The sequence below is a fragment of the Deltaproteobacteria bacterium genome, from assembly GCA_028818775.1.
Lineage (GTDB): Bacteria > Desulfobacterota > Binatia > UBA9968 > JAJDTQ01 > JAJDTQ01.
This window is the reverse complement of the sequence record JAPPNE010000147.1, coordinates 1-57,062: the sequence shown is the minus strand read 5'-3', so window position 1 is coordinate 57,062 and position 57,062 is coordinate 1. Positions and strand designations below refer to the sequence as shown.

The window sequence follows — 57,062 nt, the reverse complement described above, 5'->3', positions numbered from 1 at the left end:
GTGATAGCCCGGGTCCGAAATGGTGGGCGTACCCGCGTCCGACACCAGCGCGATGTCCTCGCCCGCCTCCAGCCGCCGCGCCAGCACCCCCGCCTTGGTCCGCTCATTCCCCTCGTGGTAGCTCGTCACCGGCGTCGCGATATCGTAACGGCTCAGCAGCTTGCGCGTATGCCGCGTATCCTCCGCCGCGATCAAGTCCACCTCCCGCAACACCCGCAACGCCCGCAGCGTAATGTCCTCAAGATTCCCGATCGGCGTTGCAACCACGTAAAGCATGTTCCGACCCGCCCGTTTCGCCCCCTCCCCACCCCTGGATTCCCGCTTCCGCGGGAATGACGTTTCAGGGGGTTGTTGCCTCTCTCAGATGGGGTTTTGACATAGCCTGTACTGCGCGCATCCTGCCCAGCCGATGCCCCAATCGGCCTCGCGGATTCAAGAGCCCGATTCAGGAGCACTTTCGTGACGCGCCACGCCAGGGATGGGAGGTCAGGCCCCGGGATGATGTTGGGTCCGCCCTCCATCATCCCGGGGCCTGACCTCCCATCCCGTCCGGACACGCGGGGGGGGGGGGGGGGGGGGGGGGGGGGGGGGGGGTGGGCCGGGGGGGGGGGGGCGCGCGCCCCAACCCCCCCCCGGGGGGGGGGCAAAAAGGGAGCGGGGAGCTCCGGCGAAGGAGCCCCCCCCCGGGTTTGGTTGTACAGCCCCCTTTATTATTGTGGCACCCCCCTAAAAAACCCGTGTGCCTCACCTCCCATCCCGTCCGGACACGCACCCCCCTCAACCACCCCCCTCAACCACCCCCCTCCAGCATCTCCCTCAACCCATCCTCATCAAGCACCCGAACCCCCAACTCCTCCGCCTTCGCAGCCTTGGACCCCGGATCCACCCCCACCACCACGTAGTCCGTCTTCCCACTAACGCTCCCCGACACACGCCCGCCCAACGCAACGATGGACTTCTGCGCCTCGCTCCGCGACATGGTCGCCAGGCTCCCCGTAAGCACGAAGCTCAGCCCCGTAAGCGCCCCCTCCGCCGGAGCCTCCGCCTTGAGCCGGAACCCCGCCTCCAGCAGCTTGTCGATGACCCTCCGGTTCGCCGGTTCCGCGAAAAAGCCGGCGATGCTCTTGGCCACCTCCGGCCCCACGTCCCGCACCTCCGTCAACGCCTCCTCCTCCGCCCCCATGATCCCGTCCAGGCTGCCGAAGTGCTCCGCCAGCACCTTGGCCGTGGCCTCCCCCACGTGGCGGATCCCCAAGGCCGTGACGAAACGGGCAAGAGAGGTGTCCTTGCTGCGCCCCAACTCGCGGATCAAGTTCTGCGCCGACTTGGCCCCCATGCGCTCCAGCGACGCCAGCGTCTCCTCGTCCAGGCCGTAAAGGTCCGCGCTGTCCGCCACCAGTTCCTTCTCCACCAACTGATCGATGAGCTTCTCCCCGAGCCCCTCGATGTCCAGGGCGTTGCGCGAACCGAAGAACTTGAGGCTCTCCTTCAGCTTGGCGGGACACGACAACCCCACGCAACGGTACGCCGCCTCGCCTTCCTCGCGATAGACCTGGGAGCCGCAGCGCGGGCATCGCGCCGGCATCTCGAACACCCGCTCGCCGCCGTCCCTCGCCTCCTCCACCACGCGCACGACGTACGGGATCACGTCGCCCGCCCGCTCGATGACGATGGTGTCGCCGATCCTGATGTCCTTGCGCTCGATCTCGTCCATGTTGTGCAGCGACGCGTTCCGCACGGTGACCCCAGCCAACTGCACCGGTTCGAGATGCGCCACCGGCGTGAGAGTCCCCGTGCGCCCTACTTGGGGATGGATGTCGAGGATGCGCGTGGTGGACTGGCGCGGCTTGAACTTGTAGGCCATGGCCCAGCGCGGCGAGCGGGCGATCTGCCCCAGGCGCCGCTGCAATTCCAGGCTGTTGACCTTCAACACCACGCCGTCGATCTCGTAGGGCAGCTCGTCGCGCCGCCCTTCCATTTCCTCCTGGTAGGCGACGATCTCGTCCACGCCGCGGCACACGCGCGTGAGCGGCACGGGCTTGAGCCCCCAGTCCCGCAGCATTCCGAGAAAGTCCGCCTGGCTGGCGAACGACGCCGGCTCCACCGCGCCCATGCCGTGGCAGAACAGGTCCAGCGGCCGGCTCGCGGTAATCTTGGAGTCCAGTTGCTTGAGGGCGCCCGCGGCGGCGTTGCGCGGATTGGCGAACACGTACTCGCCGGCCTCCTCGCGTTGCTGGTTGAGGCGCCGGAAGCCTTCGGTGGGGTAGAACACCTCGCCGCGCACCGCCAGGAGCCGCGGCGCGGGCGCACCGTCCCGTCTCAGCGAAAGCGCCACCGAGCGGATCGTGCGCACGTTCTGCGTGATGTCCTCGCCGTCGGTGCCGTCGCCCCGGGTGGACGCCACCGTGAGGACGCCGTCCTCGTACACCAACTCGACCCCGATGCCGTCGATCTTGGGCTCCACGACGTATTCCAGGGGATCGGTGGTCTTGAGGAAACGCTGAATGCGCTGCTCGAAATCCGCCAGCTCGTCCGGGTTGGTGACGTTGTCCAGCGACAGCATGGGCAGCGTGTGCCGCACCGTGGCGAACCGTTCCACCGGCGGCCCGCCCACCTTGGCGGTGGGGGAGTTGGGCAACGCCAGCTCCGGGTGCTCCTGCTCCAGCCGGCTCAGCCGCCGGAACATTTCATCGTATTCGGAATCGGTGACGACCGGCGCATCGAGGACGTGGTACCGGTAGCTGTGCTCCTCCACCCGCGCGGTCAGTTCCCGGATCTCCGCCCTCAATGCCTCCAATGATTCGGCCACCATGCAGCTCCTTCAATGCCCGCCACGGACTCCTGTTTTGTTGTATGTCAACAAGAAGGCGGAGGCGCAAGGTTCGAATTCCCCTCCGTCAGGCCGGGATGCACGCGGCACTGCGCGAGCTTGCGAATGGCTCCCTCTGCCGTCAGCCGTCCCTCCTCGGTGATGATCGCGGTGACGCAATCCAGGGGCGTGAGGTCGAAGTAGCGGTTGACTACCCGCAGTCCCTCTGGGATCTCGGCCAGGATCTCCTCGGGCGGCCGTTCCCGCAGGTGACGGTCGGGAGACGCGGACGGCAGGAACTTCTCGCTCCCCGCCAGCACGTAGAACGGGACGCCCCAACTCCCGGCCGCCGCGGCCAGCCCGAGGGTGCCGGCCTTGTTGACGACGCCGTGGGGAGTGACGGCGTCCGCCCCGACCACCAGCATGGCGCGTTCGCTCCGCCGCAGCAGTGCGAACGCGAGGCTGTCGGTGGAAAGGGTCGCCGCGATGCCGCGCCCGGCCAGCTCCCGGGCCAGGGCGCTGCCTTCGCCCACGGGGCGCGACTCGGTGCAGTGGACCGTGAAGCGGCGTCCGGCATCCCGGCAACTCAGCAAGGCGGCGCGAACGGTGGAGCTCGCTGAATGGGTGAAGATCGCCGTACCCGGCTCGACGATCGCGCCGAAGCGGCGCCCGATGGCCCGGTTGTGCGCGTCCATGCGTTCGACGAAAGCGGCCGCGGCTCGCCGCACTCTACCGGGGATATCGTCGCGGCCCGCGGTGCCGGCACCGCCTGTGTCGCCGTCCTGCACGCATTCCAGCAAGGCGCCGAAGAGATTGTACAGGGGCGCCATCGCCGGATGGGCATCGATCAGCGCGTTTCCCAACTCCAGCAGCAGCGCCGCGATTTCGCCGGAGCCCGCGGTGCCGCGGGGCGCCGCGGCTTGCTGCCGGCAAGCTTCGTCGACGCGCTCCACCGCCAGCGCCGCCGCGTGCCGGGTGATGGTCTGGGAGCCGGAGGTGTTGTCGTTGCGAATGGAGTCAACCGCCGCGTCACGTTCCATGGGAACCTCCCGCCGCCGTGATGCCCGTCCCGAATACGAGCCCGCGAGCGCGGCGCGTTGACCGGTCACGCCGCCTGTGATAGCTAGTCCCCAACCTTGGGGCCCGCCTGCGCCGGTGGCTGGTTGCAAGTAACATTGTGAAACTGCTGGCGTTTCTCGTCACGGGCTCGCTCCGATGCGTACCGGCGGATACGGGTCCATTCTCAAGAAATACCATGTGGCAACTCCGCTGGGGAATCCTGTTGAGCCTGCTTGTCACGGCCTGTCTTCCCGTGGATGAAGTCGCGCAAGGACCGGCCGGTCCCTTTGCGGACGACGTCAAGGTCGCCGTACCGGCGGAAGCTCAGGCAATGTACCGCTACATGCGCGCCCGCATGGACGCGCTCGAGGGCGACTTCCGGGGGGCGCACGAGCATTACAGGGCGGTACGGGAGCATGACCCCGACAGCGCCTTGGTGCGCGCGCGCCTGGCCGGGTCGCATCTCGTCCTCGGTGAGATCGACGACGCCCTGCGCGAGGCGGAAGCCGCGGTGCGGCTGAATGACCGGGAGCCGGAGAACCGCCGCCTGTTGGCCGGACTCTACGGCGCCACCGGCCGGGTGGACGAAGCGATCCGGGAATACCGGAAGCTGCTGGAGCTGGACCCCGAGGATTCGCAGTCGCTCCTCTACCTGGGTGCGATCCATCTGGCCCGGGGCGACCACGAGCAGGCGCGCGAGCACCTGGAGCGCTACAAGAAGCGCAATCCTTCATCGCCGTTGGGCCCCTACTACCTCGGCCGCACCTTGGCGAACTCCGGCGAGCTGTCGCTCGCGGAGGAGAGTTATGCCGCCGCCCTCAAGCTGCACCCTTCCTCCGCGCCCGTGCTGGCGGAACTGGCGCTCGTGCAAGAGCTCCGCGGTCGCCGTGAGGAAGCTCTCAAGACCTACGAGAAGCTCCTGAAAGCCGATTCACGGGACGAGTGGGCGGGCAAACGCATCGAAACCCTGCGCGCCGGCGGCGAGGACCTCGCCGGGGCACGGGCCGAGTTCGACCGCCGCGGAGATCGAGAGGCCTCGCCCGGGTCGGCCCGGATGAAGGTGGGACTCGTCTACTACGAGCTGGGCAGCCTGCAGGCCGCGGTCACGGAGTTTCGGCTCGCCTTGGCGGAACGGCCGGATGACCAGCGCATTCGGTTTTTCCTGGGCCTGACGTTGGCCCGGCTGGAAGACCGGGAAGGCGCCGCGGCGCACTTTCGGCGCATCCCCCGGGACAGCGAGTACTTCGTCGATGCGCAGGTCCAGCTCGCGTCGGTCTACCAGGGACAGGAGCGGTACTCCGAGGCGGCGGCCGTCATCCGGGAGGCGATGGAGGAGGACGACCGGCGACGCAGGGAGTTGCTGCGTTTTCTGGCCGAGATATACCGCAAGGCCAAGGACTACCCGAACGCCATCGAGGTCATGCACCAGGTGGTGGAACTGGACCCCGAGAACGATCGCGTCTACTTCTCGCTGGGGGCTCTGTACGACGAGAGCAAGGACAAGGACAAGACCATCGAGTACATGCGGAAGGCCGTCGAGCTCAACCCGGACAACGCGTCCGCGCTGAACTATCTGGGTTACACCTACGCCGAGTTGGGTGTGGAGCTCGACCGTGCGGAGGAGCTGATCGTCCGGGCGCTGGAGATCGCTCCCAACGACGGCTACTACATCGACAGCCTGGGGTGGGTGTACTACCAGAAGGGGCACTACCGGAGAGCCATCGAGCAGCTCGAGAGGGCGGTGAGCTTGGTGCCGGACGACCCCATCATCATCGAGCACCTCGGCGACGCGTATCTCAAGGTCGGCGAGACGGACAAGGCGCTGCGAACCTACCGCGACGCGCTGAAGGCGGCCACCAAGGACGAGGAAGTGGAGCGAATCCGAGGGAAGATCGGCCGGCTGGAGCAGGGAGTTTGACGGCGTTGCGGAGCATACGAACGCACACATTGGCGGCCGTGTTATGCGCCATGGCGCTGTCGGCGGGATGTGCTCTCAGGCAGACCGGCCCCAAGCCCGAAGCGGCGTCCGAGCCCAGGGCCGTTCGACCCCTCGGCGCCATTCTCGAGGAACGGGACCGGGCGCTTCAATCGTTGCGCGGCTTGGCCAGGATCAGCTACCGCGCGGCAGGGAAGAGACGCGCGTTCAACGCCGCGGTGCTGGTGCGCAGACCCCACCGTCTAAGGCTCGAGGCGTTCTCCCTGGTGGGCGCGGCGCTCATCCTCACCGTCGACGACGATGAGGTCACCGGGTTCCTTCCCTCCGAAGCGCGCTTCTACCGCGCCAGGACTTCGCGGCAGAACCTCTTCAGGGCCACCGAGTTGCTGCTCGAGCTGGAGGAGATGGTGGCGTTGATGATGGGTCTTCCGCCGGTGCGGCCGGGCGCCGCCTGGAGCGCGGACGGCTCTGTGCTGCGGCGCACACGGGCGGGCGGCGGCGCCGATGTCCTCACCTTCGATGCGCAAATCCAGGCGCCGGTGCGCTGGCAACGCTTCGGCCCTTCGGGCAAGCCCTGGTACGTCGCCACCTTCGAAGACTTCACCGATACCTCCGCCGGTCCCTTCCCGCTGAAGATCACGCTGGAAACCCCTCCGCTCCGGCGCTCCTACGAGATCCGCTACGACGAGCCCGAGCTGAACGTCACCCTGCCCGAATCCCACTTCGTCCAGGAACTGCCCGAGGGCGTCGTGAGAATCCCGCTGCCGGCCCCCACCGGCTGATCAAATGTCGAACGCGGCGGCCACGAGTTCCTTCGTGTACTCGTGCCGCGGCGCCTCGAAGATGGCCGCGGCCGGACCCTGCTCCACGACCACGCCCCGGTGCACCACCAGGACGTGGTGGCTCATGGCGCGCACCACCTTGAGGTCGTGGCTGATGAACAGGTAGGCGCAGCGGTGTTGTGCCTGGAGACGCCGCAGCAGCCCGACGATCTGTGCCTGCACGGACACGTCCAGGGCGGAGGTGGGCTCGTCCAGCACCACGAACCGCGGTTTCAGCACCATGGCCCGGGCAATGGCGACGCGCTGGCGCTGTCCCCCCGAGAACTCGTGGGGATAGCGGTGGCGCGCCTCGGGCTCCAGTTCCACCTCGCGCAGGGCCTCGACGATGAGCGCGTCGCGCTCCTCGGCCGTGCGCCCGAGCCCGTGGACCACCAGACCCTCCTCGATGATCTGCGCCACGGAGAGGCGCGGGTTGAGCGAGCCGTAGGGGTCCTGGAACACCACCTGCATGTCGCGCCGCAGCGGCCGCAGCGCGCGCGAGCGCAGTCCCTGGATCTCGCGCCCGTCGAAGCGCACCGAGCCGTTGCTTGCGGTGAGGCGCAGCAGCGCCATCCCCAGCGTGGTTTTGCCCGAGCCGCTCTCGCCCACCACGCCCACGGTCTGTCCCGGGTGAAGCTCCATGGAGATGCCGTCCACGGCGCGCACATGGTCCACGGTGCGCCGGAGAATCCCCGCCTTGATGGGATACCAGACCTTGAGGTCGTCGCAGGCCGCCAACGGCGCGCCGCCGGTGTCGGGAGGGGCCGGGGCGCCCTTGGGGGTCGACGCCAGCAGGTGGCGCGTGTAGGGGTGTTGGGGCCGTTCCATCACGTCGGCGGTGGCGCCCGCTTCCACGATCTTGCCGCGCTGCATGATGCACAGGCGGTCGGCCAGCCGGCGCACGATGGCCATGTCGTGGGTGATGAACAGGATCGCCATGCCCAGGCGCCGCTGCAGGCTCACGAGGAGCTCCAGCAACTGCGCCTGGATGGTCACGTCCAGGGCGGTGGTGGGCTCGTCCGCGATAAGCAGGTCGGGCTCGTTGGCCAGGGCCATGGCGATCATCATCCGCTGGCGCTGTCCTCCAGAAAGCTCGTGTGGATAGGCGCCCAGCCGGCGCTCGGGCTCGACGATGCCCACCAGTCGCAGCAGCTCCAATGTGCGCTCCGTGGCCGCGGCGCCGTCGAGCCCCTTGTGCAGCTTCAGGGTCTCGCCGATCTGGCGCGCGATGGTGTGCAGCGGGTTGAGGGAGGTCATGGGTTCCTGGAAGATCATGGCGATGCGGTCGCCGCGTATCTCCTGGAGGTCCCGGGGAGAGGAGCCGAGCAGCTCGGTCCCTTGGAAGCGGATGCTGCCGCGCGGGTGGCTGGCCGCGGGGTAGGGCAGGAGTTGCAGGACCGACAACGCCGTGGCCGACTTGCCCGAGCCGCTTTCGCCTACCAGCGCCACGGTCTCGCCCTTGCGGATGGTGAGGGAGACCCCGTCCACCGCTTCCACGGCGCCGGCCCCCGCGCCGAAACGAACCCCCAGGTCGTTGATGGAGAGCAGCGCCGTGCCGGCCCCGGACGCGGTGCCCGCCGCGGCCGGCGCCACCGTCGCGGCCACGGTCCGGGGGCTTTCCCCGGGTGTGCGCGCAAGGGCCGTGGACGCGTCCTCGGCGTCGTCCGCGGACTCCGGCGCGAAGGTCTTGCGCGGGTCGAAGGCGTCGCGCACCGCCTCGCCGATGAACACCAGCAGGCTCAGCATGACGGCGATGACGAAGAAGGCGGCGAACCCGAGCCACGGCGCCTGCAGGTTGTCCTTGCCCTGCTTCAGCAGCTCGCCCAGGGACGGAGAGCCCGGCGGCAGGCCGAAGCCCAGGAAGTCCAGGGCCGTGAGCGTCACCACCGCGCCGCTGGTGATGAACGGCAGGAAGGTCAGCGCCGCCACCATGGCGTTGGGCAGCACGTGGCGCGCGATGATGCGCGGGTTGCCCACGCCCAAGGCGCGGGCGGCGCGCACGTAGTCGAGGTTGCGCGCGCGCAGGAACTCCGCGCGCACCACGCCCACCAGCGCCATCCAACTGAACAGCAGCATGAAGCCCAGCAGCCACCAGAAGCTCGGGGTCACGACGCTGGCCAGGATGATGAGCAGGTAAAGGGTGGGCAGCCCGGACCACATCTCGATGAAGCGCTGGAAGAGCAGGTCGAGCCAGCCGCCGAAGTAACCCTGGACCGCGCCCGCGCCGACGCCGACGACGGAGCTGACCAGGGTCAGCACGAGGCCGAACAGCACCGAGATGCGAAAGCCGTAGATGAGCCGGGCGGTGACGTCGCGCGCCTGGTCGTCGGTGCCGAGCCAGTTGCGCGCGGTCGGCGGCGAGGGCGCCGGCGTGGGCAGGCCGAATACGATGGTGTCGTAGCTGAAGGGAACGGGCGGCCAGAAGATCCAGCCGCGCTCCTGGATGAGCGCCTGGACCTCGGGGTCGTTGTAGTCCGTGTCGGTCTCCAGGAAGCCGCCGAACTCCGTCTCGGGGTAATCCACCAGCACCGGCGTGTAGAACTTCCCTTCGTAGCGCACGAGCAGCGGCCGGTCGTTGGCGATGAACTCGGCGAACAGGCTCACGAACAGCAGCGCGGAGAACACCACGAGCGACCAGTACCCGCGCCGGTTGGCGCGGAAGTTCCGCAGGCGTCTTCGGTTGAGCGGCGTCATGCGAGTCGCAGATTGTTGTTGGGTGGCGTCCTTCGACTTCGCTTCGCTACGCTCAGGACGAACGGTTGGAAAAGGACTCTTTCCGTTCGTCCTGAGCGTAGCGAAGCGAAGTCGAAGGACGCCATAATCCCACCCGCGGTCAGGTCTCCCGGCTCTCGAAGTCGATGCGCGGGTCCACCACAACGTAGGTGAGGTCCTCCACCAGCTTCATCACCAGACCCAGCAGCGTGAAGAAATAGAGCGTGCCGAACATCACCGGGTAGTCGCGGTTGATGGCCGCCTCGAACCCCAGAAGCCCGACCCCGTCCAGGGAGAAGATCACCTCGGTGAGGAGGGCGCCGGTGAACAGAATGCCGACGAAGGCGCCGGGAAAGCCGGCGATGACGATGAGCATGGCGTTGCGGAAAACGTGCCGGTAGAGCACCCGCCGCTCGCTCAGCCCCTTGGCGCGGGCCGTCATCACGTACTGCTGGTTGATCTGGTCCAGGAATGAGTTCTTGGTGAGCATGGTGAGGCCGGCGAAGCCGCCGATGACCATGGACGCCACCGGCAGGGTGATGTGCCAGAGGTAGTCGACGATGCGCTGCCAGAAACCCAGCTCGCTCCAGTTGTCGGACACCAGGCCGCGCAGCGGGAACCAGTCGAAGTAGCGCCCGCCGGCGAACAGCACGATGAGCAGGATGGCGAACAGGAAGCCCGGCACAGCGTTGCCCACGATCACCGCCCCGGAGCTCCACACGTCGAAGCGCGTGCCGTCGCGCACGGCCTTGGCCACGCCCAGCGGGATGGAGACCAGGTACACCAGCAGCGTGGTCCAGAGCCCCAGGGAGATGGACACCGGCAGCTTGTCCATCACCAGTTGCACCACCGAGCGGTCGCGGAAGAAGCTGTCGCCGAAGTCGAAGCGCAGGAAGTTCCACATCATCAGGAAGAAGCGCACGTGCGGCGGCTTGTCGAAGCCGAACTGGCGCTCGATCTCCTTGATGAACTCGGGGTCGATGCCCTGGGCGCCGCGGTAGCGGCCGGCGGTGCTGCTGCCGCCGTCCCGTGACTGCTGGGCCGACGGCCCCACCTCGCGCTCGTCGCCGCCGCCGCTGAACCGCTCGGTGGCGGACACGTCGGTCTGCTGGAGCTTCGCCAGGATCTGCTCCACCGGCCCGCCGGGCGCCGAGTGGATGATCACGAAGTTCAGCACCATGATCCCGATCAGTGTCGGGACGATCAGAAGCAGCCGGCGGATGATGTAGGCGAACATGCGTGTATTTCCCCGCCTCGCCCCCGCCTGGATTCCCGCTTTCGCGGGAATGACGACTAGGGGCGTGTGCGCCATCTAGGGGGTTCGGTACCAGCCAGCGATGGTCAGCTCCCGGAGCGCTTCGCCTCCAGTTCGGCCTCCTTGCGGGGGTCGATCCACCATGCGTCGAACTGCACTCCCTGCGTGGGGGTGACTTCGGGGCGGCCGAAGCGGTCCCAGTACACCAGGCGGTCGTAGGGGATGTGCCACTGGGGGATCACCCAGTGGCCCCACTGGAGCACCCGGTCCAGGGCGCGCACGTGCGCCACCAGGCTCTTGCGGTCGGGGGCGTTGACAACGCCCTCTACCAGCGCGTCCACCACCGGGTCCTTGATGCCGATCAGGTTCCGGCTGCCGGGGCGGCCGGCGAAATCCGACCCCCAGTAGTTCCGCTGCTCGTTGCCGGGCGAAAGCGACTGCCCCCAGGTGCCGATGACCACGTCGAAGTCGAAGTCGTCGAGCCGGCGGCGGTACTGGGCGCTGTCCACCGTGCGCACGGTGGCGGCGACGCCGAGCCGCTCCAGGTTCTTGGCGAAAGGCAGCACGATGCGCTCGAACAGCGGGCTCACCAGCAGGATCTCGAAGTCCATGGTCCGGCCGCTGGCCTTGTGGGTGAGCTTGCGCACGGCCTTGTCGAAGCTCCAGCCGGCCTCGCGCAAGAGCTTCGCCGCCCGACCGAGATTGGCGCGGATGCGCCCGGAGCCGTCGGTGGCCGGCGGCGCGTAGGCTTGGGTGAACACCTCCGCCGGAACCCGCCCGCGGTAGGGCTCGAGGACCGCCAGCTCTTCCGCACCCGGCAGCCCGGTGGCCGCCAGCTCCGAGTTGTCGAAGTAGCTGCGGGAACGCGCGTACTGCCCGTAGAAGAGAGCTTGGTTGGACCACTCGAAGTCGAAAGCGTAGGCGAGCGCCTGGCGCACCTTTCGGTCCTGGAAGAGCGGCCGGCGCGTATTGAACACGAATGCCTGCATTCCGGTGGAACGATCGTGGGGGATCTCTTCCTTCTTCACCAGCCCCTGCTTCAGCGCGGGAAAGTCATAGGCGGTGGCCCAGTTCTTGGAGCTGTTCTCGCTCCGAAAGTCGTACTCGCCGGCCTTGAACGCCTCCACCGACACCGTGCCGTCGCGGTAGTAGTCGTAGCGGATGCGGTCGAAGTTGTCCCGCCCCACGTTCACCGGCAGGTTCCGGCCCCAGTAGTCCTCCACCCGCTCGTACTCCACGTGCCGGCCGGGCTCGAAGGCGCCCACCTTGTAGGAACCGCTTCCCAGGGGCGGTTCCAGGGTCGTCTTGGTGAAGTCCCGCTCCGCCCAGTAGTGCTTGGGCAGCACGATCAGTTGCCCCAGGATCAGCGGCAGCTCGCGGTTGGTGCCGCTCTTGAACGTGAAGCGCACGGTGCGCGCGTCGCGCTTCTCCACCTGCTTCACGTCGCCGTAGTACCCTCGGAAGAAGGGCACCGCCTTGGTGATCAGTGTCTCGAAGGTCCACACGACGTCGTCCGCGGTCACCGGCTTGCCGTCGTGCCAGCGCGCCTCCGGCCGCAGCCGGAACTCCACCCAGGAGCGGTCCTCGGGGACGGTGATGCTCTCCGCCAGGAGCCCGTATTCGCTGAAGGGCTCGTCCGCGGACCCGCTCATCAGGGTCTCGTAGATGCGTCCGATGCCCGCGGCCGGGCTGCCCTTGACGATGAAGGGGTTGAAGCTGTCGTAGGTGCCGATGGCCTGGAGCCGGACGGCGCCGCCCTTGGGCGCATCGGGATTCACGTAGTCGAAGTGCTTGAAGTCCGGCGGGTACTTCAGGTCGCCGTGCATGGCGATGCCGTGGCTCGGGCGCGCCTCCTCAGCGGCCCCCGCGACACCCGGCGCGGCGGCCAGCGCAAGCGCACAGAAAACCGCCCCTAACAACCGACTCGATTGCATGAAACCTCCTCGATAGGGAACCCCAGATCAGTAGCTGTCGCCATGAGGAAAAGTATGGTAGGCGCAAGAACCCTTTTCAAGGGGGCTGATTCTATCCGGAAGCGGCGCGGCCAAAAGCGTCGCCATAGTCCGGGTCCCCGGTTACAGCAGCTCCACGTTGGCCCGGGGTACGGTGACGGTCCCGCCGTCGGGGAGGCGGGCCTCCAGCACCCGGGTGCGGGCGCCGGTCTCGATGGGTTGCGGTTCGGTGGGCAGGGCGATGATCTCGGCGGCGACGCCGAAGTGAGGCTCCCGGATGATGCGCACGAAGGCGCCGACGCGCAGCCCGGACCCGGGGTCCGGCGGCGTGGGCGTGGGGCGGTCGCCGGTCGCGGCATCCCTCGCTTCGCCGGAGCCGGCGGGGTCTCCCGGCCGGGCCACGATGATCTCCGGGCGCACCGCGCCGGCGCGCACCTGGGTGGCGCCGTTGATGGAGGCGGCGCGGCCTTCGAGACTTTGCAGCAGGGCGTGGGTGCGCTCGGCCACGGGCAGCCAGCCGAAGCCTTCGGTGACGATGACTGTCATGGACACGTCCTCGTGTCCGGTGACGGCCATGCCGAGGTCGTAGCCGAGGTAGCCGGTGAGGGCGTAGTCGTCGATGGAGCCCACCACCAGGCCCGCGGCGCCGTTGGCGGCGGCGCGCTGCAGGGCCTCGAGCGTCGGGCGCGTGCCCCCCACCAGCACCTGGCCGGCCACGTCGTCGGGGATCTTCGCGGGACCCAGGAGGGTCTTGGGGCCGCCGTCGAGCATGCGGATGAGGCCGGAGCGCTCGCCGCCGACCCCGAAGATGCCCTGGATGAACGCGCCGCGGCTCTCGATGGTGACGGACTTGCCCGGGTCCACGGCGGCCACCGTGCCGGGCACGTAGGCGCTCAGCTCGATGGCATGGGGCGCGAGCCGCACCCCCACGTGCCCGGTGCGCGGCGCGATGAATTCGACGGCGCCGCCCAGGGGCGCATGGAAGCGCGAGCGGAACAGGCCGAAGAGGCCCGCGTGCTCGCACAGGAGGTCTCCCTCCGCGATGGCATCGCCCTCGTTCACCGCCAGACTCCTGAGGGCCTCGGCCGGCTCGATTCCGAGAGCCTCGGGGATGCGCAGGATGGAAAGGTCGCCCGGCAGTTCCGCGCGCGCCACCACCGTATCGGCGGCCACGGCGTCGCCGGGGGCGCACAGGATGCGGCCCGGCACCGGAAGCTCCCGGGTCTTCCGCACCACGGTTTCGGCCACCACCTGCAGCGTGGGTGTGAGCGCCTGGGTCATGATTCGATGAGCCCCAGTCCGGCCATGACGGCCCGGCGCTCCGCCGCTTGCTCGTCCACGGACGGAGCGGTTTGAAGAGGCCGGTTGCGGCCGTCGAGGATGACGCCGCAGATGCCCGCGGTGAATTCCCGGTCCAGGGGCATGCCCGGGCCGGCGCCCACGTCGATGGATCCGCGCGCGGGCCGGACCACGAGCCGGGTGGCGGCGCCGGGTTCCAGGCCGATGCGCTCCAGTACGCCCGCCTTGAAGGGTTCGGCGGGTTCGCCGTTGACGAACACTTCCGCGAGCACCGAGCCCGCCGGGCGCTTGCGCGGGAACACGGGCACCACCGCGTGGGCCACGTTCACGAGGCAGTCGCGCAGGAATATCTCGCGCGCGGCTTCGGGATGGATCGAGGCGAACACGCCCAGGTGGGGCATCATGAAGATGGAGTCGACGGCGATCTGCGTGAAGCCCAGCAGCCCGAACCCCTCCAGGATCATGAGCGCGGCGCTCAGGCGGTCCGGGGCGTGGCTCAGGACGCCGCCGGAGCCGATCACCAAGTCCAGGCGCATCATGTCCACCAGGCCCGCGCGGCTCGCGGTCTGCGAGAAGATGTCGGCGATGCCGCGCTGCTGCTGCACGCCGCCGAGCCCCACCGCCAGGGAGCGGTGGTGCACCAGCGCCAGGCGCAGGGCCTCCCGGCACACCGCCTGCTCCAGCCACAGGTCCTCCAGAGTCTGCGGAATCGAGGTGGGCCGGATCATCTTGTTGCGCAACCGGTCGCGGATCTCCGAGGGCTGGATCTCGTAGGGGAGCCAACGGCGGATGCCTTCGACGCCGGCCTCGATCAGCACGTTGGCCACGGAGTAGCTCATGCCCAGGTTGGCGCTCACCGTGCGGTTGAACGCCGGCTCGCCGTCCCGGTTCTCGAACACGCTGAACACGTCGGTGGTGGCGCCGCCGATGTCCGCGCACAACACCGCCTGTCCGGTGCTCACGGCGTGCTCCCGCACCATGTCGCCCACGGCCGCGGGCGTGGGCATCACCGGCACCGGCGTCCAGCGCAGCAGCTTGTCGTAGCCCGGCGAGTGGCTCATGACGTGGGTGAGGAAGAACTCGTGGATGGCCTCCCGCGCCGGACCGAGGTTCTCGGCGTCGAGGTCCGGGCGCACGTTGTCCACCACCGCCATCTGCGCGGTCTTCTCCAGGATGCGGCGGACATCGTCCACGGCTTCGTGGTTGCCCGCGTAGATCACCGGCAGTCGCAGCGTGTCGCCGAACCGGGGCCGCGGCGACGCCGCCACCAGGGTCTCCGCCATCTCCACCACGTGCTCCTGGGAGCCGCCGTCCACGCCGCCGGTGAGCAGCACGATGTCGGGCCGCAGTTGCCGCAGCCGCTGGATGCGCTCGTGGTCCTCGCGCCCGTCGTCCGCGGAGATGGCGTCCATGACGATGGCGCCGGCGCTCAGGGCCGCCCGTTCCGCGGACTCCGCGCTCATCTGCCGCACCACCCCGGCCACGGTCATCTGCAACCCGCCGCCGGCGGAGCTGGTGGAGAGGTAGAGGTCAATGCCGTGGGCGCGGTCTTCGCCCGATTCGAGGAACGGCGCCCCGCCGTCCTGCCCGGCGTCGGACATGAGGATCGTCCGTCCGCTGATCTCTTCCACCTCGGCGAAGGCGTTGCGCGCGCCGACGGTCACGTCCGCCACCGGCTGCTCCACCGTGGTGGGCGCCTCGCCGCGGTGCGTCTGGCGCCAGCCTTCTCCGGTCTTCTCGAACAGCAGCGCCTTGGTGGTGGTGGAGCCGCAGTCCGTGACCAGCACGGTGCGCAGGGAGACGGGATCCGTCTTCATGCGATCAGCCCCGCCAGCGCGCCGTACCAGTCGATGAGCAGGAACTGCACCCGCTCCACCAGCAGCGCCGTGCGCGCCATGACCGTGGAGCCGAAGAACGCGCCGAAGCACACCATGAGCAGCCAGCGGCCCGAGAGGGCGACGCCGTCGGCGGCGCGGTTCCCGTGCCGGAACGAGAAGAAGAAGTAGTACATGACCGCCAGCAGCGTGAAGATGAAGAACGCGTTCTCCAGGCTGGCGCCCACCGCCAGGACGCCCTCCTCGAACACCACCAGGGGCCGGAAGCTGCTCACCACCTGGGGCATGATCTGGTTGAAGAAACCCTTGAAGGCCAGCCCGCCGCTCACTCCCAGGGAGAAGCCGATGACCAGCTTGGCGAGCCAAGCGTACCGCCGCGAGTACAGGAAGTAGTAGAACAGCCCGAACACCATGGGCAGGAGGTAGAGCAGGAGCCGCGGGTCGTACTCGTGGGAGAGGCTGCCGTCCGGGTAGGTCACGATATCCAGGCCCAGCATCGGCACCAGCACCTTGGGCCAGAGGAAGTTCTTGATGCCCAGTACCAGGAGGAAACCCGCGGCAATGCCGATGAACAGGTGCTCGAAGAACCGGAAGAAGGGGTTCTCCTTGATCAGGAAGCTGAAGACGGCGAGCGTCCCGATGCCCCCCACGAGCACCGTGGCCACGTGCCAGGCGTCCAGGCTGGTCATGGGTCAGGACCCTTCCCTTCGGCGCCCGAACAGGCCCGCCAGGTTCCCCAGCACGATGAACGCGATGACCACGAGCTGGGCCACCCCCAGCCCGGTGTTGAGCATCAGCGACTCGTCCACCGGGCGCTCGGGGTAGTGCCGGCTCAGCAGCTCCGAGTACCATGCGGCCCCGGCCAGCCCGCCCAGCAGGCCCTGGATCTGTCCCGAGTCCAGGTAGATGAACGCCTCCGGGATGGTGATGGAGGTGCAGCCGTGGCCGAAGGCGGGGGTGTAGTCTTTGCTGGTGAAAAACTGCACGTAGTTGTCGAACGCGTCCACCAGGCCGGTGAACTCGGCGAGAAAGGCGATCTGGCGCAGCGTGCGCAGTTCGCTGAACGCGGGCAGCTCGGAGATGCGGTTGCCGCGGGCGTCCTTCTGGAACAGCTCGGCCAGGTTCTCCGACTTGGGAATCGCCTGGATCAGGATGCGTGCTCCGGGCCGGTAGCCCAGGTTGATCCAGTCGCGGCCGTACTCCCAGGTCTCGCCGGGGTTTTCGCGCTCGAGCTGGCGCGCCACCTCCTCGGGGATGGACTTGAGGAACGGCTCGGCGAGGTGATAGAGCGAGAACAGGATCACCGGGATGCGCCGGCGCATCAGGTGTTCCACCACCGCGCGCGCCTGCGGCTGGTTCTCGCCCTTGGTGCTGGGGCCGAAGTCCATGGCCACGAAGGCGTAGCGACCGGGCGCCGTCTCGATGCCTTCCACCACCTCGAAGAACCGCTCCGCGTCGCTCATGCGCGCCGGCTGCACCGTGTACTGCGTCACGATGGGCGCGCTCAGGGCCAGGAAGACCAAGAGGTAGATCCAGCGGCGGTCGAGCCGGGCGAGGTTCACGTCAGCGTTCCTCCCGGTCGAAGGACTCCGATTCGATGGAGAACCACATGCGGAACGCCATCACCAGTCCCGCCACCCCGGCACCGAAGGTGATGGCGCGGAACGCGGCCGAGTTGGGTATCTCCAGGAGCCACAGCCGGAGGTCCGGCAGCCCGGACCAGATCCACACGCCGAAGGGGATCTGCCCGAGCATCACCAGCACCGCGGCGATCATCATGAGCGACGATTCGGCGGAGCGCACCCGGAAGGCGCGGTAGGCCGCGGCCGCGATGTAGAAGCCCAGGAGCGAGAACATGGCCGAGCCCAGGGCCACGAACAGCCCTTCGAAGAGCAGCCGGTAGACGTGCTTGGGCGTGGAGTACTCGTACTCGAGGTTGCGCAGGTTGCGCCAGTTCTCGGCGAGGCCGCGCAGGGCGCGCACGACCGCCGCGTTGGCGGCTAGGTCCGGCGCCACGCCGTCGGCCACGGTGAGCCGTTCGGCCGCGGCGCGCGCCGCCCCGGCGCGGTTCCCCACCTCCGCCAGGTAGCCCCGCGCGAGTCCGTGGTCGATGCTCCCTTGCACGAAACGCGCGAGGTCGAAGGCGCCGGCCTCGTCTTCGATGCGCGCCAGCAGGCGGTTCAACGCTTCCCGCAGGCTGCGGTTGCGCGCGGGCGCGGGCAGCACGCCCTCGGCCGCGTTTTCGTGGTCCGACCGGATGCGTCCGGCGAAGTCCGCCAGCCGGGAAATACCCGCTACTTCCTCCGCCACCCGCCCGGTACCGCGCCAGTCCTGGACCGTCACGACGATCATGATGGCGAGGCCGGAAAGCAGCGTCACGCTGTAGAACCACTCCCGGCGCCGGAAGACGATGCGCGAGCCGTGCTGCATGAGCAGGTTGATGAGCCCCAGCCCCGCGGCCATGGCCCCCACGGTGATGAAGCCGTTGGAGATCTGGTCGTGGTAGGTGTCGACCTTGACCCCGAACACGGTGCCCGGGAGCACGAACTCCAGGAAGAAATAGATGCCGCCCAGGAACGTGACGAGCTTGATCAGGCGCGCCCGCACGTTCACGACCCGAACCCCCAGCCGACGTGCATGAGCGTGCCCAGGTTGGTGAGGCCCAGCTCGGGCCACAGGCTGTTCAGGGTGGCGATGCCCACCCCGGCCAGGATCATCAGGAACAGGAAGAGCTTGGCGCGGTCCTGCCCGTAGAGGCTGCCGAGCTGGACCGGCTCACGGGTGAGGTAGGCCGAGGCGGCGAACAGTTCCTCGCCGATGAGGGTGTAGTCGCACGCCGCGATGAAGAACGCCACCTGCTCGGGGCTTACCGAGGCGCCCACCTGCATGGCGCCCACCTGCTGCCCCGCCTCGGCCAGGATCAGCGATTCGGCGGCGAAGTGGCCGAAGAGAAAGGCGCCGGCCACGCGCTCCCGCTGCACCATCCCGATGTAGCCCGCGGCGAAGGCGAACTGTTCCTCGGAGAGGAAACGGATGTTGCGCGGGTCGAACTGGGCCGAGCGGCCCTCGGCGCGGTAGGCTTCGCGCAGCACGTCCTCGGCGATGGCCATGACCTCCGGGGTGTTCTGGGGCACCAGCAGGCGCGAGCGGTACTGCGCCGCCTTGCGCGCCACGTAGTAGAGCACGCCCAAGCAGGCGTACAGGACCGGGCTGACGTTGGTGAGGCCGGTGGAGAAGGACAGCGGACGCCCCAGCTCCGCCGCGCGCCCGGCGGCCTCGTCGATGGCGTCCACCCCCGCCAGCCGGCGCACGTAGAGGTCCTTCCGCCGCCGCGCCACGCGGATGTAGTAGAGCACCGGCCCGATCATCAGGGCCATCACCACCAGCACTCCCGGAGTGGCGTTCTCGAAGCCGCCCATCAGCCGCCTCCGCCTTCTCCGGCCAGTTCCTCGATGCGCCGGATGAGCCGCTCCACGTTGTCCCGCGACTGGAGAAACGCCGGCAGCTCCCGCGCCTTCGCGCCGAACAGCGGCAGCATCATCGGCAGGCTCATCACCGCCGCCGTGTGGAACAGCGACGTCAGCGGTTTGTGGGCTTCGAGAAACAGGATCGCCGGCACCGTCATGCGCCGGGCATGCACCGCCTGGGCGAGGCGCTCGATGAGCGCGTCGGAGGTTTCGGACTGGCTGTCGTAAGGCGCTTCCATGGCTCGTGAGAGCGTGGGACCCAAATTTGGCGTCTAACAGGATTCCCGGGGTCGATCAAGGAAACGGGCATGGACTGCGGGAGTCAGTTCGTGAAGCAAATGCCAGCGACGAGCTGGCTCGCGGGTCGACACGGTCGACAGCGTTTCAGCCGATGAATGGATATCAATCATGGCACGCCGGGGACAGGGAGGGTGTCAGTTTTTGCCACCCTATGGTAGGCTTCCAGTAAACAAAACGGAGGTCAGGACATGCCCGCAACTCATGCCCGAAATGTTGCACTCACTCCCCAGCTTGCGCAATTCGTCGACGACCTGATCGCGGCAGGAGCCTACAATAACGCCAGCGAGGTAGTTCGGGACGGTCTTCGTGAACTGCAGCGTCGGAAATTTCTGGATCAGTTGACCGAGCTTCGAGCCCGGATCGGCGTCGGCCTGGATCAACTCGACCGAGGAGAAGGTCGGACAGGCGATCCCACGAGCGTCATCGGAGGCATTCTCCAGGAGGCGAAAACGCGGCGCCGCAATACATGAAGACGGTTGTCTACGCGCCGGTTGCGCTTGCCCGGCTGGCCGACATATTCGATTACACCATTGAGCGGTTTGGAGCGGCACAAGCCGACGCCTACGCGGCGCGGTTGACTCGACGACTTACCGACCTGGCTCTGGGACGAGGCTTGGCGGCACGGCCCTGCGAGCGCCTCATGCGTGACACGCGGGAGGCGGCTGGCCTCACCTACGTCCGCGAGGGGTCACATTACTTGATTCTGCGGGAAAGGCGAGAGACGCTCGAAGTCGTTGAGGTCTTCCATGAGCGAATGAATATCGAAGCGCATCTGGAGCGGCTGCTGGAGAAGGATCCGCCATAGTTCCAGAAGACTGTCGTTTGATCTTGTGGAGGAACGCCATCCTCGGCTACGTGCCCCACACCGTGACGGAGCGATCTGCGCCGCATCGACCGCGGGGGTAGCGTTTCAGTCGGTGAATGGATATCATTCATGCCATGAATGATTTTCTCCCACGACTGATCGGGCTCCGCCTTGAGCAATCTCTGCGTACCATGCCGGCGGTGGTGATCAGCGGCGCCCGGCAGACAGGAAAGAGCACCTTGGCCGGTCCGTTGGTGTCCCGCGAGCGACGCTTTATCTCGTTGGACGACTTCGACGTGCTGGACGCCGCCGTGCGCGATCCGCCGGCGCTGGTGGGTGGTGAGACTCCCGTTACACTGGATGAGGTGCAGCGTGCCCCCGCGCTCTTGACCGCGGTCAAGATGGAAATTGACCGCCATCGCCGCCCGGGCCAGTTTCTGTTGACCGGCTCGGCCAACCTGCTGTTGATGCACCAAGTCTCCGAGTCGCTGGCGGGCCGCGCCAGCCATCTTTCGCTGTGGCCCATGTCGCGGCGCGAGCAGCTTGGCTTGGGCACCTGCGGACTTATGGGAGCAATTGCTCGCCGCTCCCGACACGGCGTGGCTGGAGGTTGTCACGGATGGTGCCTCCGACCCCGAGGACTGGCAGGCGCTGGCCCGGCGCGGCGGCTTTCCGACTCCCGCCTTGCATCTCGAAAACGACGAGAAACGCGCCATCTGGTTCGATGGATACGTGCGCACCTACCTGGAACGCGACCTGCTGCAGCTTTCTTCGGTAGCGTCCCTGCCGGACTTTCGCCGCCTGATGCGCGCCGCCAGCCTGTGTGTCGGCCAGACGGTCAACCAGACGGCATTGGGCCGCGACATCGCGCTGCCGCAGGCCACGGTGCACCGCTACCTCAATCTCCTGGAAACGTCCTGCCTGCTCGTGCGCGTGCCGGCCTACGCCGTCAACCGCACCAAGCGCTTGATGAAGGCGCCGAAGCTCTACTGGAGCGACACCGGTGTTGCCCTGCATCTGGCCGGCGGAGAGCCTACCGGCGCTTTCCTGGAGAATGTCGTGCTCAACGACCTGCTCGTGTGGCGCGACTCCCGTCTCCCGCGGGCCGAGATTCTCCACTGGCGCACCGCGGCCGGCGAGGAAGTGGACTTCGTCCTGGAAACCGCCGATGGACTCCTGCCCATCGAGATCAAGGCAACCCCGCGTCCTGGCCTGGGCGACACCCGGCACCTGCGCACGTTCCGCGCCGAGTATCGCGGACAAGTCCGGGCGGGTTTGTTGCTGCACGCGGGCGACACGACGGAATGGCTGGCGCCGGATGTCCTTGCAGCGCCATGGTGGCGAGTTGTTTGAGTGGGTGGCAGCGTCAAACTCGACTACGAGGATTACCACTGAGAGACAAACATGAAACCTGCCCAAAGCATCCGGATGAAGAACCCTCCGCATCCCGGCGGGTTCGTGAGGTATGAGGTCATCGAAGCTATCGGTCTTTCGGTGACGGCCGCGGCCAAGGCTCTTGGCGTCACGCGGGCGGCACTGTCGGCCGTTCTGAACGAGAGTGCGCGCCTGTCGCCGGAGATGGCGTTGCGGATCGAGAAGGCGTTCGGCGTGTCGATGGACACCCTCATGCGGATGCAGAACAGTCACGACATCGCGAAGGACCGAAGGCGCGAAGCGGAGATCAAGGTTGCATCGTTCGAGAGGAAGGTAATCGCCAACAGGCCTCGCGCGGCCCTTCATACCGAGAGTTGACGTTGGGAAATTGGATTCGGTTCAGGTACGCCGCGCCAAGTCGCCTCTATTGGGCCGGCCGGCCCGCCATGCGTGTTGTCCAGGCCCTGCACTGGATGCAGGACATGCTGACCGACGACACCGAACGACGGCGCGTCCGCACGCTGGTGCGGGCGGTCGTGCAGTTGGCGGTGCGCAGCCGCATGGCGAGGGCATCGGCGGGAGGGCCGACGGAAGTGCCGGCACGAGTGCGGGAGCAAGTGCGCGCCCTCGCGAGCGAGCGAGAGGCCCGCGTAGGGCGTCACCGTCCCGAGACCGCCGAGGCCTCGGAGATCGTAGCCAGCTTCCGTGTCCAGGCGCGTGCGCGGCTCGAAGTCCTCGGTGGCCGAAGGGCGTCCCGCAGCGACCATAGCCGGTCCGTCCCGCTCGATGCGGCACCGTATGACGGAGCCAGCGCCAGGCCCCGGCCACCGGCGCCGTCGTCACGTGTGCGCACAATGGTATGACAGCGGTTGCGGTGAGTTCACGAGGAGGATGTGACATGGGTGGCAATATTGTTCGCTTGAATGTCCCAGCCTTCAGTATTGCCGCGCAGAACTTCAAGGCGGCGAGGATCAGGTATTGCTTCGAAGCCGCTCTCGGTAATGGTCAAACGAGTTCCGTCCGTTGTTGGTTCCAGACGAATTTCGACAAGCGTCATTGGCTGCTCCGAAATATCAACACCAGAGGTCTCATCGAAGTCGTGCCATCTGAATGACAGTAGCTGTTCGTGATCCATGCGCTCAATGACCGCACGCCACGGACAGTGTTCGTAGCCGGGATAGGTCATCATGCCCGTGGACACAGCTCCGGGTTTGAAGGGACCATCCAACTTGACACGGAACCACTGCCCAAACTCAGTGGGCTCTGTTAGCGCGCGCCAGACCCGCGAAACTGGCGCTCCCAATTCAATTGTCTTGACGATACGTTCGGCCATAAGGGCAACCTCCTGGTTGCCAATCATCTTAGCAGTCCTTCTCTGGATTCTCGATGAGACGACCCGGCCCCGTAACCTATCGCCTCGGCGATGATGGTTCCGACCTTCTCCGCCGCCTCGACGAGGTGCCCGTCCGCAACGTGAGCGTAGCGGACGGCGCGGGATTTGCACTCGGCGCCTTCCTCCCTTCCGGCCAGGGCCGCATTGATGCGGCTCGATACCCGGTCGGCGGCGTCGGCAACGGACTGGTCGGATAGGTGGACGTATCGCTCGGTCGTCTCGACCAGGGCATGACCGAGCAGCTTTGCGATGGTCACCATGTCCACGCCGTTCATGGCGGCGGTGGACGCCCAAGAGTGCCGAAGGTCATGAATCCGCAATCCGGGCAAAACCAAAGCCACGCAGCTTTTATTCCACCGCCGAGTAGAAGCACACGGCATCCACGCCGATCCACTCGCCGGAACGGCCGCTGGTGTCGGCCCTACCCACCGCGGAGACCGCCTTTCTCACCAGAGTATTGCCTTTGCTCGAGCGTAGTCCCCTCAGCCTGTGCGTGTTCTCATGGCCGGGAAACTCCCGCATGTAAGACGCCACCCACCCCATGGTGCTCCCCAGCCCGCCCAGGTACTGATCGGTGTAGTGTTTCCTCGAGCCTGGACTGTGGTTCTCCCTGGCGTAGGGGAAGACGATCTTCGGGTCCTCGATGGCGTCGATGAAGAACTTGACCGGCTGGTGGATGGACTTGCCGGGCTGCGGGGCTTTCCTGAACAGGTCGATCCCCTGCGCCCGGGCCCTTTCCGCGAGCATGACGAGTCCGGCAATGGTCCTGCCTTGGTAAAAGAGGGCCCTGGCGCCCCGGCGGGTCTCGATGGGCAGGCTGCCGTCTTCTCTCATGCTGCCGAGGGTGATGTGCCACTGCTCGATGCCCGTTTCGAAGTACCCGTCGTTTCCTGCCAGCGCTCCGTAGGACATGGCCGCCACCGAGGACTGCACAGCATGGTTGTGGGCGGCCTTGCGGACGCTTCCCGTGTCGAAATCGTAGTAGCCGTCCCCGCGCAGGTCGTGGGAGAACTCGTCGACCTTGCTCTTGAGCCAGGCAAGGACCTTTTCCGCGGCATCGGAGGGCAGGGGCTTCTCCGCTTGGGCAATCGCAAGAGCGGCCATCATGGGTCCCGTGAGCCGCATGTTCACGGTAATGGTCGCCCGCCACTCCGCGAGCCTCGTCCAGGGCATTTCCGGTTTGCCGCTTTCCGCCCACTCGAGGGCGTAGTCGCGGATATCCTTGCAGGCCTCGTGGTCCCTGGCGAGGCAAGTCTTGCCGGCCTCTCGGAAGTAGTCGTCGATGTGGTCGTAGGCCTTGTCGGCACCGCGGCTCGTGTCCATGGACGCCGTCAGGACCGGTGGCTTCACCGGGAGGCCGAACCCGCAACGCTGCTGCAAGAGGCCAGCGCCCTGGAGATCGGCCTTCCTCTTCACGTGGTCAACCGCAACGACGCCCGGCTTGGTGACAAGGCGTTCTGCCCGCACCAACGAGTTCAAGCCGACGAAAAGAATCACGGCCAAACCGATTGCGAGTGCTTTCCTTGTGTTCATGGCCGTCTCCGATCAGGGTCCTGTTTAACATGTCCTGCTGTTCCGGTAGAGCCGGGAGAGAGGCAGGCGAGTTGCGGCGCATGAACGCATGGTCCAGGAGATGGTGACGCCGGCCGACGCCTGAGATCACGCCGTCCCCGGAGACCGGCAAAGCCGTTTGCACCCCCACTATTTTTTGGTACAGTGCGCGCTTACGGTTCGGTTTGGGCCGGTGGGGGAGGGCGGCGGCTGCGCGATATGGCGACACTGCTCGAAATCAAGAATCTCCACACTTCGTTCGTCACCGCTGACGGCGAGTTTCCCGCGGTGGACGGGTTGAATCTCACCATCGAGGCGGGCAAGACGCTGGGGCTGGTGGGCGAGTCGGGTTGCGGCAAGAGCGTCACGGCGCTCTCCATCATGCGGCTGATCCCGTCGCCGCCGGGGCGGGTGGCGGAGGGCGAGGTACTCTACCGCGGGCACGATCTCCTCAAGCTGTCGGACGAGGAGATGCGGCAGATCCGCGGCAACGAGATCTCCATGGTGTTCCAGGAGCCCATGACCTCGCTGAACCCGGTGTTCACCGTCGGCGACCAGATCATGGAGGCCATCCGCCTGCACCAGAAGGTGAGCAAGCGGGAGGCGCGCGACAAGGCCGTGGAGATGCTCCGGCTGGTGAAGATCGCCGACCCGAGCGTGCGCGTCAACGACTACCCGCACCAGATGAGCGGCGGCATGCGCCAGCGCGTGATGATCGCCATGGCGCTGTCGTGCAACCCCAGCCTGCTCATCGCCGACGAGCCCACCACCGCGCTGGACGTCACCATTCAGGCGCAGATCCTGGAGCTGATGGGCGAGCTGCAGGACGAGCTCGGCATGGCGCTGCTGCTGATCACCCACGACCTGGGCGTGGTGGCGGAGCAGGCGGACGACGTGGCCATCATGTACGCCGGCCGCATGGTCGAGCGCTCCAAGCCCGAAGTGATCTTCGGCAAGCCGCTGCATCCGTACACCATCGGGCTGCTGAACTCGCTGCCCAGCAGCGCCAGCAAGCGCCGTCTCGACGCTATTCCCGGGGTCGTGCCCAGCCCGCTGGACCTTCCCAGCGGATGCCGTTTCCGGGACCGCTGCTTCAAGGCGTCGGGGATCTGCGCCGAGCACGAGCCCGTGCTCGAGGAAAAGGGGCGCAACCAGTGGGTGGCCTGCTACCGGACCAACTGAAGAGGGAGGTCGACGGAGCCCCCGCGACAGGACGTGGAATCCCATGAGCTTGCTGGAAATCAGGAACCTCAAGAAGTATTTCCCGGTGGCGGAGGGATTGCTCTCCCGGAGCAAGGGGGACGTCAAGGCGGTGGACGGGGTCAGCCTCACGGTGGAGGAAGGAGAGACCCTCGGCGTGGTGGGAGAGTCGGGCTGCGGCAAGTCGACGCTGGGGCGCACGATCCTGCGCCTGATCGAGCCCACCGACGGCGAGATCCTGTTCGAGGACAAGGATATCATGCGTGTCTCCAGCGCGGAGATGCGCGATCTGCGCCGGCGCATGCAGATCATCTTCCAGGACCCCTACGCCTCCCTCAACCCGCGCATGCGCGTGGGCGAGATCATCGGCGAGGGCCTCAAGATCCACAAGATGGCTTCCGGCAGCGGTCGCAGGGAACAGGTGATGGCGCTGCTCGACAAGGTGGGGCTCCGGGAAGACCACTACGACCGCTATCCGCACGAGTTCAGCGGCGGCCAGCGGCAGCGCATCGGCATCGCCCGGGCGCTGGCGGTGTCGCCGAAGTTCATCGTCGCCGACGAACCGGTGTCGTCCCTGGACGTGTCCATCCAGGCCCAGATCATCAACCTCCTGCAGGAGTTGCAGGAGAGCATGAGCCTCACGTTCTTCTTCATCTCCCACGACCTCCGGGTGGTGGAGCACGTCAGCCACCGGGTGGCGATTATGTACCTGGGCAAGGTGGTGGAGATCGCTCCCAGCGACGCCATCTACAAGGACGCGCGCCATCCGTACACCCGCGCGCTGCTGTCCGCGGTACCCATGCCGGATCCCAATCCCAAGAAGGACCGCATGGTGCTGGAGGGCGACGTGCCCAGCCCCGTCAACCCGCCGTCAGGTTGCAACTTTCACCCGCGGTGCCCGTACCGCGAGCAGATCTGCACCGAGGTGGAGCCCGAGCTGGAGTTCGCCTACGGCGGCCACGGCACGGCCTGTCACGTCTTCGGACCCGGCAAACGCTCCTGGCCGAATCCGCCGCGGCTTTCCTGAGGCCGTGCAGAGAAACATTTTCAGACAAACATTCTTCAGAGGTGCAGTCAGATGGCAGACCACGACGGCTCCGTGCCCATGACGGCGCGTGGGCATCAGCAATTGCTGGAGGATCTCCAGCGCCTCAAGTCGGTTGAACGTCCCAGGAACGTCCGCGACATCGAGGAGGCCCGCGCCCACGGCGACCTGTCGGAGAACGCCGAGTATCACGCCGCCAAGGACCGCCAGTCCCTGCTCGACGTTCAGATCCGCGAGCTCGAGGACAGGATCGCGCGCGCGCAGATCATCGACATTTCCAAGCTTTCCGGCGACAAGATCGTGTTCGGCGCCACCGTCAAGCTCGTGGACGACGACACCGACGAGGACGTCGTCTACCAGATCGTGGGCGAGCACGAAGCCGAGCCCAAGGAGGGAAGGATTTCCCTGGGGTCTCCGGTGGCACGGTCGCTGATCGGACGGCGCGTGGGCGACCTGGTGGAGGTGCGCACGCCCGCGGGCGTACGGAACTTCGAGGTCCTGGACGTCTCCTTCATCGAATAGGGTCGCGTTTGTCGCGAGCTGCGCGGCCGCCATGGCGGCCCTGGCGCTGCTCCTCGCCGTTCCCGCTCAGGCTCAGGTCTCGATCCATGCCGAGCCGGGATTCGGCGGCATCTTCCGTCTCGGCGAAGCGCTGCCCGTGCGCATCGAGCTGGTGAACTCCGGCGCGGCGGTGCGCGGCGTGCTGGAGGTGGTGGAGGCCCGCGGCGGTCCCACCCGCGGGATGGACCCCTACTCCTTCATCCAGCAGCGCGACCTCTTTCTCTCCGCCCACGCCCGCAAGGTCCTGTTCGTCACCGTCGACCCGGATACGGTGGCGCAACCGCTGGTGCTGCGCTTCACGGGCGGCGGACAGAGTCATGAGACCGCGGTCACGCTCCGGGGGCGCTTCACGGGCCAGCCGCTGCTGCTGCTGCTGACCCGCAGCAACGTCGCCCCGGCCATTCCCCTTCCCTACGAGACCCCCGTGCCCGTCGTGTCCCTTCCCCTGAGCGATCTGCCCGAGGACGCCCGCGCCTACGGCGGGGTATGGAGCGTCATACTCTACGAGCAGTCCCTGCGCGGCTTGTCGAGGCGCCAGCGCGCCGCGCTGGAACGCTGGCTCTCGTCGGGCGGGACCCTCGCGGTGTTGGGCGGGGCGCACTTCGCCTTGTACCGCGACCGCGCCACCGCGCCGCTGCTCCCCGTTGCCGTGCGCGGGGTGAAGCGCGTGGACGCGTTGCCGGAGCTGTCCGCACAATTCGGCGGCACCCTCGCGGATCTCCTCGTTCAGGATACGGTGGCGGCCGCGGACAGCACGGTGCTCGTGGAAGAAGGGGGCACGCCCATCCTGGTGCAGCGCGATCACGGCGCCGGCCGGGTGACCTACCTGTCGCTGGACGTGGGCCGCCCGCCGGTGTCCGACTGGGAGGGCCTTCCGGCGCTCTTCGGCGAGGTGCTGGGGAAGCCGCCTCCCAGAGGCACCGACCCGTGGAGCGCGTGGAACCGGTCGGTGTTCACGGTCCTGCTCCAGGACTTCGGCTTCTCCAGCCTGCGCTCGCCGATACTGACGCTGCTGCTGGCGCTGGCGCTCTACATCGGCTCGCTGCTGCTGTGGTTCCGTTACTGGAGGAGCGGCGTGCCCGCCGGCTACCGGCTCGCGCTGGTGCCCGCGGCATTGGTGGCGGCATCGGCGCTGGCCGGCTACTGGTACTTCGATCGGGGCGGCCACGTGCCCGACGGCATCCTGATCTCGTCGACCGTGGTGGAGAGCAGTCCGTGGTCCGACATGGCGCCGGTCCACGCCAACGTGGGCCTGTTCGCCACCCGGCACAAGGACTTCTCCTTCAGCCTCAGGGACGGGTGGAGCCAGCTCGACCTCGTGCCCGCCTCCGTCGACGACGCCGAGGCGTCGCTCGTGCTGCGGCAGGGGCGTCCCCACGGACGGGTCCACGTCCCGCTCACGGAATGGAACTCCGCGCTGTTCAAGCTGCGCTCCCTGGAGCCGTCGCCGGTGGGCATCGACTGGCAGCACACCGCGGATACCTACCGGATCGGCATCGCCAACCGCGGCTCCGGCGCGTTCACGGATTGCTGGCTCGTGGTGGGCGGAAAGGGCTACAAGCTCGGCGACGTACCGCCCGGCGGCGTGCTGCGGCGGGAGCTGTCCGCGGTGCCCAAAGGCGAAGGGGAGGAGGAGAGCCAGCCGCGCGACGTGACTTTCGACGACGACGCCCGCCGGCTCCTGCTGCGCTACTCCGTGTTCCCGGACAACGAGGCCGACGACCCCAAGGCGGCCTTCGTCATCGGCTGGATCGGCGGTGACGAACCGGCGCTCCAGGTGGACGACGCGCGGGTCTCGGCGCACCACTTCAAGCTCTTCCGCGTCGCCCTCCCGGTGGGCGCCGAGGAGGAAGACCTGTGAGGCCCTGGACCAATCCGGTGTTCCGCGAGGCCGTGGCGGTGTACTGGGTGGACGGGCAGGCCTACGTCACCTACCTGTTCTACCTGCTCATCCTGGGGGCGCTGCAGCTTCTGGCGCTGGTGCTCCCCTCCGGGGAAGCCCGCTTCTGGATCGGACCGGCCTTCCTCTTCAAGTTCTCCACGGTGGCCTCGCTGCTGCTCATCGTCTACCTGACCCTGCGCTTCGCCGGCCTGGAGTTCCTCGCCTGGCGCTTCTCGCCGCTGCGCCACTGGCTCGAGGAGGAACGGCTGAGCATCACGGCGGTGGCGGGCGGCCTGCTGACCATCCTGCTGGTTCATTCACTGATCCTGCTGCTTTTGGCCGCGCCGCTGCTGGCGTGGTCGGGGGCCATCGCGCGCGCTCCCCTGGCGGACATGGCCTCGACCTTGCCCATGCTGTTCCTCTACGCCGTGGGCTACGGCATCTGGGGCCTCGTGGGGCTGGCCTTCTGGGAACGCAAGGCGGATACCCGCCGGGTCTTCATCCGCTGGATCTTCGTCTGCTTCTTCCTGATCTCCGGCGCCTTCGGCGCATGGGCTCAGACGTTGAACCCGGTGGCGTTTCTGCTCTATCATCTCGGCACACTGGAGATCGCCGCCGCGCCGGTGCGCTGGGGTGTGCTGTGGACCCCTTCGCTGATCCACTGGGGCTTCCAGGGCGTGGTGTTCGCAGTGGCGCTGGCGCTCCTGGCCTGGGGGCTCAGGCGGGTGCAGAAAGGCTACAATTGACCGAACCCGAATCCCTGCTGCGCGAGAAGCTCGCCGAACTGCGCCGGTGGGAGCGGCGCAAGCGTCGCGAGCGCCTGTTGTGGGAGAGCCTCTTCTACGCGGCGCTGACGGCCGCGGCGGTGGTGGCGGCGCGCGCGCTCGTGGCGGCCGACGCCGCCCTGCTGTGGCTTGCGCCGGCGGTCTTCGCCGCGGCGGCCTTGGCGGTGTTCCTGCTGCGCCCCTGGCGCGAACGCGCGTTCCTGGGCGCGCTCAAGGGGGTGGACGACCGCCTGGAGCTCCGGGAACGGGTCCTGACCGCATCGGACATCCTGTCCCGCGAGGCTGCGGAAGGCGGCCGCCGTCCGGAGGAAGAGCTGGTGGTGGAGGAAGCGGCCGAGAAGCTGGCGCGGGTGACCCTCCCGCCGTTGCTGCCGCGCCCGCGGTCCTGGCACGCGTGGGCCGGCGCGTTCCTGGTGCTGCTGGCGGGGGCGGGGATGTGGCTGCCGGCGGGGGGTGCCCCCGAGGCGGTGTCGGCGGCGTCGCGCATGGCCGAGACGCTGCGGGAACACGCCCGGGAGCTGGAGGAGCGGGCGCGCGAGCGGGACCTGGTCGAGAGCCGGCGCATGGCCGAGGCGCTGCGCGAGATGGCCGAAAGGCAGCTCGACGATCCCGCGGACGACGAGTCCGGGATCGAGGCCGCGGTGGGAGCCATGGTGGAGGTGCTGGAGGACATGACCCGCTCGTGGCCCACCGAGGCGGGCCTGGAGTGGCCGGTGCTGTCCGACGCGGCCCTGGAGAAGCTGCGGGAGCAGCTCCAGCGTTCGAGGACGCGGCAGATGGACGGTTCCCTGCAGGGCAAGAGCCGGAGCGAGATGCTGGAATCCATGGGTCTCTCGTCCCTGGACCGGCAGCCCGGGAATTCCACGGAGATGAGCGAGGAGGAGATCCGCGACTTCCTCGACCGCGTGGAGCGGGAGGCCCGGCAGGAGCAGGACCGGCGCGAGATGGCTTCCACGCAACAGTTCCTCACCGAGCTGTTGCCGGGGGATGCGCCGGGCGAATCCCTCGCCGAGGCGGCCCGGCCCGGCGGCCCCAAGAGCGAGATGGAGGAGTCGCCGCCGGCCGGGCGGCAACCGGGCAACGAGCCCGGCAAGGGCGGGCAGGAACCCTACGACCCCGCCTTCCAGGCGCGCGTGCGCACGCATCTGCAAGGGCTCCTGGGGCAGGGGCCGAGCCGTGGGTTCGGCTTCCGCGGCGAGGCGCGTCCGGGCGAGAGCACGGTGACGGAGGAGGCTGTGGTGGTGCGCTATCAACGGCAGGTGGAGGCGGAGCTGTCCTCCGCGGAGATTCCCGCCGAGTTCAAGGAAACCATCAAGAACTATTTCCTGTCCCTGGGAGTGACCGGGAGACCTTAGTCGGAAGCCCGCGCCGCCGCAGGGTACGGACGTGGAAGCGGATCGCCATCTGCCCGCGCCGTGCCGTGAGCGCGCCGGGTTCCGGGGAGCGACGCGAACGTGACACTGGAAGCAACCACCGAGGAAACCACGACCGAGGGCGTACGCACCCGAATGCTGAACGCCCAGCGGTCGTTCGAGGAAGTCAAGAGCGAGATGCACAAGGCCGTGGTGGGCCACGAGGAGCTCATCGAGGGCATCTTCATCGCGCTCGTGTGCGGCGGGCATTGCCTGCTGGAGGGGGTGCCGGGTCTGGGCAAGACCCTGATCGTGCGCTCGCTGGGGGAACTCATGGACCTCAGCTTCTCGCGCATCCAGTTCACCCCGGACCTCATGCCCGCGGACATCACCGGCACCAACGTGGTCAACGAGGACGCGTCGGGGCGCAAGGTGTTCGTGTTCGAGGCCGGTCCGGTGTTCGCCAACATCGTGCTGGCCGACGAGATCAACCGGGCCACGCCCAAGACCCAGTCGGCGCTGCTGGAGGCGATGCAGGACCAGAGCGTCACCGCGGGCGGCGCGCTTCATGCCATCCCCAGCCCGTTCATGGTCCTGGCCACCCAGAACCCCATCGAGATGGAGGGGACCTATCCGCTGCCGGAGGCGCAGGTGGACCGCTTCTTTTTCAAGCTCATCGTCCGTTACCCCTCGTACGACGAGATGGCGCGCATCGCCGATCTCACCACCGCCGCGCCGTCCGGGGCCCTCGCCAAGGTGCTGGCGGCGGAGTCCGTGCTGGAGATGCGCGCGGCGGTGCGGGCGGTGCCGCTGGCCGCCGCGGTGCGCGACTATGCCGTGCGCTTGGTGATGGCGACCCACTCCGAGACCGAGCACAGCACGGAGCTGGCGCGCAAGTACGTGCAGTACGGCGCCAGCCCCCGCGGCCTGCAGGCGGTCATCCTGGCGGCCAAGGCGCGGGCGTTGCTCTCCGGGCGGCCCAACGTTTCGTTCGAGGACATCCGCCGCGACCTGATGCCGAGCCTGCGCCACCGGCTGCTGCTCAACCTGGCGGCGGAGGCCTCGGGCATCGCGCCGGAGGCGGTGCTGGAAGAGGTGCTGGCGCGGGTGCCGGAGGTGCAGGCCTGATGGCGGTGGCCGAGGCGCGCTCCGAGGCGCACCGCTTCCTCGAGCCCGACTTCCTGGCGCGGCTGGACAAGCTGCGCCTGGTGGCCAAGCGCCTGAGCTGGGGCGTGGCCCGGGGCGAGCACCCGACCATCCGCAAGGGCTACAGCCTGGAGTTCTCGGACTTCCGCAAGTACAGCCAAGGCGACGACCTGCGCTACGTGGACTGGAACGTGTACGGGCGCCTGGAGCGGCTGCTGCTCAAGGTGTTCACGGCCGAGGAGGAGATCACGGTCTATCTCCTGCTGGACGCCAGCCTGTCCATGGCCCAGGGAGACCCCGCCAAGCTGGAGTTCGCCAAGAACGTGGCCGCGGCCCTGGGCTACATCGGCCTCAAGACCCACGACCGGGTCGGGGCCATGGGCTTTGCCGCGGACGTGGGGGCGCAGTTGCCGCCGGCGCGCACCCGGGGCCAGATCCTGTCGCTGTTCAACTTCCTCGAGGAACTGGCTCCCGCCGGCCGCACCGACCTGGAGGCGTCCATGAAGACCTTCACCCGGATCTATCCGCGGCCCGGTCTCGTGGTGCTGTTCAGCGACCTGCTGGACGCTGCCGGCTGCCGCGCCGGGCTGGAGGAGCTGGCGCGGAAGCGGCACGATGTCCTTCTGGTGCACGTCCTGGGGGAGGGCGAGAACCGGCTGGATCCAGACGGCGACGTGTCCCTGGTGGACGTGGAGAGCGACCGGGAACGGCGGGTGTTCCTCGACGGCGACCTGGCCGAACGCTTCCACCGGGAGGTGGAGGCGTACTTCGACGGCACCCGGCGTTTCTGCGAGAGCCAGGCCATGGACTACCGCCGCACCACCAGCGACGTCCCCTTCGACGACTTCGTCCTGCGCTACCTGACCCAGGACAGACGACCCGGATAACGCCGTGCTCTGGCTCTTCCCCACCGCCTTCTTCATCCTGCTCGGAGCGGTGCCGCTCATCCTGCTGCTCAACAGCCTGCGGCCCAGGGGTCCACGTGTCCCCGTAACCGCATTGTTCCTCCTGGAGAAGGTGCTGCGGGAACGCCCCATGGGCCGCCGCCTGGGCTGGCTCTGGCACCGCAACCTGCCGTTGATCCTGCAACTCCTGGCGGCCCTGGCGGTCATCACCGCGCTGGCGGGCCCCGCGCTCCTGGGCGTGGGCGCCGGCGCCCGCGACTGGGTGGTGGTGATGGACCAGAGCGCCAGCATGAAGGCGGCCGGCGCGTCCGGCGTGCGCTTCGACGCCGCCCGGGAAGAACTGCTCCGGCGCATCGACGGGCTCGGCGGCGGCGACCGCATGATGATCATCGGGGCGGCGGCGGAGCCCGTGGTGGTGCAGCCCTTCACACGGGACCGCGCCCGGCTCCGGCGCACCGCGCGGGACCTGTCCGCCACCGACGCCGAGGCGCCGGTGAAGGAGGCGGTGCTGCTGGCGCACACGTTCCTCAAGCGCCAGGGGCCGCACCGGGTGGTGGTGCTCACCGACGGCGCCTTCAAGGGCATCGAGGAGTTGCCGTGGGCCGCATCCTACCTGGAGCTGGTGCAGGTGGAGGGCGGCGCGGACAACGTCGGCATCCTGGGTTTCCAGTTTCGCCGGGTGCCCGGCGAGGCCGACGAGTACGAGGCCATGGTGCTGGTGCAGAACTTCACCGAGCGGCCGGTGCACGCGCCGCTGGTGGTCACCGTGGCCGACCGGGTGGTGAGCCGCACGCTGCTGTCCCTGGGGCCGTCCGCCCGCGAGGTGCTGATCTACGGCGTTCCGGGTCCCCTGCGCGGGCGCGCCACCGCCCTGCTGGCCGTCGACGACGACCTCCAGACCGACAACCGCGCGTATCTGTCCTTCCCGGACGAACGCCCCACGCGGGTGCTCTACGTGGGGCCCGGCAACCCGTACCTGGAACGGCTGTTGCGCTATTTCCCCCACGTCACCCTGGCGCGCATCGACCGCATCCCGGAGGACCGGGTCACCGAGCAGGTGGCCGCCTACGACGTGGTGATGCTTGACCGGGTGCCGGCGCCGCCCCTTGAGCGCGGCAACTTCATCCTCATGCGCACGGTGCCGGAAGGGCTGGGGCTGCGCGTGGCCGGAGTGGCCCCCCGGCCGGTGTTGGCGTCGGCCGATTCCGCGCACCCGCTGGCGGCGGGCGTGCGTCTCGACGGGCTGGTGGTGCGCGACGCCCTGGCGCTCGCGGCCGACGGTGGAGGCGTTTCCCTGGCGGCGTCCGAGGGCGGGCCCTTGATCCACGTGGTGGAGAAGGGCGACCTCAAGGCGCTGGTCTTCGCCTTCGACCTCACCCGGTCGGATCTTCCGTTCCGTGTGTCGTTCCCGTTGCTGGTGCGCAACGCCTTCTCCTGGTTCCGGCCCGCGTCTCGCGAGTTCCCGGCCAGCCAGGTGGCCGCGGGCCTGCCGTTCGTAGCCGACGTGGGCGTGGACGAGGAGCAACTGGTGTTCGTGAGCCCGTCGGGCGAGACCCTCCCCGTGCGCACCCGGGAACGCACCGGCACCTACAGCGACACCGCGGAGGTGGGTTTCTACCAGTTCAGCGGGACGCGCGGGGACGGCGAGTTCGCGGTGAACCTGTTCAGCGAGGAGGAGTCGCGCATCCGGCCGTCGTACCGGGCGGAGCCCGCGGAGGCCGCGCCGGCGGCGGCCGAGAGCGCCCCGGGCGCCCGCTTCGACCTTTGGCCGGTGTTGCTGGTGCTGGGTTTGGCGTTGCTCCTGGCGGAGTGCGTGCTGGTCTGCCGCATGCGCCGGTCGCTGCTGCCGCTGTGGCTGCGGGTTCCCGCGGCCGCGGTGCTGGTGCTGGCCCTGGTGAACCCGCGCATGCTGGCGGAGGACCCCGAGTTGGACGTGGTCATGGCCGTGGACCTCTCCCACAGCGTCGGGGAGGAGGCCCGCGCGCGCGCCGCGGACATGCTGGAGCGCGCCCAGGAGAAGTTGAACCCCAAGGTGCGCCTGGGCCTGTTCTCCTTCGCGCGGCGCCCCCAGTGGGAGTTTCTCCCCACCGACGAGATCCCGGTGAGCGAGCTGCCGCCCCCGCCCGAGCGCGACGCCACCGACCTGGCGGCGGCCATTCAGGGCGCCCTTGGAGAGCTGAGCGAGGGGCGCGAGAGCCGCATCGTGCTCATCTCGGACGCCAACGAGAACCGCGGCTCGGTGGAGCGGGTGCTGCCCATGCTGCGTTCCCACGGAGTGGCCGTGTGGCCGTATCCGGTAAGCCTCGCGGAGGGCCGGAACGAGGTCTACCTGTCCGAGTTCTCGGTGCCCTCGGTGGTGGACAGCGGCGAGACCTTCGAGATCAAGGCCGCCCTCACCAGCGCCGGGGCGTCGTCCGCCAGCATATCCCTGCTGCGCGACGGACGCGTGATCCGCTCCACGCGCCGGGAACTGGCCCCCGGCGCCAACTGGCTCAGCTTCACCGACAGCGTGGACCGGCGCGGCACCCACACCTACGAGCTGATGGTGGAGGCGGACGCGGACGTGCTGGCGGAGAACAACCTGCTGCAGGGCATCGTCAGCGTCAAGGGACCTTCGCGCATCCTCTACCTCCACGACCCGGACGCGGCCCGGCGCTTCATGGCCGAGGCGCTGCGGGTCCAGGGTTACGAGGTGGAGGAGAAGACCCCGGCGCGGGCCAACCTCACCCTGCCCGAGCTGTCGGGCTTCGACCTGCTGGTGCTGGACAACGTCCCCGCCTACCAGCTCTCGCAGGTCAAGATGGAGCGCATCGAGCGCTTCGTGCGAGATCTCGGCGGCGGCCTCATCGTGCTCGGCGGCACCCGCAGCTACGGCGCCGGCGGATACTATCGCACGCCCCTGGAGCAGACGCTGCCGGTGGAGATGCGTCCGCCGGTGCGCATGGAGTTGCCCCACGTGGCGCTGCTCTTCGTGGTGGACAAGTCCGGCAGCATGGGCGGCGGCCCCTTCGGTACCACCAAGCTGGATCTGGCCAAGGCCGCCACCATGGCGTCGGCCGAGCTGCTCAACCCCAGCGACGAGGTGGGCATCCTCGCGTTCGATTCCAACTGGGAGTGGGTGGTGCCGTTCCGGCAGGCCGGCGGCGGTGAGAGCATCGCCGAGGACGTCGCCCGGCTCACCTCCGACGGCGGCACGGACCTGCTCAAGGCCATGGTAGAGGGCCGCCGCGCCCTCGCCGAGAAGAAGGCCGCCATCAAGCATGTGTTGGTGCTGTCCGACGGCCTCACCGAGAAGGCGGACTTGGTGGAGCAGGTCACCCGCATGGCCCGGGACCGCATCACGGTCTCCACGGTCTCCATCGGCGGCGACGCCGACCGGCGGCTCATGACCCAGCTTGCCCAGGGCGGCCGTGGGCGCAGCTACGCCACCGTGGACCCGCGCACCATCCCGCAGATCTTCACCACCGAGACGCTGCTCATCTCGCGGGACCTGCTGGTGGAGAAGACCGTGACGCCGGTGGCGCTGGGGGGTTCGGGGCCCATGCGCGGGCTGACGGGGCAGCCGCTGCCGCAGATCCTGGGCTACGTCCTGACCCACGTGAAGCCGCGCGCAGAGGTCCACCTGCGCGCCGGCGAGGACCCGCTGCTGGTGTCGTGGCGCTACGGGCTGGGACGTGTGTACGCCTTCACCTCGGACGTCTCGGGCCGCTGGGGGCGCCACTGGGTGCAGTGGCCCGCGTTCTCCAGATGGGCCGCGCAGATGGCCCGGCTGGCGGTGCGGAACGTCTCCGAGCATCGTCTGCGTACGGACTTCGTGCGCGAGGGTGAGGCCATGAGCGCGGTGGTGGATCTCTTCTCGGCTTCGGGACGGCCCGTGAACCACCTAAAGCTTCAGGGACTCCTAACCCGCGCCGACGAGACCTTGCAGGAGGAGACCTTCCGGCAGGTGGCGCCGGGCCGCTACCAGACCCGCTTCGCCACCCCGAGCCGGGGCATCAACCTGCTCACCGTCCAGCACCCCACCGGCGTGCTCCCGGGGGTGCCTCCCCTGGTTCCCAACCTGGCGATGGGTGCCGCCGCGTCTGCCGTCGGGTCCGCCGCCGCGTCTCCCCTTGCCTTCACCGTCCCGTTCATCGTCCCGTTCTCGCAGGAGTATCGCGAAATGAACGCCAACCAGGAGTTGCTGGAGCGCTTGGCCCGGGAGACGGGCGGCAAGGTGCTGCAGGCGAACACCCTGGCCGAGGACATCGAAGGTCTCTTCACCGCCGACCCCGACGCCGCCGGATCGGTCCGCGGCATCTGGTGGGCGCTCGCCGCCGCCGGCCTCGGCGTCTTCCTGCTGGACCTGGCGTTGCGCGCCTTCCTGCACGTGCGCCGGGCGCGTTGAGAGGTCGAGCCGGTCACCGTCGCCTTCGGCGTGACCGTGCCGTACGCCGCCGTCCCGCTTCCGCTCTGTTCACGCCCCGCACCTGCACCCGATAGGCCAAGCGCAACGTCACCGGGGAGGTGACAACGAAAACCGCGGGTGGGGGCTTGACGAGTTCATTATTGATATAATAATATCAATAACTCTATCGCGGGGCTCCAGAATATGGCCGCGCGGCCTCGTTCGGGAGGCCTGCATGAGGAAAAATGCACATGACACGTACTTTCACACGGCGGTGGCCGCGTGCTGCCGTCGTGCTGTCGCTGGTGCTCATGGAGAGCCGGTATACGCATGGACCGTCGCGGCGGGTGGACGTGAGCGCCCCCGCTCAGGGGGCGCTGTCATGAGGGCGCGGCTCGGCGCTTCAGTCCGGCTGCTGCCGCTCGGCGCCGGCCCCCGGCTGGTCGGCGCCGCCCTGATCGTAGCCGCGCTTTGGGGCGCGTTCTTCTGGGCGACGTCCACGCCGGGGGGGCCATGACCTGCGCCCTCGAGTTTCAGGACCTGACCCTCGGCTACGATCGGCATCCCGCGGTGCACCGCCTCTGTGTCGAGATCGCCGAGGGCAGCCTGACGGCCATCGTCGGACCCAACGGGGCCGGCAAATCCACGGTGCTGAAGGGAGTGATCGGCTCACTCCGCCCGCTCGAAGGTCGGATCGCCTTGGGCCGGATCGCGCGGGGCGGAATCGCCTACCTGCCGCAGCAATCGGACGTCGACCGGTCTTTCCCGATCGCCGTCGCCGACCTCGTGGCGATGGGCCTCTGGCGGGAGATCGGCGGTTTTGCCGGCTTGCGGGCCATTCACCACGCACGCGTCGCCGAAGCGATTTCCGCGGTGGGCCTCGAAGGGTTCGAGAAGCGGCCCATCGGGTCGCTGTCGGGCGGCGAGCTACAGCGCGCGCTCTTCGCGCGGCTTCTGTTGCAGAATGCCGGGCTCGTCCTGCTGGATGAGCCCTTCACTGCGGTTGACGCGAGAACAACGGCCGATCTCATCGGCGTGGTGCGGCGCTGGCACGGCGAGGGCCGCACGGTGCTCGCCGTTTTGCACGACTTCGACACGGTGCGGGCTCACTTTCCGCACTCGCTGATGCTGGCGCGCGAGCTCGTTGCCCATGGACCCACCGCGCAGGTGCTGACGGCCGAGAACCAGTGCCGCGCCCGCGAACTGTGCGAGGCCTGCGCCGCCACCCCGCATGCCTGGGGGAGGAGCGTTGCATGATGTGGGAGGTTCTCGTCCAGCCCTTCGCCGACTTCGGCTTCATGCGGCGCGCGCTGATGGGCTGCATTGCGATCTCGGTGGGCGCGACACCGGTCGGGGTATTCCTGATGCTGCGCCGCATGAGCCTTACGGGCGACGCGATGGCTTGTGCGATCCTTCCGGGTGTGGCCGTCGGCTATCTCTTCGCGGGCCTCTCGCTTGGGGCGATGGCCGTTGGCGGGCTGCTCTCAGGCATGGTTGTGGCGCTGCTTGCGGGTTTCGTGACCCGTTTCACGGTGCTGCGCGAGGACGCGAGTCTGGCGGCCTTCTACCTGATCTCGCTGGCGTTGGGCGTGCTGATCGTGTCCACCCGGGGCAACAATGTCGATCTGATGCACGTGCTTTTCGGCACCGTGCTCGCGCTCGACGACAACGCCTTGATCCTTCTCTGTTCCATCGCGAGCGTTTCGTTGTTCGCGCTCGCGGCCCTGTTTCGACCGCTCGTGCTCGAATGCGCGGATCCGCAGTTCCTGCGCTCGGTGAGCGGGCTCAGCGCCATGACGCACTTCACGTTTCTTGCCCTCGTCGTGCTGAACCTCCTGGGCGGCTTTCACGCGCTCGGCACGCTGATGGCCGTCGGTATCATGATCCTTCCCGCGGCCGCCGCGCGATTCTGGGCAGTCAGCATCGGTGGACTGATCGCCGCCGCCGTTGCTTTTGCGATGCTCTCGAGCCTGAGCGGCATGCTTCTCTCCTATCACTTCAGCCTGCCATCCGGGCCGGCGATCATCCTTGTCGCGGGTCTCGCCTACGCGCTGTCGCTGGCCTTCGGGCCGGTGGGCAGTCTCGCCGGGCGGGCCTTCCCGCTCCGTTATCTCGAAGCCTGAAACAAGAAAGGGGACTGATTCCATGAACACCAATCGCATGAGCAGAATGTCGGGAGTTCCGATGCTCACGCGCAGGGCGCTTCTGATAACCGCCACCGCCCTCCTCGCCCTGTCGCTCGCGGCACCGGCCATCGCGCAGTCCGACAAAACGATCCCGGTGGTCGCCACCTTCTCGATCCTCGGCGATATGGTGAAGCGCATCGGCGGAGAGTACGTTGCCGTCACGACGCTCGTTGGCCCCGACGGGGACACCCATGTCTATCAGCCGACCCCGGCTGATGCGCGGGCCGTCGGCGAAGCGCAGATTCTTGTCGCCAACGGACTGCAATTCGAAGGCTGGCTGGACCGTCTGGTCGACGCTTCGGACTTCCGCGGTGTCCGGGTAGTGACGACCAAGGGCATCAAGCCGATCGCGTTCGAGGAAGCCGGCCACGACGAACACGCCATGGAGCATGGTCGCGACAAACACGCCAAGGGCGACGATCACGACAAGCACGCGAAGGAGCACGGCCACGACGAAGGCGCCAAGGGCGACGGTCACGAAGGGCACCACCACGGTGTTTTCGACCCCCATGCATGGCAGAGCCTCCGCCATGCAACGGTTTACGTGGACAACATCACTGCGGCGCTCGCCAAGGCCGATCCGCGGAATGCCGGTGCGTTCCACCGGAATCGCGAGGCCTATGTGGCCGAGATCGAAGCTCTCGATTCAGATATCCGTGGGATCGTTGCCAAGCTGCCCGCGGGGAGCCGGACCATCGTCACCTCCCACGATGCGTTCCAGTATTTCGGTCGCGAATACGGGCTTGAGTTCGTCGCGCCGCAGGGGCTCGGCACCGAGTCGGAGGCGTCCGCAAAGGATGTCGCCCGCTTGGTCCGGTTTATGCGCGAACGGGGCATTCGCGCCGTATTCGTCGAGAACATTGGCGATCCACGCCTTCTGAAGCGCATCGCCGACGAGACGGGAGCCATGGTTGGCGGCAGGCTCTATCCTGGCGCTCTGTCCGGCCCGGACGGTCCGGCAGCGACCTACCTCGACATGATACGGCACAACGCGACGACGCTGGCGAAGGCGCTGGCGCCGGCGTCGTAAGGCTCTGCCGTTATGACCGGAGTTGAGTGTCGACAGGATGAGTCTTCATGATCCGCACCGAGAGCAGTGAAGTCGTCCATGATGTCGTCGTCGTCGGCGCCGGTGCCGCGGGCGTAGGTCGGTTTGTTGAGCAGGTGGAACTGTTTCCGCATACACCTATCGAAACGGTCTCTCGCGTGGACTGCCGATGCTGATTGAGATGGCGGTAACACTTCAAAATGTCGACAACCCGAGCGGTGTCCTTCGTGTACTGACGGCCGGATGACCGCGCGCTTGCCGCGCTGGGTGAGGTGACGGTATGGCGGACAGGATGAACATAGGCGCAAGTTGCCGCCCATGCGGCGCTGGCATTGCGACGTGCGACGCGGCGGAAGGTCTGGCCGCCATCAACAGGCTCGACATGGAACTCGTGATCTGGCGCCGAGCACTTCCCCAGGGTCTGAGGAACTGGATTGAGCACATCGACGTTGCCGATTTTCGAGACATACACGTCCTGATCCAGCCCCAAGCCCTCAGGCGGGTTTTGCTGCCTCTTCTCGACGCCAATGGGATGCCCCCTGGCGACATGCGAAACCTGCTGATCGGAGATGTCGATGATCTCGTTTCGGGATTTTCCAGGGTTGCCCGGACCGATCTCGTTGATGTAAGGCTGGAGCGCGTCACCACCGATGCCTGTTGGAAATTCCACCGGGACTGCGTGGAGGCGCGCCTGCTGACGACCTATCGTGGTCCTGCGACGGAGTGGATCCAGCCGATCCACGCCGAGCGGGCGTTGCGCGAACAGAAACGATTCAAAGGACCGGTAGAGCAGTTCCGTAAAAACGACGTGGCGATTTTCAGGGGAAGCTGCGCCGAACCGGGAAGCGGAATCGTGCACCGCTCGCCGCCGATCGCGGACACTGGCCGCACGCGCTTGCTGCTTTGTCTCAACAAGCGATCGACAGCATCTCCGAAGCCGTGGCCGGTAGGCTTCGAACACTAAACCATATCCCATCCATACCAAACGGGGCCGCTTCTGGCCGGCAGATTGACCTGGCCGGTGCTGGTGCCATAATGGTGCGATGGCCTCAACTGAGTCCATCCGAACGGAGCATGTCACCACACCGGTTTCAGCGGATTACCGGTCGGGATTCGTCTCGATCCTGGGGCGGCCCAACGTCGGCAAGTCCACGCTGCTGAATCAGCTTCTGGGGGAGAAGATCGCCATCGTCTCGCCCCGGCCGCAGACCACGCGCAACCGGATCATGGGCATCAAGACGGTGCCGCGGGGTCAGATGTTGTTGTTGGATACGCCGGGCATCCATCGCGCCCGTTCGCTCTTGAACCGGCGCATGGTGGACGTGGCCAAGCGCTCCCTGGGGGACGTGGAGGCGGTCGTCTGGGTAGTGGACGCCCGCGGTGGCATCCGCGGGGACGACGAGGACATCGCCGGTATCCTCGGCGGCAGCCGCCACCCGACGGTGATCGCGCTGAACAAGATCGACGCGGTGGCCAAGGGGCGGCTCTTGCCGTTGATGGCGCGTCTGGCGGAACTGCTGCCGGAGCGGGAGGTCCTGCCCATCAGCGCGCGCACCGGAGAGAACGTGCCGCTTCTGGTGGAGGGGATACTCGACCGGCTGCCCGCCGGACCGCGCTATTTCCCGGAGGATGAGCTGACCGACCAGACGGAACGCTTCATCGCCGCGGAGATCGTCCGCGAGAAGGTCTTTCTGCGCACCCGGCAGGAAATCCCCTACGGCACGGCGGTCTCGGTGCAGCGCTTCGAGGAGAAGAACGACGGCGCCCTCGTGGTCATCGCCGCCACCATCCACACCGAGCGGGACGGCCACAAGCCGATCCTCATCGGCAAGCGCGGCGCCGCGCTCAAGGAGATCGGCAGCGCCGCGCGGGAGGACTTGGAGCGGTTGCTCGGCTGCCGCGTCTACCTGGAACTGGCGGTCAAGGCCACGCCCGGATGGAGCCGGGACCCCCGCAGTCTGGCGGCGTTCGGGCTCTAGCACGGGCTGCCCGGACCCGTGTTCCTCGTCGGATCATGAACTCATCCGAAAATCTGCCGGTGGTGGCCATCGTGGGGCGGCCCAACGTGGGCAAGTCCACGCTGTTCAACCGCCTGAGCCGGGCGCGGCGGGCCATCGTGGACGATCAGCCGGGGGTCACCCGCGACCGCAACTACAACGCGGTGTCGTGGCGCCGGCACCGCTTCGTGTTGGTGGATACCGGAGGGATGGAGCCGGACGAGCGCGAGGGGCTCAAGGGGCGCATCCTGCAGCAGACCATGACGGCGGTGAGCGAGGCCGACGTCATCGTGTTCCTGCTGGACGGCCGCACCGGGCCGATGCCGCCGGACACGGCCGCCGTGGAGCTGCTGCGGCAGGCCTCCAAGCCGGTGTTCTACGCGGTCAACAAGCTGGACACCGGGCCGCGCGAGAGCGATCTCTACGAGTTCTACCGGCTGGGCGTGGAACGGCTTTATCCGCTTTCGGCGGAGCATGGGCTCGGGGTCGCGGACCTGATGCAGGAGGTGGTGGACGCGCTGCCCGGGGAAGCGGAGGGCGCCCGCGAGGCGGTGGAGCCGCTGGCACTGGCGGTGGTGGGCCGCCCCAACGTGGGCAAGTCCACGCTGGTGAACCGGCTGCTGGGCTACGACCGTTCCCTGGTGGATTCGCGGCCCGGCACCACCCGAGACGCGCTTCAGGCCGACTTCACCTGGAACGGAACGGTTTGCCGCCTCACCGATACCGCGGGCATCCGGCGCAAGGCGCGGGTGGTGGATCCGGTGGAACGCTACAGCGTGAGCCGCGCCCTGCGCTCGGTGGACGCCGGGGACGTGGTCATCCACCTCCTGGACGGCGCCGAAGGCGTGACCGACCAGGACGCCCAGGTGATGTCCTACGCCTCGCAGCGGGGCAAGGGGATGGTCCTGGGCATCAACAAGTGGGACCTGCTGGACACGGAGCAGGTGAGCCTGCGCGAATACCGGAATTTTTTGCACCGGCGGCTACCGTTTGCCGACCACGTGCCGATCGTATCTTTGTCGGCAATGGAAGGGTCGGGCATGAACAGGCTGATGGACACGGTGATACGGGTGGGCGAGGCGCAGCGCCGGTGGATCAAGACCCCGGTGCTCAACCGGGTGCTGCGCCGTCTCACCGAGCGGCATGCCGCGCCGCAGCTCCGCGGGCGTCCCGTGAAGGTCTACTACGCCACGCAGACCGACGTGCGGCCGCCGACCTTCACCCTGTTCGTGAACAATCCCCAAGGCTTCGGCGCGGGCTACCAGCGTTACCTCGTGAAGGCGCTGCGCGCGGAGCTGGGCCTCGAGCACGCGCCCCTGCGCCTGACGTTCCGGGCGCGCGCGGGCAGGGACGAGAGCTAGTGCGCGGCGGGGCGGGTGCATCGGGCCGGACGCCGGACGAGAGCCGGCGGGACCTCGCCTGGCTTGCGTTCGGCGAGATTCCGGGCCTTGGGTGCGTCGGGTTCCGGCGCATCGCGGAAGCCTTCGCCGATCCCACGGACGCGTTTTTCGGCGGCGGGGGCGGGCTGCGGGAGATCGCCGGGTTGAGCCGGCAGGCGGTGGAAGGACTGCTGGCGTTCTCGGCGTGGGACCGCGTGGCGGAAGAGATGCGGCGGGTGCGCGATTCCGGGGTGCGGCTGGTGCGGTACACGGACCCGGCCTATCCGGAACGGCTGCGCGCCATACACGATCCGCCTCCGGTGCTCTACGTCAAGGGTTCGCCGGAGGTGGCGGGGTACGCCTCGGTGGGTGTCGTGGGGACGCGCGCGCCGAGCGAGTACGGCCGCGAGATGACCCGGCTGCTGTGCCGGGGGTTGGCCTCGGCGGGCGTCGTGGTGGTCAGCGGCATGGCCCGTGGCATCGACCGGCACGCCCACGAGGCCGCGCTCGACGGAGGCGGCTGGACCGTGGCGGTGCTGGGCTCGGGAGTGGACGTGCCCTATCCGCCGGAGCACCGCGATCTCAGCGGCCGCATCGAAGGGAGCGGCGCGGTGCTCTCGGAGCATCCTCTGGGCACGCGCCCGCTGTCGCACCATTTCCCCTCGCGCAACCGCCTCATCAGCGGCCTCGCCCTCGGCATAGTGGTGGTGGAAGCCACCGAGCGCAGCGGTTCCCTCATCACGGCGCGCTGGGCCCTGGAGCAGGACCGGGAGGTGTTCGCCGTGCCCGGCCCGGCGCGCGCCAGCCGCAGCCGCGGCCCCCATCGGCTCATCCGGCAGGGAGCCAAGCTGGTGGAGGACGTGAGCGACGTGATCGAGGAGATCGCGCCGCAACTGGCGGCGCAGGCGGCGCCCGCGCGCGACGCGGCTCCGGCCGTCGCGGTCGAGTCGGGTGGTGTCGTTTCCCGAACTCCGCTCGGCGGCGCGGCGCGCGCGATCCTACTGAACCTTGAAGCCGGGCCGCTGCCGATGGACGACGTGATGGACCGCACTGGCCTTCCGGCCCAGCAGGTCTGCGAGGTGCTTCTGGAGTTGGAGCTGGGAGGTTTGCTCAAGCAGTTGCCGGGAAACAGATACGCGCTGAACACGGCCGTCATCGGCGACACCGGAGGCGCTCGATAACGTGTTGGTTTCCCGAGTCGCCTTACGTTCGAAGTGCCCGTGTGGTATGGATGAAGGGGTGGGGGCGGCAGAGGTCCAGTCTGCCGCCCCTTTGCGTATGACAGCATGAATATGCACGTGAGCGGCAATATCGAGCGCGTCAACGTCGTGGGCGGCGGTCTCGCGGGATGCGAGGCGGCGTGGCAGCTCGCCCGGCGGGGCGTGCCGGTGGACCTGTACGAGATGAGGCCGGCGCGGCGCACCGAGGCGCACACCACCGCCCATCTCGCGGAGCTGGTGTGCAGCAACTCGTTCCGTTCCCGGTCGCTGACCACCGGCGCGGGGCTGCTGAAGGAAGAGATGCGCCGCATGGGCTCGTTGATGATCGAGCTGGGGGAGGCCCACCGGGTGCCCGCGGGGTCCGCCCTGGCGGTGGACCGGGTGCGGTTCGCGGAGGCCGTTTCCGAGCGCGTGTCGTCGCTGCCGGACCTGCGCCTGATCCGCCGCGAGATCGACTCCATCCCGCCGGGCCTCACCATCGTCGCCACCGGGCCGCTGACCGCGGGTGCGCTGTCGGAGCGCTTGCGGGAGCTGCTGGGAGCCGAGCATCTCTACTACTACGATGCCATCTCGCCCGTGGTCACCGCCGAGTCCGTGGACGCGTCGGTGGCGTTTCGCGCCTCCCGCTACGACGAGAATCCAGGCGACTACCTGAACCTGCCGCTGACCCAGGCCGAATACTACCGGCTGGTGGACTCCGTGGTGGAAGCCGAGAAGGTGCCGGTGCGCAGCTTCGAGCGCTTCTTCGAGGGTTGTCTCCCGGTCGAGGAGATGGCCCGGCGCGGCCGCGAGACCCTGGCGTTCGGGCCCATGCGCCCCACCGGGCTCGTGGACCCGGCTTCCGGGGAGAGGCCCTACGCGGTGGTGCAGTTGCGCCAGGAGAACCGCGAGGGGACGCTGTACAACCTCGTGGGCTTTCAGACCAAGATGACCTGGCCCGAGCAGAAGCGCGTGTTCTCGCTGATCCCGGGACTGGCCGACGCGGTGTTCGTGCGCTACGGCAGCCTGCACCGCAACACCTACATCAACGCGCCGCGGCACCTCTTGCCGACCCTGCAGTGGCGCGGCGGCCCGCGGCTCTTCTTCGCCGGCCAGATCACCGGAGTCGAGGGCTACATCGAATCGGCCGCCTCCGGCCTCCTGGCCGGTGTCAACGCGGCCCGGCTGGTTTCCGGAGGCAAGCCGGTGACACCGCCCGCCACCACGGCGCTGGGCGCCCTGCTCAACTACGTGTCCGATCCCGGGCGCCGCGACTTTCAGCCAATGAACGTCAACTTCGGGCTCTTCCCGAGTCTTCCCTTCAAGACAAAGGGCCGGCGCAAGAAGGAGTTCATGGCGGAACGGGCGCTGCGGGACCTGGAGCGCTGGTGGCTCGACTGCGGCGAGGGCCCCTCGTCGGCCGCCGTGGTTGAAGCGTGAGGACACCGGTGTCCCTGATCACTCTCGAGGATATCTCCAAGACCCATGCGCGCATCGCCCCGGTGGCGGTGTCCCACGTGAGCTTCACCTTGGGGGAACGGGAGATCCTCGCGCTGCTCGGTCCCAGCGGCTCGGGCAAGACCACGACCCTGCGCATGATCGCGGGTTTCGACCGGCCCGACAGCGGCAGGATACTGCTCCACGGAGCGCCCCTCTCGGGCGACGGCATGTGGATCGAGCCCGAGCAACGGCGCATCGGCATGGTCTTCCAGGACTACGCCCTGTTTCCGCACCTGACGTTGCTGGAGAACGTCATGTTCGGCCTGCGGGGCCGGTCGCGCAAGGACCGAGAGGACACGGCGCGGCGCGTGCTCGCCGTGGTCGGCATGGACGAAATGGCCGCCCGCTATCCCCACGAGATCTCCGGCGGCCAGCAGCAGCGCGTGGCGCTGGCCCGGGCGCTGGCGCCCAATCCCCTGGTGCTCCTGCTGGACGAGCCCTTCAGCAACCTGGACTCCGACATGAGGGCCGAGATGCGCGAGGAGCTGCTGCGGATCCTGCGAGAGTCGGACACCAGCGCCATCATCGTGACCCACGACCAGGAAGAGGCGTTCACGCTGGCGGACCGCATCGGCATCCTGAACCGCGGTGTGCTGGAACAGATTTCCGAACCCGAGGTATTGTACCGTCAGCCTGAGACGCGTTTCGTCGCCGAGTTCGTGGGCCGGTCGGACTTCATCCCAGGGGTGGTGTGCGACGGCATCGAGACCGAACTGGGCAAGTTCCCCAACGATCCCGGACTGCCCGCCGATACGAGGGTCGACGTCCTGGTGCGGCCGGACGAGGTGGAGCTGGAACCCGCGGAGGACGGAGTCGGGGTGGTGGCGCGCCGGCGGTTTCGCGGTGCCGAGAACCTGTACCAGGTGGCCCTTCCCTCGGGTGTGCGCATTCGCAGCAGCCAGCCCTCGACGTATGTTCTGCCGGCCGGCACCCGGGTGCGCGTGACGGTGCGGCATGCGGACGTTATCGCATTTCCCTGTGCCGCGGCGTCTTCCTGACGTCACCCCGCCGCGGCCAACACCGCTTGGGCCATCTCGCCCATGGAAAAGAACTTGAAGTCCAGTTCCGGTATGTCTTCGACTCTTTCCGTCGCCCCCCAACTCCCGCCCTCCGAGAGTCGCTGACGGTCGATCCAGGCGTTGGCCAGGCCGAAACGCTGCGCGGGCCTGTGGTCGTGATGCAGGCTTTGGGCGGTGTGTAGAACGTCGGCCTTACTCATCCCGAGGTCCGAATCGAGATGCGCGAGAAGGTACTCGAAGTTCGCATCGGCCGGTTTGTACGAGCCAATGTCCTCCGCGGTGTAGATCGCATCGAAATCGACTCCGAGCTTGCGGTTGGAGGCCGTGAAGCCCTCGCGGTGCACGTTCGAGAGGATGACGAGCTTGTAATGCCCCTTGAGCACGCGGAGGGCATCCGCGGAATCCGGGAACGCCGGCCACAGGGGCACCGACTCGCCGAAGGCCTCGTCGAGCCCCTTGTTGGTCGCCATGCCGAGACTATCCGCAATGCTTCGATGCACGCGCCCGAGCAGTTCCGGATAGCGCAGACCGGGTGACGAGCGCTGATGCCGGCTCTCGTGTGTCGCGAAAGCGACGAGGCCGGCCTCCCGGGTCACGTCCGAACGGCCGCTCCGCATGATCAGCGGCTGCAGCGCGTCCCAGATCCCGGTTTCCCAATCGATCAGAGTGCCGTAGCAATCGAAGGTCAAGACCCGGTAGTCGGTCAGTTCAGCCATCGCTTAGCTAACCCATTGAAAAGACTGGAGCCACCCGCCGGACTCGAACCGGCGACCTACTGATTACGAATCAGTTGCTCTACCATCTGAGCTAGGGTGGCGATGAGTTGGGCGGGCGGGGACTACCAATCTAGCAGTCGGCCGCATATGTCGGCAAGCCAATGGCGGCGTCACCGCGCCGCCATCCGCCCTCCCTCCACCGGCAGGTCGGCGCCGGTGATGTAGTCGGCCCATTGGGAGGCGAGGAAGAGCACGGGGCCGACGAAGTCTTCGATTTCGCCCTTGCGGCCCAGCGCGGGCGGGGTGAACTCGCCGGCGGCGTGGGAGGGCTCGGGGCCCTCGCTGGCGCCCTTGGCGATGGCCTCGTACTCGTAGATGCTGGTAAGGCGGTTGGGGGTGAAACCCGGGCTGACGGAGTTGACGTTGATGTTGTCCAGACCGAGTTCCACGGCCATCTGCCGGGTGAGCATGACGACGCCGCCCTTGGCGGCGCTGTAGGCGGAGCCGCCGGCGGTGCCGCGGTGTCCGGCGATGGAGGCGATGTTGACGATCTTGCCGCCGCCCTGGCGTTTCATCACGGGCGCCACGTGGCGGGTGGTGAGGTAGGCGGCCTTGAGGCAGATGTCCAGCACGAAATCCCACTCGCCGGGCTCCATCTCGATGATGCTCTTGGGTGGGTAGATTTGTACGGCCGCGGCGTTGACCACCACGTCGATGCGGCCGAGCTGCTCCACGACCCCGTTCACCATGCGGGCCACGTCGGCGTCGTCGGAGACGTCGCAGCATGCGGGAACCGCGTCCACCTCCCCCGTGAGCTTGCCGATGCATTCGAGGGCCTTCTCTTCCCTGAGGTCGTTGATGGCCAGCTTCGCGCCGTGATCGGCGAAGCCCTGCGAGAAGGCGGTGCCGAGCACGCCGGCGCCGCCGGTGATGAGAACCACTTTGTCCTTTAGTCCGAGATCTCTCATTGAAAATTCTCCTGGGTTTCCGCCCGACCGCTCCTACAACTTCATCCTGTGCCGCCGACTACCGGTGCGCCGCCCGGAGTTGCGGCACGCCTCGCAGCGACTCGACGTGCGCAAGGGCTTCCGCCCGGGTCACCACCGTGGCGTACTTGCTGTTCATCTCGTAGAGGTTTACGAGGTGCGAGAACTGCGAGCGGTCGAAGGTGCCTTCCTCCACCACGAACACGGGGAAGCCGTAGGAATAGCCGTCGATGACCGTGGAGCGGACGCAGCCGGAGGTGGAGGCGCCGGTGACGATCAACGAGTCGATGTTCTTGCGCGTCAGGTAGGTGATGAGGTGGGTGCCGAAGAACGCGCTGGCCCGCGCCTTGTGCACCACCCACTCGTCCTTGCGCGGACGGATCATCTGCGGGAACTCCACCGCCTTGGCGCTCGCCGTGGTGGGTTCCGCGGCGCGCTTGGTGGCGTTGCCGAAGACCGCCTTGAAGTCCGGATCGCTGGTCGAATAGACCACCGGCACCTTGCTCTTGCGGCACGCCACCAGGAGTTTCCTGATGTGCGGCAGCGCCTGCCACGCGGCCTTGCCGCAGCTCGACCGGAACTCGTCGATGGCGTCCAGGGTCTCCATCGGCCTGGTTCCGGTGAAGGCCGTGATGACGTCGATGATGAGCAGCGCGGGCTTCTGTCCGAAGGGTTGTTTCCCGGTGTAGCCGGCCTTTTCGTAGACTTGGCGGTCGTATTCAGGAACGATCTTTTCCCAGTCTCTCATGGTGAGCCTCCTTGTGGGTCGTACCATATACCAAACAGTCGATGGCACTCAAATTCGGTCACGCCCGCAGCGCGGCGAGCATGTCCCGGGCCGCGGCGCGTGGGTCGGGGGCTTCGGAGATGGCTGAGATGAGGGCGATGCGGGCGGTGCCGTGGGCCTTGATCTCGGGGAGGTGGTGTTGCTTGATGCCGCCGATGGCGAAGACCGGGACGGAGGTGGCGTCGGTGACGGCCTTGAGGGCGGCTGGGCCCTGGGGAGCGCCGAAGGCGAGCTTGGACGGAGTGGGGTAGACGGGGCCGAAGACGATGAGGTCGGCGCCGGCGTCCGCGGCGGCCCGCGTTTCCTCCACCGAATGGGTGGAGACGCCGATCTTCCGGTCCGGGCCGAGCAGTTCCCGCGCGACTGCCACGGGCAGGGAGTTGGCGGCCAAGTGCACGCCGGCGGTGTCCGCGGCCAAGACAACGTCGACGCGGTCGTTGACGAACAGCTCGGCGCCGTAGCGGTCGCACAGCGCCTTTGCCTTTCGCGTCAGCTCCAGGAGAGCGCGCCCCTCCAGGTCCTTCTCCCGCAGTTGCACGGCCCGGACGCCTCCCTCCAGGGCTTCTTCCAGCACCCACAACAATTCCCGCCCCGCCGTCGTCTTGCGGTCGGTGACGAGGTAGAGGTCGAAGTCGATGGTGCGCAAGGGTCAGGTGAGCAGTCCCTCGATGGGACTGGAGGCGGTGGCGTAGAGCTTCTTGGGGATGCGCCCGGCCAGGAAGGCCTTGCGGCCGGCCTCCACGGCCTGCTTCATGGCGTCGGCCATGAGCACGGGGTCCTTGGCGCCGGCGATGGCGGTGTTCATGAGCACGCCGTCGCACCCCATCTCCATGACGATGGCGGCGTCGGAGGCGGTGCCCACGCCGGCGTCGACGATGACCGGGATGGACACGTGCTCCTGGATGATGCGGATGTTGTACGGGTTCCGGATGCCCAGGCCCGATCCAATGGGCGCCGCCAGGGGCATGACCGCGGCGCAGCCCATGTCCTCGAGCTTCTTGGCGGTGACCACGTCGTCGCTGATGTACGGCAGCACGGTGAAACCGTCCTCGATGAGCAGGCGCGCGGCCTCCAGGGTGCCGGGCGTGTCCGGGAACAGGGTCTTGTCGTCGCCGATGACCTCGAGCTTGACCATGTCGCCGACCCCCGCCGCGCGCGCCAGGCGGCAGGTGCGCACGGCTTCCTCCGGCGTGTAGCATCCCGCGGTGTTGGGCAGGATCGTGAACTTCTTGGGGTCGAGGTAGTCGAGCAGGTTTTCCTGGTCCGGGTCGGTGATGTTGACGCGCCGCACCGCCACCGTGACGATCTCCGCGCCGGAGGTCTCGATGGCCTTGCGGGTCTCCTCGAAGTCCTTGTATTTCCCGGTGCCGACGATCAGCCGCGAGCGGTATTCCTTGCCGGCGAGGCTGAAGCGGTCGGGCGCCGCCGCTTCTGAGGCTTGGGCTGTGGATTGGGTCATGACTCTATCCGCCGCCGACGAAGTGGACGATCTCCACCTCGTCGCCTTCCTTCAGTTGCGTCTCGCCGTGCGCCTCTCGTGAAACAACCTCGGCGTTGAGTTCCACCACCACGCGTCCGGGCCGGATCTCCAGGTGCTCCAGGAGTTGTGCGACGCTGATGTCGGCCGCGACTTCGCTGTCCTTGCCGTTGACTTGGATGACCACCGGGCAATCCCCGCGGGCCGGTTCCGGCACCTTGCCGGACGCAACGTCCCCGCGCTGCTACATTATCGCATTTCCCGAGCGGGACGTCACCTGTCCGGGCGGGGCGAACCGGCCGGCCGCGCCGCTAGCGCGCGGCCGCGATCTTCACCTCCAGCACGCCGATGCCCTCCACCTCGCCTTCCACCTTGTCGCCGACATTGAGGAAGATGGGTGGAGTCCGGGCGAAGCCCACGCCGGACGGCGTTCCCGTGCTGATGATGTCGCCGGGTTCCAGGGTGAGGCCGGCGGACAGGTGCTCGATGGTCGTGGGGATGTCGAAGATCATGTCCCGCGTGTTGCCGTCCTGCATGGTCTCGCCGTTCACGCGGCACTGGAGCCGGACGTTCTTGGGATCGGGCATGGTGCTCTTGTGCACGATGCTGGGCCCCAGCGGGCAGAAGGTGTCCAGGGACTTGCCCTTCCACCACTGGAGGTGGCGGCGCTGCAGGTCCCGGGCGGTCATGTCCAGGCACACGGTGTAGCCGAAGATGTAGTCGTTGGCCTTGGCGGCGGGGATGTTCCGGCCCTTGCGGCCGATCACCACGGCCAGCTCCACTTCCCAGTCGATCCTGCTGGTGACGGGATGCGCGAGCACCTTGCCCTGGTCGCCGATGACCGCGGTGGCCGGCTTGGTGAAGAACACCGGCACCTCGGGCGTGTTGAGCTGGACGCCGCGTGCCCGCACGCCCTCGTCGATATGCTCCTGGTAGTTGACTCCCAGGCAGATGACGTTCTTCCGCGGCGCGGGGATCGGCGACAGCAACCTTATGCGGTTGCGCTTCACCAGGATCCCGGCCTGGGCCAGCCGCCGGATACCCTTCGTATCGAGGTCCTCGACGTAGCGGGCGGCCTTCCTGGCGGTATTGACGGCTTTGCCGCCCGCCTCGATGAACGACTGCATGCTGCCCAGATAGGCGGCGGTGTCGCCGGGAAGGTAGCGTTTGGCGACCTCCTGGAGATCGATGATCTGATCGTCTCCGTTCATCAAGCCCAAGTGGGCCTTGCTCTGAAAGTTGTATGTCACGAAACGCATGGACGACCTCCTGTCCGGCTCCGGTCCCGCGGGCCGGTTCTGTAGGGCTTTCTCATAGAGAAGCGCCGTGCCCTTTGTCAAGCCATTGCCCCGGGCACGGGCTCCGGCGGCCGGAAAGTCCCGAAATTGCGCGGCCGGTCCGGCGGTGGTACCCTCGCAACGTGAAACGCACCAAGGGACAACGCACCACGATGGAGGTGGGAGACCGCGTTCTGATCCGGGGGGACTTGCGCAGACAGGTCATGACCGTGGCGCGGGTGGACATCCCCCATTCGACCCAGAAGGTCTTCCTTTCCCGCTCCGGCGGCGATTTCACGGTCGGTCTCAAGGTCTGGAAGTCGGACTACGCCTGGAGCGAGAAGAACCAGATGTGGGTTTCGAAGCGTTAGCGGCCTGCAACATGCTGACGCCCGCCCGGCGGTGGTGATCGATGGCGCAAGACCTCGAAGCGCTGCTGCAGGCCCTTCGCGACGGCAAGGGGCCGGCGATCATGCTGCTTCACGGAGACGAGTATCGTGTCCGGGGGGCGAGCCGCGCGATCCTGGAGCACCTCGCTCCCGGCTCCGGCACGAGCCTCGCCGTCTCCCGGTTCGACGCCCGCGCCTCCTCGTGGGGTGACATCGAGGCCGCCCTCATGACCCCGTCGCTCTTCGCCCCGGCCTGCACGGTGGTGGCGGAGTCGGTTCCCTGGTTCGCTCCTCCCGAGCGCAGGGGAGACCCCGGGGAAGAGACGGCTCCCGCTTCCGCCAGGCCCAAGGCCGAGGAGCCGGACCGGATCGCGCAGCTCCTCGAACGCGGCCTGCCCCACGGCGCGCGCCTGCTGCTGCTGGCCCCCCAGGCGGACAAGCGCGGGCGCGCCTACAAGCAGTTGAGCCGCGAGGGGTGCGTCCTCGACCTGTCGGTGGAACGCGACCGCAGCGGACGCATCCGCCGGGAGTCGCTGGCCGCGTTTCTCGATCAGCATCTGCGGAGGGCGCGCAAGCGCATCGAGACGGACGCTCGCGAGATGGTGTTGTCGCGGTGCGGCAACGAGCTCTGGATCGTCCACCAGGAAATCGAGAAGCTGATCCTCTACGCCGGCGACGCGGATACGGTGGTCGCCGCCGACGTCGAGGAGATCTTCGCGGACCAGTCGGAGAGCTGGGTGTTCGACCTCACCGACGCGCTGGGGCAGCGGGACGCGCTCCGCGCCCTGAGCTTTCTGCGCCGTCTCATGGCCGGCGGCGAGTACCCGCTGATGATGCTCGGGGCCATCGCGGGCCATGTGCGCCGCCTTCTGAGCGCGCGCCAGCTCCTCGACCACGAGCTGGCCGCGGTCTGGCGACGGCACATGTCCTACGCGGAGTTCCAGAAGCAGGTCCCACCCGACACTGAAGGTCTTCCCACCAAGAGCCCCTACGCCAACTACCTGACGTTGCAGCGCGCGGAGAAGTTCACCCTGCCCGAGCTAAAGGCCTTTCTCCGGCTGCTCCAGGACACCGACGCCCGCCTCAAGTCCTCCGGCCACCAGCCCCAGGCCGCCATGGAGAGACTGGTCCTGGAGATGTGCCGGCCGTAGGGCGGCCGATGTCCATCCTTCGGAAGGGATGCCCGATCGGGGTGCCGGTTGGGCGTACCCGGTTGAAATTCTCGCGCATGGCTTAAGGCGGTGTCGGTCCCGCCGATTCCTCCTACGGAGACACAATCTCACCGTAGGGGGTTCACGGACATGACGGCAGGTTTCTTTCAGCGATTTTCCGTTCCGTTGGCGGCGCTTCTGCTTGGCGCGTTTCTGTCCGGCTTCCTGGCGCATCTGGTGTACGCGCGCTGGACCGGATCGGCGCCGTGCCTGGAGGATCCGGCGGACGGCGCCGCGACTCGCGGCGTTTCCACCGGAACGAATCCAGCCTCCGGCGGGGATCTCCCCGAGGTCGATGTCATGGAGATCGAGCGGCTCCAGGAGCTGGCCGGGGTGTTGGCGCGGGTGCGCGGCCGCGTGTACCGCGTGGGCCACTCGTCCAAGAGCAACACTTGGTTCCTGGACTTCGGTCCTTCCCGGTCCGCGTTCACCGCGGTCATCTTCTCGTCCGCCGCCGACGCCTTCGAGCGCGCGGACGCCCACCCCAACCAGTTCCAGGGGAAGGAGGTGGAGCTGACCGGCCGCATCAAGGACGACCCCAAGTACGGACTGGAGATGATCCTGGAGAGCCCGGCGCAGATCAGGCTCGTACCTTGAACGGCCCGGCGATCCTTGTTGGATCGTCCCGCGATTTCGGATAAGCTCGGCGTCATGGAGAAGGAAAAGCGCGCCCAGGAACGCTGCATGGTGTGCGCCAAGGTCGCCCCTCTGAGCGGCGGCATCTGCGAGGCCTGCAACGAGAAGATCCGCGCGCAGGCCCAGGGAAACCAACGGGACATCCGCGACCGCTCCGACCGGGCACTGCGCAAGCACGGGGTCAAACCGGAGTAATCCACCCCGTTCGCGCCCACCCCACCCCTGGATTCCCGCACCCATGACAGGGGACCCACGACACTTCGAATCCATCGGCAGCCGTCTCGGGTTCCGTCAGGAACCCTCCGGCGACCACGAATTGAACCTGGTCTGGCGCGGCGGACGCTTTCCGGCGCTGCTGTGCCTCGGCATCGCCTGTTTCCTGCTGCTGCTCTCGGTACCGGTGTTCCTGGCCATTCGCGCCCAAGGGCTCGACAGCACGGTGGGGAACCTGTGGTACTTCCCGGCCATGAACGTGGTCCTGTTCGGCGTGGTGCTGTTCCTCTTCACCCTCAAGCGCACCATCCGCATCGACCGGCGCGCCCGCACCGTGTCCCTGACCCGCAGCAGCCTGTTCATGCGCCGGCGGCTGACGCTGAACTTCGACGAGGTCGCCAGCCTGAGGGTCGCCGACGACCAAGTGTACAGCGGCTTCGCCGTGGCCGGTTCCACGGCGGGGGAGAAATCCTTTCCCGCCCGATCGGTGCGTCTGCTGCTCGCGGACTCCGGGTCCGTGCTGCTCGACCGCGGCGGTGGCCGGCGGCTGAATGAGCTCGCGGCGCGCATCGGCGAGTTCATGGAGAAACCGGTGGACGCGGTTCCGCCGCGCGGCCGGGCGGCGGCGGGGTAGGCCGTGGGAGCGGTTTCCGGCCACCGGAACAGTCCATCATCCCTGCTTCCGGGCCGGTTGCACTTTACCGGGAATCTTCCTATATAAAATCGGCGCTAGGGAATCATCACGGACCCCGCCAGCCGGCAGACAGACCAATCCTCACGAGCGGAGAGGGAGTTTCATGGACAAGAAGATCAAGTTTCGCGTCAACGGGACGGAGCACGAGCTGGAGGTGCCCACCAACCGGCTCCTGGTGGACATGCTCCGCTACGACCTGGGCCTCACGGGAACCAAGGAAGGGTGCAGCGTGGGCGTGTGCGGCGCGTGCACGGTGCTTATCGACGGCGAGATGGTGAGTTCGTGCCTGGCCTTGGCGGTGTTCGCGGACGGCCGTGACGTCACCACGGTGGAGGGGCTGGCCCAGGACGGCGAGCTTCACCCGGTGCAGCAGAGCTTCATCCGCTACGGCGGCTTCCAGTGCGGCATCTGCACGCCCGGCCAGGTGGTGGCGGCCAAGGCGCTGCTGGACCAGAACCCCCGGCCCAACGAAGAAGAGATCAAGGACTGGATGATGGGCAACCTGTGCCGCTGCACC

The 57,062-nt window shown here is 67.8% G+C and carries 55 protein-coding genes, 1 tRNA gene and 2 pseudogenes (1 of these 58 running past the window's edge); 33 read left to right on the top strand and 25 right to left on the bottom strand.

Going from position 1 to position 57,062, the window contains the following annotated elements:
* The 3 genes from rsmI to OXU42_16140 all read right to left on the bottom strand — a co-directional run.
* Positions 1-276, bottom strand: the start of a protein-coding gene (gene rsmI, locus OXU42_16150; protein MDE0030920.1) for a 16S rRNA (cytidine(1402)-2'-O)-methyltransferase. 555 nt of this gene lie to the left of the window's left edge; 276 of the gene's 831 nt are visible here — the first part of the coding sequence; it begins with the start codon at positions 274-276; its stop codon lies beyond the left edge, outside the window.
* 514 nt (positions 277-790) lie between these two features.
* Entirely contained in the window at positions 791-2,812 is a 2,022-nt protein-coding gene (ligA, locus tag OXU42_16145; GenBank protein ID MDE0030919.1) for an NAD-dependent DNA ligase LigA, read from the bottom strand.
* Positions 2,813-2,856: 44 nt separating this feature from the next.
* Positions 2,857-3,849, bottom strand: coding sequence for a hypothetical protein (locus OXU42_16140; GenBank protein ID MDE0030918.1), 993 nt, complete (start codon positions 3,847-3,849; stop codon positions 2,857-2,859).
* Between the two features lie 215 nt (positions 3,850-4,064).
* Between OXU42_16140 and OXU42_16135 the strand changes: the two genes are divergently transcribed.
* Together OXU42_16135 and OXU42_16130 are read left to right on the top strand one after the other, a co-directional pair.
* Positions 4,065-5,786 carry a tetratricopeptide repeat protein gene (locus tag OXU42_16135; GenBank protein ID MDE0030917.1) on the top strand — a complete coding sequence of 574 codons (1,722 nt, stop codon included), beginning with the start codon at positions 4,065-4,067 and terminating at the stop codon, positions 5,784-5,786.
* A gap of 29 nt (positions 5,787-5,815) precedes the next feature.
* Positions 5,816-6,586: a hypothetical protein gene (locus OXU42_16130; protein MDE0030916.1), complete on the top strand. Its 771-nt coding sequence runs from the start codon at positions 5,816-5,818 to the stop codon at positions 6,584-6,586.
* Here OXU42_16130 and OXU42_16125 read toward each other — a convergent pair whose 3' ends face one another.
* The 11 genes and pseudogenes from OXU42_16125 to OXU42_16075 all read right to left on the bottom strand — a co-directional run bounded on the left by OXU42_16125 (position 6,587) and on the right by OXU42_16075 (position 19,384).
* The gene (locus OXU42_16125) at positions 6,587-8,173 is read right to left on the bottom strand and encodes an ABC transporter ATP-binding protein (protein ID MDE0030915.1); all 1,587 of its coding nucleotides are present in this window, start codon (positions 8,171-8,173) and stop codon (positions 6,587-6,589) included.
* A 147-nt stretch (positions 8,174-8,320) separates the two neighbouring features.
* Positions 8,321-9,319: pseudogene (locus OXU42_16120) on the bottom strand (ABC transporter permease).
* Between the two features lie 139 nt (positions 9,320-9,458).
* On the bottom strand, positions 9,459-10,574 hold the full coding sequence (locus tag OXU42_16115; GenBank protein MDE0030914.1) for a microcin C ABC transporter permease YejB: 1,116 nt from the start codon (positions 10,572-10,574) through the stop codon (positions 9,459-9,461).
* 104 nt (positions 10,575-10,678) lie between these two features.
* Positions 10,679-12,526, bottom strand: coding sequence for an extracellular solute-binding protein (locus tag OXU42_16110; protein ID MDE0030913.1), 1,848 nt, complete (start codon positions 12,524-12,526; stop codon positions 10,679-10,681).
* A gap of 141 nt (positions 12,527-12,667) precedes the next feature.
* Positions 12,668-13,825, bottom strand: a complete 1,158-nt coding sequence (locus tag OXU42_16105) for a hypothetical protein (protein ID MDE0030912.1) — start codon at positions 13,823-13,825, stop codon at positions 12,668-12,670.
* On the bottom strand, positions 13,822-15,660 hold the full coding sequence (locus tag OXU42_16100) for a glutamate mutase L (protein ID MDE0030911.1): 1,839 nt from the start codon (positions 15,658-15,660) through the stop codon (positions 13,822-13,824). Before OXU42_16100 ends, OXU42_16105 begins: the two co-directional genes overlap by 4 nt.
* Positions 15,657-16,367: a hypothetical protein gene (locus OXU42_16095; protein ID MDE0030910.1), complete on the bottom strand. Its 711-nt coding sequence runs from the start codon at positions 16,365-16,367 to the stop codon at positions 15,657-15,659. The genes OXU42_16100 and OXU42_16095 overlap by 4 nt, the downstream gene beginning before the upstream one ends.
* A 3-nt stretch (positions 16,368-16,370) precedes the next feature.
* Positions 16,371-17,240: a hypothetical protein gene (locus tag OXU42_16090; GenBank protein MDE0030909.1), complete on the bottom strand. Its 870-nt coding sequence runs from the start codon at positions 17,238-17,240 to the stop codon at positions 16,371-16,373.
* A gap of 1 nt (position 17,241) precedes the next feature.
* The gene (locus OXU42_16085; protein ID MDE0030908.1) at positions 17,242-18,291 is read right to left on the bottom strand and encodes a hypothetical protein; all 1,050 of its coding nucleotides are present in this window, start codon (positions 18,289-18,291) and stop codon (positions 17,242-17,244) included.
* Entirely contained in the window at positions 18,288-19,097 is an 810-nt protein-coding gene (locus tag OXU42_16080; GenBank protein MDE0030907.1) for a hypothetical protein, read from the bottom strand. Before OXU42_16080 ends, OXU42_16085 begins: the two co-directional genes overlap by 4 nt.
* Positions 19,097-19,384 (bottom strand): hypothetical protein, encoded by a 288-nt coding sequence (locus tag OXU42_16075; GenBank protein ID MDE0030906.1) that lies wholly within the window; start codon positions 19,382-19,384, stop codon positions 19,097-19,099. The genes OXU42_16080 and OXU42_16075 overlap by 1 nt, the downstream gene beginning before the upstream one ends.
* A 249-nt stretch (positions 19,385-19,633) precedes the next feature.
* On the opposite strand from OXU42_16075, the gene OXU42_16070 reads away from it, so the two are divergent.
* The 5 genes and pseudogenes from OXU42_16070 to OXU42_16050 all read left to right on the top strand — a co-directional run bounded on the left by OXU42_16070 (position 19,634) and on the right by OXU42_16050 (position 22,002).
* Positions 19,634-19,915 carry a type II toxin-antitoxin system ParD family antitoxin gene (locus OXU42_16070; protein ID MDE0030905.1) on the top strand — a complete coding sequence of 94 codons (282 nt, stop codon included), beginning with the start codon at positions 19,634-19,636 and terminating at the stop codon, positions 19,913-19,915.
* On the top strand, positions 19,912-20,250 hold the full coding sequence (locus OXU42_16065) for a type II toxin-antitoxin system RelE/ParE family toxin (GenBank protein ID MDE0030904.1): 339 nt from the start codon (positions 19,912-19,914) through the stop codon (positions 20,248-20,250). The genes OXU42_16070 and OXU42_16065 overlap by 4 nt, the downstream gene beginning before the upstream one ends.
* A 191-nt stretch (positions 20,251-20,441) precedes the next feature.
* Positions 20,442-20,732: pseudogene (locus OXU42_16060) on the top strand (AAA family ATPase).
* A 94-nt stretch (positions 20,733-20,826) separates the two neighbouring features.
* Positions 20,827-21,603 carry a DUF4143 domain-containing protein gene (locus OXU42_16055; GenBank protein MDE0030903.1) on the top strand — a complete coding sequence of 259 codons (777 nt, stop codon included), beginning with the start codon at positions 20,827-20,829 and terminating at the stop codon, positions 21,601-21,603.
* Positions 21,604-21,654: 51 nt separating this feature from the next.
* A complete protein-coding gene (locus OXU42_16050; protein MDE0030902.1) occupies positions 21,655-22,002 on the top strand; it encodes a HigA family addiction module antitoxin in 348 nt (115 codons plus the stop codon).
* A gap of 502 nt (positions 22,003-22,504) precedes the next feature.
* Here the strand turns inward: OXU42_16050 and OXU42_16045 are convergent.
* From OXU42_16045 to OXU42_16035, 3 genes are read right to left on the bottom strand one after another with little or no spacing between them, the layout of a single operon-like run.
* The gene (locus OXU42_16045; GenBank protein MDE0030901.1) at positions 22,505-22,957 is read right to left on the bottom strand and encodes an SRPBCC family protein; all 453 of its coding nucleotides are present in this window, start codon (positions 22,955-22,957) and stop codon (positions 22,505-22,507) included.
* Positions 22,958-22,980: 23 nt separating this feature from the next.
* Positions 22,981-23,397, bottom strand: coding sequence for a tyrosine-type recombinase/integrase (locus OXU42_16040; GenBank protein ID MDE0030900.1), 417 nt, complete (start codon positions 23,395-23,397; stop codon positions 22,981-22,983).
* Positions 23,366-24,433, bottom strand: coding sequence for an alginate lyase family protein (locus OXU42_16035; GenBank protein ID MDE0030899.1), 1,068 nt, complete (start codon positions 24,431-24,433; stop codon positions 23,366-23,368). Before OXU42_16035 ends, OXU42_16040 begins: the two co-directional genes overlap by 32 nt.
* Before the next feature lie 354 nt (positions 24,434-24,787).
* Here OXU42_16035 and OXU42_16030 point away from each other — a divergent pair, with 354 nt between their 5' ends.
* From OXU42_16030 to OXU42_15935, 20 genes are all read left to right on the top strand, one after another.
* Positions 24,788-25,750 carry an ABC transporter ATP-binding protein gene (locus tag OXU42_16030; GenBank protein ID MDE0030898.1) on the top strand — a complete coding sequence of 321 codons (963 nt, stop codon included), beginning with the start codon at positions 24,788-24,790 and terminating at the stop codon, positions 25,748-25,750.
* Between the two features lie 43 nt (positions 25,751-25,793).
* The gene (locus OXU42_16025; GenBank protein MDE0030897.1) at positions 25,794-26,795 is read left to right on the top strand and encodes a dipeptide ABC transporter ATP-binding protein; all 1,002 of its coding nucleotides are present in this window, start codon (positions 25,794-25,796) and stop codon (positions 26,793-26,795) included.
* 51 nt (positions 26,796-26,846) lie between these two features.
* A complete protein-coding gene (greA, locus tag OXU42_16020) occupies positions 26,847-27,335 on the top strand; it encodes a transcription elongation factor GreA (GenBank protein ID MDE0030896.1) in 489 nt (162 codons plus the stop codon).
* 31 nt (positions 27,336-27,366) lie between these two features.
* Positions 27,367-29,235 (top strand): hypothetical protein, encoded by a 1,869-nt coding sequence (locus OXU42_16015; GenBank protein MDE0030895.1) that lies wholly within the window; start codon positions 27,367-27,369, stop codon positions 29,233-29,235.
* On the top strand, positions 29,232-30,002 hold the full coding sequence (locus OXU42_16010) for a hypothetical protein (GenBank protein ID MDE0030894.1): 771 nt from the start codon (positions 29,232-29,234) through the stop codon (positions 30,000-30,002). Before OXU42_16015 ends, OXU42_16010 begins: the two co-directional genes overlap by 4 nt.
* The gene (locus tag OXU42_16005) at positions 29,999-31,396 is read left to right on the top strand and encodes a hypothetical protein (protein ID MDE0030893.1); all 1,398 of its coding nucleotides are present in this window, start codon (positions 29,999-30,001) and stop codon (positions 31,394-31,396) included. The genes OXU42_16010 and OXU42_16005 overlap by 4 nt, the downstream gene beginning before the upstream one ends.
* Positions 31,397-31,549: 153 nt before the next feature.
* Entirely contained in the window at positions 31,550-32,521 is a 972-nt protein-coding gene (locus OXU42_16000; protein MDE0030892.1) for a MoxR family ATPase, read from the top strand.
* On the top strand, positions 32,521-33,426 hold the full coding sequence (locus OXU42_15995; GenBank protein ID MDE0030891.1) for a DUF58 domain-containing protein: 906 nt from the start codon (positions 32,521-32,523) through the stop codon (positions 33,424-33,426). The genes OXU42_16000 and OXU42_15995 overlap by 1 nt, the downstream gene beginning before the upstream one ends.
* A 4-nt stretch (positions 33,427-33,430) precedes the next feature.
* Positions 33,431-37,831: a VWA domain-containing protein gene (locus tag OXU42_15990; GenBank protein MDE0030890.1), complete on the top strand. Its 4,401-nt coding sequence runs from the start codon at positions 33,431-33,433 to the stop codon at positions 37,829-37,831.
* Positions 37,832-38,082: 251 nt separating this feature from the next.
* Complete coding sequence (locus OXU42_15985; protein MDE0030889.1) at positions 38,083-38,217, top strand: hypothetical protein; 135 nt, start codon at positions 38,083-38,085, stop codon at positions 38,215-38,217.
* Positions 38,218-38,344: 127 nt separating this feature from the next.
* A complete protein-coding gene (locus OXU42_15980) occupies positions 38,345-39,088 on the top strand; it encodes an ABC transporter ATP-binding protein (GenBank protein ID MDE0030888.1) in 744 nt (247 codons plus the stop codon).
* Complete coding sequence (locus tag OXU42_15975; GenBank protein ID MDE0030887.1) at positions 39,085-39,954, top strand: metal ABC transporter permease; 870 nt, start codon at positions 39,085-39,087, stop codon at positions 39,952-39,954. Before OXU42_15980 ends, OXU42_15975 begins: the two co-directional genes overlap by 4 nt.
* Before the next feature lie 61 nt (positions 39,955-40,015).
* Entirely contained in the window at positions 40,016-41,047 is a 1,032-nt protein-coding gene (locus OXU42_15970) for a zinc ABC transporter substrate-binding protein (GenBank protein MDE0030886.1), read from the top strand.
* 47 nt (positions 41,048-41,094) lie between these two features.
* On the top strand, positions 41,095-41,241 hold the full coding sequence (locus OXU42_15965) for a hypothetical protein (GenBank protein ID MDE0030885.1): 147 nt from the start codon (positions 41,095-41,097) through the stop codon (positions 41,239-41,241).
* A 104-nt stretch (positions 41,242-41,345) separates the two neighbouring features.
* Entirely contained in the window at positions 41,346-42,029 is a 684-nt protein-coding gene (locus OXU42_15960; GenBank protein ID MDE0030884.1) for a DUF1826 domain-containing protein, read from the top strand.
* Between the two features lie 79 nt (positions 42,030-42,108).
* Positions 42,109-43,044 carry a GTPase Era gene (gene era / locus OXU42_15955; protein MDE0030883.1) on the top strand — a complete coding sequence of 312 codons (936 nt, stop codon included), beginning with the start codon at positions 42,109-42,111 and terminating at the stop codon, positions 43,042-43,044.
* A 35-nt stretch (positions 43,045-43,079) separates the two neighbouring features.
* Complete coding sequence (gene der, locus OXU42_15950) at positions 43,080-44,423, top strand: ribosome biogenesis GTPase Der (protein MDE0030882.1); 1,344 nt, start codon at positions 43,080-43,082, stop codon at positions 44,421-44,423.
* Entirely contained in the window at positions 44,423-45,622 is a 1,200-nt protein-coding gene (dprA, locus tag OXU42_15945; protein ID MDE0030881.1) for a DNA-processing protein DprA, read from the top strand. Before der ends, dprA begins: the two co-directional genes overlap by 1 nt.
* 117 nt (positions 45,623-45,739) lie before the next feature.
* Positions 45,740-47,080: a methylenetetrahydrofolate--tRNA-(uracil(54)-C(5))-methyltransferase (FADH(2)-oxidizing) TrmFO gene (gene trmFO / locus OXU42_15940; protein MDE0030880.1), complete on the top strand. Its 1,341-nt coding sequence runs from the start codon at positions 45,740-45,742 to the stop codon at positions 47,078-47,080.
* A gap of 8 nt (positions 47,081-47,088) precedes the next feature.
* Entirely contained in the window at positions 47,089-48,138 is a 1,050-nt protein-coding gene (locus tag OXU42_15935; GenBank protein ID MDE0030879.1) for an ABC transporter ATP-binding protein, read from the top strand.
* Between the two features lie 2 nt (positions 48,139-48,140).
* Here OXU42_15935 and OXU42_15930 read toward each other — a convergent pair whose 3' ends face one another.
* The 8 genes from OXU42_15930 to OXU42_15895 all read right to left on the bottom strand — a co-directional run bounded on the left by OXU42_15930 (position 48,141) and on the right by OXU42_15895 (position 53,384).
* Positions 48,141-48,875, bottom strand: a complete 735-nt coding sequence (locus OXU42_15930) for a haloacid dehalogenase type II (GenBank protein ID MDE0030878.1) — start codon at positions 48,873-48,875, stop codon at positions 48,141-48,143.
* Positions 48,876-48,900: 25 nt separating this feature from the next.
* Positions 48,901-48,976, bottom strand: a tRNA-Thr gene (locus OXU42_15925).
* 69 nt (positions 48,977-49,045) lie between these two features.
* Positions 49,046-49,843, bottom strand: a complete 798-nt coding sequence (locus OXU42_15920; GenBank protein ID MDE0030877.1) for an SDR family NAD(P)-dependent oxidoreductase — start codon at positions 49,841-49,843, stop codon at positions 49,046-49,048.
* Between the two features lie 58 nt (positions 49,844-49,901).
* Positions 49,902-50,609, bottom strand: coding sequence for an isochorismatase family protein (locus OXU42_15915; GenBank protein ID MDE0030876.1), 708 nt, complete (start codon positions 50,607-50,609; stop codon positions 49,902-49,904).
* A gap of 58 nt (positions 50,610-50,667) precedes the next feature.
* Positions 50,668-51,294, bottom strand: coding sequence for a thiamine phosphate synthase (gene thiE / locus OXU42_15910; GenBank protein MDE0030875.1), 627 nt, complete (start codon positions 51,292-51,294; stop codon positions 50,668-50,670).
* A 3-nt stretch (positions 51,295-51,297) separates the two neighbouring features.
* Positions 51,298-52,107 (bottom strand): thiazole synthase, encoded by an 810-nt coding sequence (locus OXU42_15905; GenBank protein MDE0030874.1) that lies wholly within the window; start codon positions 52,105-52,107, stop codon positions 51,298-51,300.
* A 4-nt stretch (positions 52,108-52,111) separates the two neighbouring features.
* Complete coding sequence (thiS, locus tag OXU42_15900) at positions 52,112-52,312, bottom strand: sulfur carrier protein ThiS (protein ID MDE0030873.1); 201 nt, start codon at positions 52,310-52,312, stop codon at positions 52,112-52,114.
* A 124-nt stretch (positions 52,313-52,436) separates the two neighbouring features.
* Positions 52,437-53,384 (bottom strand): fumarylacetoacetate hydrolase family protein, encoded by a 948-nt coding sequence (locus OXU42_15895; protein ID MDE0030872.1) that lies wholly within the window; start codon positions 53,382-53,384, stop codon positions 52,437-52,439.
* Between the two features lie 161 nt (positions 53,385-53,545).
* On the opposite strand from OXU42_15895, the gene OXU42_15890 reads away from it, so the two are divergent.
* The 6 genes from OXU42_15890 to OXU42_15865 form a co-directional block, all read left to right on the top strand.
* Complete coding sequence (locus OXU42_15890) at positions 53,546-53,773, top strand: hypothetical protein (protein MDE0030871.1); 228 nt, start codon at positions 53,546-53,548, stop codon at positions 53,771-53,773.
* A gap of 41 nt (positions 53,774-53,814) precedes the next feature.
* Positions 53,815-54,942 carry a DNA polymerase III subunit delta gene (gene holA, locus OXU42_15885; GenBank protein MDE0030870.1) on the top strand — a complete coding sequence of 376 codons (1,128 nt, stop codon included), beginning with the start codon at positions 53,815-53,817 and terminating at the stop codon, positions 54,940-54,942.
* A gap of 150 nt (positions 54,943-55,092) precedes the next feature.
* Positions 55,093-55,599 (top strand): hypothetical protein, encoded by a 507-nt coding sequence (locus OXU42_15880; GenBank protein ID MDE0030869.1) that lies wholly within the window; start codon positions 55,093-55,095, stop codon positions 55,597-55,599.
* Between the two features lie 54 nt (positions 55,600-55,653).
* The gene (locus OXU42_15875; GenBank protein MDE0030868.1) at positions 55,654-55,833 is read left to right on the top strand and encodes a hypothetical protein; all 180 of its coding nucleotides are present in this window, start codon (positions 55,654-55,656) and stop codon (positions 55,831-55,833) included.
* A gap of 43 nt (positions 55,834-55,876) precedes the next feature.
* Positions 55,877-56,485 (top strand): hypothetical protein, encoded by a 609-nt coding sequence (locus OXU42_15870; protein ID MDE0030867.1) that lies wholly within the window; start codon positions 55,877-55,879, stop codon positions 56,483-56,485.
* Between the two features lie 163 nt (positions 56,486-56,648).
* A partial coding sequence (locus OXU42_15865; GenBank protein MDE0030866.1) for a (2Fe-2S)-binding protein occupies positions 56,649-57,062 on the top strand: 414 nt, incomplete at its 3' end.

Bases quoted from the DNA above. Each gene is read 5' to 3' on its own strand.
- ligA (MDE0030919.1), bottom strand. From the start codon at position 2,812: ATGGTGGCCGAATCATTGGAGGCATTGAGGGCGGAGATCCGGGAACTG.
- OXU42_16140 (MDE0030918.1), bottom strand. From the start codon at position 3,849: ATGGAACGTGACGCGGCGGTTGACTCCATTCGCAACGACAACACCTCC.
- OXU42_16135 (MDE0030917.1), top strand. From the start codon at position 4,065: ATGTGGCAACTCCGCTGGGGAATCCTGTTGAGCCTGCTTGTCACGGCC.
- OXU42_16115 (MDE0030914.1), bottom strand. From the start codon at position 10,574: ATGTTCGCCTACATCATCCGCCGGCTGCTTCTGATCGTCCCGACACTG.
- OXU42_16110 (MDE0030913.1), bottom strand. From the start codon at position 12,526: ATGCAATCGAGTCGGTTGTTAGGGGCGGTTTTCTGTGCGCTTGCGCTG.
- OXU42_16105 (MDE0030912.1), bottom strand. From the start codon at position 13,825: ATGACCCAGGCGCTCACACCCACGCTGCAGGTGGTGGCCGAAACCGTG.
- OXU42_16100 (MDE0030911.1), bottom strand. From the start codon at position 15,660: ATGAAGACGGATCCCGTCTCCCTGCGCACCGTGCTGGTCACGGACTGC.
- OXU42_16095 (MDE0030910.1), bottom strand. From the start codon at position 16,367: ATGACCAGCCTGGACGCCTGGCACGTGGCCACGGTGCTCGTGGGGGGC.
- OXU42_16080 (MDE0030907.1), bottom strand. From the start codon at position 19,097: ATGGGCGGCTTCGAGAACGCCACTCCGGGAGTGCTGGTGGTGATGGCC.
- OXU42_16075 (MDE0030906.1), bottom strand. From the start codon at position 19,384: ATGGAAGCGCCTTACGACAGCCAGTCCGAAACCTCCGACGCGCTCATC.
- OXU42_16070 (MDE0030905.1), top strand. From the start codon at position 19,634: ATGCCCGCAACTCATGCCCGAAATGTTGCACTCACTCCCCAGCTTGCG.
- OXU42_16065 (MDE0030904.1), top strand. From the start codon at position 19,912: ATGAAGACGGTTGTCTACGCGCCGGTTGCGCTTGCCCGGCTGGCCGAC.
- OXU42_16050 (MDE0030902.1), top strand. From the start codon at position 21,655: ATGAAACCTGCCCAAAGCATCCGGATGAAGAACCCTCCGCATCCCGGC.
- OXU42_16045 (MDE0030901.1), bottom strand. From the start codon at position 22,957: ATGGCCGAACGTATCGTCAAGACAATTGAATTGGGAGCGCCAGTTTCG.
- OXU42_16040 (MDE0030900.1), bottom strand. From the start codon at position 23,397: ATGCCGTGTGCTTCTACTCGGCGGTGGAATAAAAGCTGCGTGGCTTTG.
- OXU42_16030 (MDE0030898.1), top strand. From the start codon at position 24,788: ATGGCGACACTGCTCGAAATCAAGAATCTCCACACTTCGTTCGTCACC.
- OXU42_16025 (MDE0030897.1), top strand. From the start codon at position 25,794: ATGAGCTTGCTGGAAATCAGGAACCTCAAGAAGTATTTCCCGGTGGCG.
- greA (MDE0030896.1), top strand. From the start codon at position 26,847: ATGGCAGACCACGACGGCTCCGTGCCCATGACGGCGCGTGGGCATCAG.
- OXU42_16015 (MDE0030895.1), top strand. From the start codon at position 27,367: ATGGCGGCCCTGGCGCTGCTCCTCGCCGTTCCCGCTCAGGCTCAGGTC.
- OXU42_16000 (MDE0030892.1), top strand. From the start codon at position 31,550: ATGCTGAACGCCCAGCGGTCGTTCGAGGAAGTCAAGAGCGAGATGCAC.
- OXU42_15995 (MDE0030891.1), top strand. From the start codon at position 32,521: ATGGCGGTGGCCGAGGCGCGCTCCGAGGCGCACCGCTTCCTCGAGCCC.
- OXU42_15985 (MDE0030889.1), top strand. From the start codon at position 38,083: ATGACACGTACTTTCACACGGCGGTGGCCGCGTGCTGCCGTCGTGCTG.
- OXU42_15980 (MDE0030888.1), top strand. From the start codon at position 38,345: ATGACCTGCGCCCTCGAGTTTCAGGACCTGACCCTCGGCTACGATCGG.
- OXU42_15975 (MDE0030887.1), top strand. From the start codon at position 39,085: ATGATGTGGGAGGTTCTCGTCCAGCCCTTCGCCGACTTCGGCTTCATG.
- OXU42_15970 (MDE0030886.1), top strand. From the start codon at position 40,016: ATGCTCACGCGCAGGGCGCTTCTGATAACCGCCACCGCCCTCCTCGCC.
- OXU42_15965 (MDE0030885.1), top strand. From the start codon at position 41,095: ATGATCCGCACCGAGAGCAGTGAAGTCGTCCATGATGTCGTCGTCGTC.
- OXU42_15960 (MDE0030884.1), top strand. From the start codon at position 41,346: ATGGCGGACAGGATGAACATAGGCGCAAGTTGCCGCCCATGCGGCGCT.
- era (MDE0030883.1), top strand. From the start codon at position 42,109: ATGGCCTCAACTGAGTCCATCCGAACGGAGCATGTCACCACACCGGTT.
- der (MDE0030882.1), top strand. From the start codon at position 43,080: ATGAACTCATCCGAAAATCTGCCGGTGGTGGCCATCGTGGGGCGGCCC.
- OXU42_15930 (MDE0030878.1), bottom strand. From the start codon at position 48,875: ATGGCTGAACTGACCGACTACCGGGTCTTGACCTTCGATTGCTACGGC.
- OXU42_15920 (MDE0030877.1), bottom strand. From the start codon at position 49,843: ATGAGAGATCTCGGACTAAAGGACAAAGTGGTTCTCATCACCGGCGGC.
- OXU42_15915 (MDE0030876.1), bottom strand. From the start codon at position 50,609: ATGAGAGACTGGGAAAAGATCGTTCCTGAATACGACCGCCAAGTCTAC.
- OXU42_15905 (MDE0030874.1), bottom strand. From the start codon at position 52,107: ATGACCCAATCCACAGCCCAAGCCTCAGAAGCGGCGGCGCCCGACCGC.
- OXU42_15895 (MDE0030872.1), bottom strand. From the start codon at position 53,384: ATGCGTTTCGTGACATACAACTTTCAGAGCAAGGCCCACTTGGGCTTG.
- holA (MDE0030870.1), top strand. From the start codon at position 53,815: ATGGCGCAAGACCTCGAAGCGCTGCTGCAGGCCCTTCGCGACGGCAAG.
- OXU42_15880 (MDE0030869.1), top strand. From the start codon at position 55,093: ATGACGGCAGGTTTCTTTCAGCGATTTTCCGTTCCGTTGGCGGCGCTT.
- OXU42_15875 (MDE0030868.1), top strand. From the start codon at position 55,654: ATGGAGAAGGAAAAGCGCGCCCAGGAACGCTGCATGGTGTGCGCCAAG.
- OXU42_15870 (MDE0030867.1), top strand. From the start codon at position 55,877: ATGACAGGGGACCCACGACACTTCGAATCCATCGGCAGCCGTCTCGGG.